Source organism: Yinghuangia sp. YIM S09857, from assembly GCF_051388915.1.
GTDB lineage: Bacteria > Actinomycetota > Actinomycetes > Streptomycetales > Streptomycetaceae > Yinghuangia.
This window is the reverse complement of record NZ_JBPKBH010000011.1, coordinates 1-56,570: the sequence shown is the minus strand read 5'-3', so window position 1 is coordinate 56,570 and position 56,570 is coordinate 1. Positions and strand designations below refer to the sequence as shown.

The 56,570-nt window shown below is 71.7% G+C and carries 49 protein-coding genes (1 of these 49 running past the window's edge); 22 read left to right on the top strand and 27 right to left on the bottom strand.

Annotated elements, in window-relative coordinates:
- Nucleotides 1-147 carry the 5' portion of a hypothetical protein gene (locus ACRX5S_RS23310; RefSeq protein ID WP_436774999.1) on the bottom strand. The gene continues 42 nt to the left of window position 1, outside the view, so the window shows 147 of its 189 coding nt (coding positions 1-147); the start codon lies at nt 145-147; the stop codon falls past the left edge of the window.
- 311 nt (nt 148-458) lie between these two features.
- Between ACRX5S_RS23310 and ACRX5S_RS23305 the strand changes: the two genes are divergently transcribed.
- Nucleotides 459-962 (top strand): DUF4265 domain-containing protein, encoded by a 504-nt coding sequence (locus ACRX5S_RS23305; RefSeq protein ID WP_436775194.1) that lies wholly within the window; start codon nt 459-461, stop codon nt 960-962.
- Between the two features lie 199 nt (nt 963-1,161).
- Here the strand turns inward: ACRX5S_RS23305 and ACRX5S_RS23300 are convergent, their stop codons facing one another.
- Nucleotides 1,162-2,436, bottom strand: coding sequence for a DUF3533 domain-containing protein (locus ACRX5S_RS23300; RefSeq protein WP_436774998.1), 1,275 nt, complete (start codon nt 2,434-2,436; stop codon nt 1,162-1,164).
- A gap of 414 nt (nt 2,437-2,850) precedes the next feature.
- Here ACRX5S_RS23300 and lon point away from each other — a divergent pair, with 414 nt between their 5' ends.
- Nucleotides 2,851-5,256 carry an endopeptidase La gene (lon, locus tag ACRX5S_RS23295; RefSeq protein ID WP_436774997.1) on the top strand — a complete coding sequence of 802 codons (2,406 nt, stop codon included), beginning with the start codon at nt 2,851-2,853 and terminating at the stop codon, nt 5,254-5,256.
- A gap of 287 nt (nt 5,257-5,543) precedes the next feature.
- Here lon and ACRX5S_RS23290 read toward each other — a convergent pair whose 3' ends face one another.
- Nucleotides 5,544-6,443, bottom strand: coding sequence for an ADP-ribosylglycohydrolase family protein (locus ACRX5S_RS23290; RefSeq protein ID WP_436774996.1), 900 nt, complete (start codon nt 6,441-6,443; stop codon nt 5,544-5,546).
- Between the two features lie 564 nt (nt 6,444-7,007).
- Here ACRX5S_RS23290 and ACRX5S_RS23285 point away from each other — a divergent pair.
- From ACRX5S_RS23285 to ACRX5S_RS23260, 6 genes are all read left to right on the top strand, one after another.
- Entirely contained in the window at nt 7,008-9,278 is a 2,271-nt protein-coding gene (locus ACRX5S_RS23285; protein ID WP_436774995.1) for a putative bifunctional diguanylate cyclase/phosphodiesterase, read from the top strand.
- Nucleotides 9,279-9,975: 697 nt separating this feature from the next.
- Nucleotides 9,976-11,580, top strand: a complete 1,605-nt coding sequence (locus ACRX5S_RS23280) for an ABC transporter substrate-binding protein (protein WP_436774994.1) — start codon at nt 9,976-9,978, stop codon at nt 11,578-11,580.
- A gap of 112 nt (nt 11,581-11,692) precedes the next feature.
- Nucleotides 11,693-12,724: an ABC transporter permease gene (locus ACRX5S_RS23275; RefSeq protein WP_436774993.1), complete on the top strand. Its 1,032-nt coding sequence runs from the start codon at nt 11,693-11,695 to the stop codon at nt 12,722-12,724.
- On the top strand, nt 12,724-13,839 hold the full coding sequence (locus tag ACRX5S_RS23270) for an ABC transporter permease (protein WP_436774992.1): 1,116 nt from the start codon (nt 12,724-12,726) through the stop codon (nt 13,837-13,839). The genes ACRX5S_RS23275 and ACRX5S_RS23270 overlap by 1 nt, the downstream gene beginning before the upstream one ends.
- Entirely contained in the window at nt 13,836-14,927 is a 1,092-nt protein-coding gene (locus ACRX5S_RS23265) for an ABC transporter ATP-binding protein (protein ID WP_436774991.1), read from the top strand. The genes ACRX5S_RS23270 and ACRX5S_RS23265 overlap by 4 nt, the downstream gene beginning before the upstream one ends.
- The gene (locus ACRX5S_RS23260; RefSeq protein ID WP_436774990.1) at nt 14,911-16,287 is read left to right on the top strand and encodes an ABC transporter ATP-binding protein; all 1,377 of its coding nucleotides are present in this window, start codon (nt 14,911-14,913) and stop codon (nt 16,285-16,287) included. Before ACRX5S_RS23265 ends, ACRX5S_RS23260 begins: the two co-directional genes overlap by 17 nt.
- Before the next feature lie 81 nt (nt 16,288-16,368).
- Here ACRX5S_RS23260 and ACRX5S_RS23255 read toward each other — a convergent pair whose 3' ends face one another.
- Nucleotides 16,369-16,788: an ester cyclase gene (locus tag ACRX5S_RS23255; RefSeq protein WP_436774989.1), complete on the bottom strand. Its 420-nt coding sequence runs from the start codon at nt 16,786-16,788 to the stop codon at nt 16,369-16,371.
- 164 nt (nt 16,789-16,952) lie between these two features.
- Nucleotides 16,953-18,224, bottom strand: a complete 1,272-nt coding sequence (locus tag ACRX5S_RS23250) for an MFS transporter (RefSeq protein ID WP_436774988.1) — start codon at nt 18,222-18,224, stop codon at nt 16,953-16,955.
- Nucleotides 18,225-18,687: 463 nt separating this feature from the next.
- Between ACRX5S_RS23250 and ACRX5S_RS23245 the strand changes: the two genes are divergently transcribed.
- From ACRX5S_RS23245 to ACRX5S_RS23235, 3 genes are all read left to right on the top strand, one after another.
- A complete protein-coding gene (locus tag ACRX5S_RS23245) occupies nt 18,688-19,014 on the top strand; it encodes a hypothetical protein (RefSeq protein ID WP_436774987.1) in 327 nt (108 codons plus the stop codon).
- A gap of 173 nt (nt 19,015-19,187) precedes the next feature.
- A complete protein-coding gene (locus tag ACRX5S_RS23240) occupies nt 19,188-20,444 on the top strand; it encodes a DUF6745 domain-containing protein (protein ID WP_436774986.1) in 1,257 nt (418 codons plus the stop codon).
- A gap of 101 nt (nt 20,445-20,545) precedes the next feature.
- Nucleotides 20,546-21,286 carry a hypothetical protein gene (locus tag ACRX5S_RS23235; protein WP_436774985.1) on the top strand — a complete coding sequence of 247 codons (741 nt, stop codon included), beginning with the start codon at nt 20,546-20,548 and terminating at the stop codon, nt 21,284-21,286.
- Here the strand turns inward: ACRX5S_RS23235 and ACRX5S_RS23230 are convergent.
- The 8 genes from ACRX5S_RS23230 to ACRX5S_RS23195 all read right to left on the bottom strand — a co-directional run bounded on the left by ACRX5S_RS23230 (nt 21,226) and on the right by ACRX5S_RS23195 (nt 29,588).
- Nucleotides 21,226-22,140 (bottom strand): STM4011 family radical SAM protein, encoded by a 915-nt coding sequence (locus tag ACRX5S_RS23230; RefSeq protein WP_436775193.1) that lies wholly within the window; start codon nt 22,138-22,140, stop codon nt 21,226-21,228. The two genes, ACRX5S_RS23235 and ACRX5S_RS23230, sit on opposite strands and share 61 nt — an antisense overlap.
- A gap of 155 nt (nt 22,141-22,295) precedes the next feature.
- On the bottom strand, nt 22,296-23,717 hold the full coding sequence (locus tag ACRX5S_RS23225) for an STM4012 family radical SAM protein (RefSeq protein WP_436774984.1): 1,422 nt from the start codon (nt 23,715-23,717) through the stop codon (nt 22,296-22,298).
- A 134-nt stretch (nt 23,718-23,851) separates the two neighbouring features.
- Nucleotides 23,852-24,991: a hypothetical protein gene (locus ACRX5S_RS23220; protein ID WP_436774983.1), complete on the bottom strand. Its 1,140-nt coding sequence runs from the start codon at nt 24,989-24,991 to the stop codon at nt 23,852-23,854.
- Nucleotides 24,988-25,503, bottom strand: coding sequence for a SigE family RNA polymerase sigma factor (locus ACRX5S_RS23215; RefSeq protein WP_436774982.1), 516 nt, complete (start codon nt 25,501-25,503; stop codon nt 24,988-24,990). Before ACRX5S_RS23215 ends, ACRX5S_RS23220 begins: the two co-directional genes overlap by 4 nt.
- A 216-nt stretch (nt 25,504-25,719) precedes the next feature.
- Nucleotides 25,720-26,841: a hypothetical protein gene (locus tag ACRX5S_RS23210; RefSeq protein ID WP_436774981.1), complete on the bottom strand. Its 1,122-nt coding sequence runs from the start codon at nt 26,839-26,841 to the stop codon at nt 25,720-25,722.
- Nucleotides 26,838-27,353, bottom strand: coding sequence for a SigE family RNA polymerase sigma factor (locus tag ACRX5S_RS23205; RefSeq protein ID WP_436774980.1), 516 nt, complete (start codon nt 27,351-27,353; stop codon nt 26,838-26,840). The genes ACRX5S_RS23210 and ACRX5S_RS23205 overlap by 4 nt, the downstream gene beginning before the upstream one ends.
- A 124-nt stretch (nt 27,354-27,477) precedes the next feature.
- Nucleotides 27,478-28,287, bottom strand: a complete 810-nt coding sequence (locus ACRX5S_RS23200; protein WP_436775192.1) for an STM4013/SEN3800 family hydrolase — start codon at nt 28,285-28,287, stop codon at nt 27,478-27,480.
- Nucleotides 28,288-28,424: 137 nt separating this feature from the next.
- Nucleotides 28,425-29,588: an STM4014 family protein gene (locus tag ACRX5S_RS23195; protein WP_436774979.1), complete on the bottom strand. Its 1,164-nt coding sequence runs from the start codon at nt 29,586-29,588 to the stop codon at nt 28,425-28,427.
- A 385-nt stretch (nt 29,589-29,973) separates the two neighbouring features.
- Here ACRX5S_RS23195 and ACRX5S_RS23190 point away from each other — a divergent pair, with 385 nt between their 5' ends.
- On the top strand, nt 29,974-30,828 hold the full coding sequence (locus tag ACRX5S_RS23190) for an SAM-dependent methyltransferase (RefSeq protein WP_436774978.1): 855 nt from the start codon (nt 29,974-29,976) through the stop codon (nt 30,826-30,828).
- Between the two features lie 89 nt (nt 30,829-30,917).
- Here the strand turns inward: ACRX5S_RS23190 and ACRX5S_RS23185 are convergent, their stop codons facing one another.
- Nucleotides 30,918-31,946 carry an STM4015 family protein gene (locus ACRX5S_RS23185; protein WP_436774977.1) on the bottom strand — a complete coding sequence of 343 codons (1,029 nt, stop codon included), beginning with the start codon at nt 31,944-31,946 and terminating at the stop codon, nt 30,918-30,920.
- A 55-nt stretch (nt 31,947-32,001) separates the two neighbouring features.
- Nucleotides 32,002-32,982 carry an STM4015 family protein gene (locus tag ACRX5S_RS23180; RefSeq protein WP_436774976.1) on the bottom strand — a complete coding sequence of 327 codons (981 nt, stop codon included), beginning with the start codon at nt 32,980-32,982 and terminating at the stop codon, nt 32,002-32,004.
- 683 nt (nt 32,983-33,665) lie between these two features.
- On the opposite strand from ACRX5S_RS23180, the gene ACRX5S_RS23175 reads away from it, so the two are divergent.
- The 6 genes from ACRX5S_RS23175 (at nt 33,666) to ACRX5S_RS23150 (ending at nt 40,485) form a co-directional block, all read left to right on the top strand.
- Nucleotides 33,666-34,493 (top strand): NUDIX hydrolase, encoded by an 828-nt coding sequence (locus ACRX5S_RS23175; RefSeq protein WP_436774975.1) that lies wholly within the window; start codon nt 33,666-33,668, stop codon nt 34,491-34,493.
- Entirely contained in the window at nt 34,490-35,638 is a 1,149-nt protein-coding gene (locus ACRX5S_RS23170; RefSeq protein ID WP_436774974.1) for a molecular chaperone DnaJ, read from the top strand. Before ACRX5S_RS23175 ends, ACRX5S_RS23170 begins: the two co-directional genes overlap by 4 nt.
- A gap of 150 nt (nt 35,639-35,788) precedes the next feature.
- Entirely contained in the window at nt 35,789-36,787 is a 999-nt protein-coding gene (locus tag ACRX5S_RS23165; RefSeq protein WP_436774973.1) for a hypothetical protein, read from the top strand.
- 62 nt (nt 36,788-36,849) lie between these two features.
- Nucleotides 36,850-38,286, top strand: coding sequence for an adenylosuccinate synthetase (locus ACRX5S_RS23160; protein ID WP_436774972.1), 1,437 nt, complete (start codon nt 36,850-36,852; stop codon nt 38,284-38,286).
- A 399-nt stretch (nt 38,287-38,685) separates the two neighbouring features.
- Nucleotides 38,686-39,465 (top strand): electron transfer flavoprotein subunit beta/FixA family protein, encoded by a 780-nt coding sequence (locus ACRX5S_RS23155; RefSeq protein WP_436774971.1) that lies wholly within the window; start codon nt 38,686-38,688, stop codon nt 39,463-39,465.
- A 60-nt stretch (nt 39,466-39,525) separates the two neighbouring features.
- On the top strand, nt 39,526-40,485 hold the full coding sequence (locus ACRX5S_RS23150) for an electron transfer flavoprotein subunit alpha/FixB family protein (protein ID WP_436774970.1): 960 nt from the start codon (nt 39,526-39,528) through the stop codon (nt 40,483-40,485).
- A gap of 368 nt (nt 40,486-40,853) precedes the next feature.
- Here the strand turns inward: ACRX5S_RS23150 and ACRX5S_RS23145 are convergent, their stop codons facing one another.
- From ACRX5S_RS23145 to ACRX5S_RS23135, 3 genes are all read right to left on the bottom strand, one after another.
- Entirely contained in the window at nt 40,854-41,531 is a 678-nt protein-coding gene (locus ACRX5S_RS23145) for a helix-turn-helix domain-containing protein (protein ID WP_436774969.1), read from the bottom strand.
- 45 nt (nt 41,532-41,576) lie between these two features.
- Nucleotides 41,577-41,957: a type II toxin-antitoxin system RelE/ParE family toxin gene (locus ACRX5S_RS23140; protein ID WP_436774968.1), complete on the bottom strand. Its 381-nt coding sequence runs from the start codon at nt 41,955-41,957 to the stop codon at nt 41,577-41,579.
- Nucleotides 41,958-42,040: 83 nt separating this feature from the next.
- On the bottom strand, nt 42,041-42,397 hold the full coding sequence (locus ACRX5S_RS23135) for a hypothetical protein (protein ID WP_436774967.1): 357 nt from the start codon (nt 42,395-42,397) through the stop codon (nt 42,041-42,043).
- Nucleotides 42,398-42,669: 272 nt separating this feature from the next.
- Between ACRX5S_RS23135 and ACRX5S_RS23130 the strand changes: the two genes are divergently transcribed.
- The gene (locus tag ACRX5S_RS23130) at nt 42,670-43,467 is read left to right on the top strand and encodes a VOC family protein (protein WP_436774966.1); all 798 of its coding nucleotides are present in this window, start codon (nt 42,670-42,672) and stop codon (nt 43,465-43,467) included.
- Between the two features lie 36 nt (nt 43,468-43,503).
- Here the strand turns inward: ACRX5S_RS23130 and ACRX5S_RS23125 are convergent, their stop codons facing one another.
- Nucleotides 43,504-44,127 (bottom strand): gamma carbonic anhydrase family protein, encoded by a 624-nt coding sequence (locus ACRX5S_RS23125; protein ID WP_436774965.1) that lies wholly within the window; start codon nt 44,125-44,127, stop codon nt 43,504-43,506.
- A 120-nt stretch (nt 44,128-44,247) separates the two neighbouring features.
- Nucleotides 44,248-44,661 (bottom strand): MarR family winged helix-turn-helix transcriptional regulator, encoded by a 414-nt coding sequence (locus ACRX5S_RS23120; protein WP_436775191.1) that lies wholly within the window; start codon nt 44,659-44,661, stop codon nt 44,248-44,250.
- Nucleotides 44,662-44,857: 196 nt separating this feature from the next.
- Here ACRX5S_RS23120 and ACRX5S_RS23115 point away from each other — a divergent pair, with 196 nt between their 5' ends.
- Nucleotides 44,858-46,081, top strand: coding sequence for a nitroreductase/quinone reductase family protein (locus tag ACRX5S_RS23115; RefSeq protein ID WP_436774964.1), 1,224 nt, complete (start codon nt 44,858-44,860; stop codon nt 46,079-46,081).
- A 64-nt stretch (nt 46,082-46,145) separates the two neighbouring features.
- Here ACRX5S_RS23115 and ACRX5S_RS23110 read toward each other — a convergent pair whose 3' ends face one another.
- The 3 genes from ACRX5S_RS23110 to ACRX5S_RS23100 all read right to left on the bottom strand — a co-directional run bounded on the left by ACRX5S_RS23110 (nt 46,146) and on the right by ACRX5S_RS23100 (nt 49,649).
- Nucleotides 46,146-47,267, bottom strand: a complete 1,122-nt coding sequence (locus tag ACRX5S_RS23110) for an enoyl-CoA hydratase/isomerase family protein (protein ID WP_436774963.1) — start codon at nt 47,265-47,267, stop codon at nt 46,146-46,148.
- Between the two features lie 414 nt (nt 47,268-47,681).
- Nucleotides 47,682-48,596, bottom strand: coding sequence for an SDR family oxidoreductase (locus ACRX5S_RS23105; protein ID WP_436774962.1), 915 nt, complete (start codon nt 48,594-48,596; stop codon nt 47,682-47,684).
- Between the two features lie 120 nt (nt 48,597-48,716).
- Complete coding sequence (locus ACRX5S_RS23100) at nt 48,717-49,649, bottom strand: LysR family transcriptional regulator (RefSeq protein ID WP_436774961.1); 933 nt, start codon at nt 49,647-49,649, stop codon at nt 48,717-48,719.
- A gap of 73 nt (nt 49,650-49,722) precedes the next feature.
- Between ACRX5S_RS23100 and ACRX5S_RS23095 the strand changes: the two genes are divergently transcribed.
- Entirely contained in the window at nt 49,723-50,802 is a 1,080-nt protein-coding gene (locus ACRX5S_RS23095; RefSeq protein WP_436774960.1) for an EamA family transporter, read from the top strand.
- Here ACRX5S_RS23095 and ACRX5S_RS23090 read toward each other — a convergent pair.
- Entirely contained in the window at nt 50,792-52,006 is a 1,215-nt protein-coding gene (locus ACRX5S_RS23090; RefSeq protein ID WP_436774959.1) for an amidohydrolase family protein, read from the bottom strand. The two genes, ACRX5S_RS23095 and ACRX5S_RS23090, sit on opposite strands and share 11 nt — an antisense overlap.
- A 137-nt stretch (nt 52,007-52,143) precedes the next feature.
- Between ACRX5S_RS23090 and ACRX5S_RS23085 the strand changes: the two genes are divergently transcribed.
- Nucleotides 52,144-53,049, top strand: a complete 906-nt coding sequence (locus ACRX5S_RS23085; protein ID WP_436774958.1) for a LysR family transcriptional regulator — start codon at nt 52,144-52,146, stop codon at nt 53,047-53,049.
- Between the two features lie 10 nt (nt 53,050-53,059).
- Here the strand turns inward: ACRX5S_RS23085 and ACRX5S_RS23080 are convergent, their stop codons facing one another.
- The 3 genes from ACRX5S_RS23080 to ACRX5S_RS23070 all read right to left on the bottom strand — a co-directional run bounded on the left by ACRX5S_RS23080 (nt 53,060) and on the right by ACRX5S_RS23070 (nt 56,162).
- Complete coding sequence (locus ACRX5S_RS23080; RefSeq protein WP_436774957.1) at nt 53,060-54,268, bottom strand: low temperature requirement protein A; 1,209 nt, start codon at nt 54,266-54,268, stop codon at nt 53,060-53,062.
- A gap of 141 nt (nt 54,269-54,409) precedes the next feature.
- Nucleotides 54,410-54,748, bottom strand: coding sequence for a P-II family nitrogen regulator (locus ACRX5S_RS23075; protein ID WP_358357935.1), 339 nt, complete (start codon nt 54,746-54,748; stop codon nt 54,410-54,412).
- A gap of 70 nt (nt 54,749-54,818) precedes the next feature.
- Nucleotides 54,819-56,162, bottom strand: a complete 1,344-nt coding sequence (locus ACRX5S_RS23070; RefSeq protein WP_436774956.1) for an ammonium transporter — start codon at nt 56,160-56,162, stop codon at nt 54,819-54,821.
- Between the last annotated feature and the right edge of the window lie 408 nt (nt 56,163-56,570).

Here is a 56,570-nt window from a genome sequence, read left to right as displayed (position 1 = left end):
GGCGAGGAAGTCGTCGATCAATCGGAAGAGGCCGGCAACGACCTGAGCCTCCTGGTCGGCGTTGAACTTGTCGACGTTCCTCGGTGTGTCCGGGGCGACGAGCATCGGGACGTGTGCGACCCAGCCGAGGCTACCGGTCTCACCCACACGTTCTTTGAGCCACCGCTCCCATTCACCGAACCACGAGCCGCCACGGCGCCTGGCGCACTGGTCCTAGCCGGACAGGAATGCGATGGCCGAGCGATACCGCACCTCGGGCATGAACATCCCAGGCAGCCTGCCGACGGTGGCGAAGTACTCGCGTTCGCTCTTCGTCGTCCAGTCGTTCATGCCCGATCTCCCCGTCTGCGGGCGCCCGGTGCGGGGGCGCGGGAGGCTGATCATCGCCGATTTGCCTGCCGTGGGGGGCCAGGGCCCCGGATCACTCGGAACGAGGGGAATGGTTGATCATGGCGGCCATGGACAGAGAGTCGTCGGGTGGGTCCGATGCGTCGGAGGACCGTCTGATCAAGGTGTGGTTCCGGTTTGTGCCGCGGGAGGGCTGGCTGCCGTATGACCGGGAAGGGCTATGGGCCGTCCAGGTCGGTGACGACACCGCGCGCATCGAGAACGTGCCGTTCCTCCAGAACGGCGTTGCTCAGGGCGACGTGGTGCGGTTCGTGGGGGATGACGAAGGACTTCACTGGGCCGTAGGCCAGGTCGAGGCGTCCGGCGGGTGCACCATTCGCGTCCTGCCGGTGCCGAGCGGGCCGCTCGGACCCAGCGCGAAGGCTGTGCACGAGAGGCTCGCGCCGTTCGGTCTGGGCGGAGAAGCGTTCAGCGACGACTTCCCCCTGGTCGCCTTCGACGTGCGGGCGGACGCGGACATGAGCGGCATCAAGGCGCTGCTCGTCCAGGGGGAGGCGGATGGATGGTGGCACTACGAAGAAGGCTGCATCAACGACGCCTGGCGGAATGCCTAGCCGTCCGCTTGGCCGCGCCACATGATGGCAACCACGGCCGGATCGACGTCGGGCGACCGCGGACCGCGTTGGTGCGGTTGCCGCTGATCCGGGCCGCGGACGGCCGGATCGTCCCGTCCACATCCCCGCGGGCGCGGGACCGGCGGACACGCCCCGGTGGCGCGCGGCGGGTGCCCGGCCCCCGGGCGCTCACCGCGGGTCACGAGCGGTGGCCGGGTTCGAAGCGCATGCCCCGGCGGTCGTAGTAGTGGGTCATCCCGAAGCCGAAGACGAGCGCCACCACGACGCCCACCAGCAGCATCAGCCAGCCGCGGACCAGCCCGGTGCCGGCCTGCGCGTCGAAGTACAGGATCGACCGGACAGCGTCGACCATCTGCCGCATCGGCTCGAACACCCCGAGGAAGCGGTAGAAGTCGGGTGAGGCGCTCAGCGGCACCGTCGCGCCCGAAGCAGGCAGGTCGAAGGCGATGAACACGAACATCGCGATCAGTTGCCCGACGTTGCCGAACGCGGCGATGATCGCCAGGACGCCGAGGCCGACCGTGGCGACGGCACAGTACGCGTACAACCACAGCTGCCAGCTGTGCGGGGCGTCCATGCCGAGGATGGGGACCGCCGCAAGCATCACCAGGCTGGCCGAGATCACCGAGATGCCCGCCGTCATACCGGACTTCGCCAGCAGGACCTGCGTGCGGCTGATCCGCAGGGTTGGTTCGCGCAGGTGGAACGGACCGATCTCGGCGTCCGCGAAGCCCATCGAGACGTCCAGTCCCGCGTGCACGATGTTGGCGGTCATGAAGCCCGCCAACAGCAGCAGCAGGGTGAAGTAGAAGGCACCGAGGCCGTCGCCGGTGCGGTCCCCGATCGGGTGACCCACGCTGGTGCTCACCGCGACCGGGTCGGCCAGGAACACCTTGGCGGTCCCGGTGGCGGTGGCCTCCAACTGCCTGCCGATCGCCAGTGAGGCCCGGTGCGCCGCAGTCTGGTTGATCTGGCTGGCGATGCCGGAGCCGAGGCTGCCCATGCCCGGGTTCGTCAGCACCTGGATCTCGGGCCGGGCGGGGGCATCGGCGGTGGTCAGGGCCGCCACCGCGCGCGAGAAGTCCTCCGGCACCACCAGCGCCCCGTACACCTTGCCGGAGGACAACAGGCGCTGGGCCTCCTGCCGGCTGACCCGCCGCCAGTCGATCTCGCCGGCCGGACTGGCGGCCACCACCTGCTCGGCCACCTCCGCGCCGAGCGTGCGGGACCCGCCGGGCAGCGGCGGCCCGACATCCGAGTCGACCAAGGCGATCGGCATGCCGTCGAGGTGCTTCTGCGGCTCCAGGATGTTGCCCATGTAGAGCAGCGACAGGCCCAGCGCGACCAGTGCGCTGAGCACAACCGGGGTGACCCAGTTCTTCCAACGGCCCAGCACCCGGCCGGCGTCGGCCGACCGGTCGGGCGTATCGGCCGGTGTCCCGGTCTTCGCCATGACGCTCCACACGTGCGTGTCCCACGGCCGGCGGCCCGTCGTCGGGAGCCGGACAACGCCCTGATTAGGCGTGAAAGTGATATTAGGTAACAAAACCGCCCATGTGCGGTGTAGACACCCCGGCGTCAACTGCGGCGGGTTCCCACAGTCGGGCAGCGATCGCTCGGTTCGCGTCGGTCCCTGATCACGAGCGGGTCCTCACAATGCGGGATCGAACAACGCACCGCGGACCAGGGGGCTATGGGAGGCCGGGCGCACAGCGCACGTCGCCGGTGCGGCCTTGAGCGCGGCACGACGGGCTCGGTTGTTCGCTGTGGGCGATCAGGGGTGGGGGTGGGAATGAAAGGGGGCCGTTCAATCTTGAGTCAGGTCAGCGCAACGTACTGAACGGAACCGACTCCCAGGGGAGCCACCATGAGCGACACGACCTCCGGCATCCTGACCCTTCCGGTGCTGCCCCTCGACGACATCGTGGTGCTGCCGGGCATGGCGGTGCCGCTGGAGCTGGACGACACGGAGACGCGTGCCGCGGTGGATGCCGCGCGGGCGCTGCCGGGGATACGGGCGGGCAAGGGCAAGGCGCGGGTGCTGCTCGTGCCGCGCGACGACGGGCACTACCCGGCGATCGGCACGCTGGGAGTGGTCGAGCAGATCGGACGCCTGCCGAGCGGCGAGTCGGCGGTCGTGGTCCGCGGCACCGCGCGCGTGCGGATCGGGACCGGTACGACCGGGCCCGGTGCCGCGCTGTGGGTCGAGGCGACCGTCGTCGAGGAGGGCCCGGCGGACGAGCGCGCCGAAGAGCTCGCGCGCGAGTACCGCGCGCTCGTCACCACGATCCTCGGCAAGCGCGGCGCCTGGCAGGTTGTCGACTTCGTGCAGCAGATCGAGGACCCGAGCGAGCTGTCGGACAACGCCGGCTACGCGCCGTACCTGTCCCAGTCGCAGAAGATCGAGCTGTTGCAGACGACGGATCTGACCGAGCGCCTGGAGAAGGTCGTCGGCTGGACCCGCGACCACCTCGCCGAGCTGGACGTCGCGGAGACCATCCGCAAGGACGTCCAGGAAGGCATGGAGAAGACCCAGCGCGAGTTCCTGCTCAAGCAGCAGCTCGCCGCGATCCGCAAGGAGCTGGGCGAGCTCAACGGCACCCCCGGCAGCGAGGAGGAGGACTACCGGGCACGCGTCGAGGCCGCCGATCTCCCGGAGAAGGTCCTCCAGGCCGCGCTGAAGGAGGTCGACAAGCTGGAGCACGCCTCCGACGCGTCGCCGGAGAGCGGCTGGATCCGGACCTGGCTCGACACGGTCCTGGAGATCCCGTGGAACGAGCGGACCGAGGACGCGTACGACATCTCCGGCGCCCGCGACGTGCTGGACGCCGACCACGCCGGCCTCGACGACGTCAAGGAGCGCATCGTCGAGTACCTGGCCGTGCGCAAGCGCCGCGAGGAGCGCGGGCTGGGTGTCGTCGGCGGACGCCGCAGCGGCGCGGTGCTGGCGCTGGTCGGCCCGCCCGGGGTCGGCAAGACGTCGCTCGGCGAGTCCGTCGCCCGCGCGATGGGGCGCAGCTTCGTGCGCGTCGCACTCGGCGGCGTCCGCGACGAGGCGGAGATCCGCGGCCACCGGCGCACGTACGTCGGTGCGCTGCCCGGCCGCATCGTCCGCGCGATCAAGGAGGCCGGGAGCATGAACCCGGTCGTGCTGCTGGACGAGATCGACAAGGTGGGCTCGGACTACCGCGGCGACCCGACGGCGGCCCTGCTGGAGGTGCTGGACCCGGCGCAGAACCACACGTTCCGCGACCACTACCTCGAAGTCGAACTGGACCTGTCGGACGTGGTGTTCCTGGCCACCGCCAACGTGCTGGAGGCCATCCCGGAGCCGCTGCTCGACCGCATGGAGCTGGTCCGTCTGGACGGCTACACGGAGGACGAGAAGGTCACGATCGCCCGCGACCACCTGATCCCGCGCCAGCTCGACAAGGCCGGGCTGGACGCGTCCGAGGTGGCGTTCACCGAGGACGCGCTGCGGCTGCTGGCCGGCGAGTACACCCGCGAGGCGGGCGTGCGCACGCTCGAACGGGCCATCGCCCGCGTGCTGCGCAAGATCGCCGCGAAGCAGGCGCTCGACGCCGGTACCGCGCTCCCGGTCGAGGTCGGCCCCGCCGACCTGGTCGACTTCATCGGACGGCCCCGGCACACGCCCGAGGCTTCGCTGGCGAAGGAGGAGCAGCGTACGGCGGTTCCCGGGGTCGCAACCGGGCTCGCGGTGACGGGTGCGGGCGGTGACGTGCTCTACATCGAGGCGTCGCTGGCCGATCCGGAGACCGGGGCGTCCGGCGTCACGCTCACCGGGCAACTGGGCGACGTGATGAAGGAGTCGGCGCAGATCGCCCTGTCGTACCTGCGGGCGCGCGGGGTCGAGCTGGAGCTGCCCGTCGGCGACCTGAAGGACCGGGGCGTGCACATCCACGTGCCGGCCGGGGCGGTGCCGAAGGACGGCCCGAGTGCGGGCGTCACGATGACGACGGCGCTCGTGTCGCTCCTGACGGGGCGTCCGGTGCGGTCGGACGTCGCGATGACCGGCGAGGTGTCGTTGACCGGACGCGTGCTGCCCATCGGCGGCGTCAAGCAGAAGGCGCTCGCGGCGCACCGGGCCGGGATCACCACGATCCTGGTGCCCAAGCGCAACGAGCCCGACCTGGACGACATCCCCGAGGCGGTGCGCGAGCAGTTGACCATCCACGCGGTGTCAGACGTGCGCGAGGTGCTGGACCTGGCCTTGGAGCCGGCCGAGACGCGTCAGCGGGTCGCCGCGGCGTAGCCCGCGGGTGCGCCCGCCGCGCGGGCCTCCCTGAGCAGGCAAAGCGCGGCGGGCGGCAGGCAGGGCCCGAGCGACAGGCGGACCCGACACGCGAATCATCGCGTGTCGGGTCCGCCTGTTTGCTTCGCCTGTCAGTCCCGCCTGTCCCGGGTATCGGTCCCGCGCGTCGGTCCCGCCTGTCCCGCACGTCGGTCCCGCGTGTCGGTCCTGCGCGTCGGATCCGTGTGCGGGATCCGCATGTTGGCCCCGCGTGTCAGTCCGCGCGTCGAGCCTGTGTTCGCAACTGCCTAGCCGCGCAACCCCCATCGTTCGGCCAGACGGGTGTCAAGAGCTTCGAGGTACGTGCGCCCGTACGCGCCGTCCTCCAGCGTCCGCACCAGCACGTCCGGCAAATCCTGCGTGTACTCCGCGGACACCGACGCCGCGGCCAGGGCGATCGTCGCCACCGTGTCGACGTCCCCCGTATACGCCACGCACGCCTTCAGCAGCCCGCTCATCGTGGTGTGCGCGGCCAGCGCCGTGACCGCCGCCCGCGCGCTGTGCATGCCGGGGGAGCGCACCTTGCCGCGCCACGCCTCGGCCCACCGGCCGTACCCCTCCGGCTCCGGCACATTGTCCGCGAGCCAGCGCGGCAGGCGGGCCACCGGGCCGAGGCCGTGGCGGCAGTAGTGCACCGCGTACGCCGCCCCCAGCGCCGCCGCGACGCCGCCCGGCGAGTCGTGCGTGATCTTCGCCTGGAGCGCGGTCAGGCGTGCGACCTCGTCCAGCGACGGCAGCAGCCCGACGACCCCCGCGCGCATCGCCGCGCCGCTCTTGTCGCTGCCGGGCCGCAGAGTGTCGAGCAACTCCCGGCCACTCCATACGTGATCGAGCACCGACCGGAACCCGGAGGCGTACCCCGCGCGCTCGTCGCGGTGGTACGCACGGACGAACCGCTCCGCCAAGTCCTCGCGCGTGGGCTCCCCGTCGAGGAGCCATTCGGCCACGGCGACGCTCATTTGCGCGTCGTCGGTGTACATACCCGGGCGTATGTCGGTGTGTGTCGGATGCCGCGCGTACGCCGCAAGAGTGTTCCCCCGGCGGACGAACTCCGGTGGCGCGTACTCGAACCCCGCGCCGTACGCGTCCCCGATCGCCAGTTCGAGCAACAAGGCCCCAACCCCCAAATCCGTGTGGTCGACGGCCATCTGGTGTCCCTCGCAGGAGTGATGCTCCTCGCGCCGGGGCGGAGTGCGAGACGTTTCGCGGTCCCGGCGGATACCGTCGACGGTGATCACACGTCACTCATCGCGTGTGGGTCAACCGGATTAGCGGATCAGCGGGTGGCAAGTCCATGATCATCGCATCCGGCGGTGCGGGGTTCGCGGCGCCGACGGATCGACCGTTCGACCGAAAGGCGGGGGAATCGTGGAGCGACCTTCATGGGCGCCTGAGGAAGACGATCGGACCGAGCACCGCCATAGGGACGCCTCCATGCACCTGCGCGACCACGCCCGCACCGACCCCCGCACCGACCTCCGCAGTCACGCTCACGCACAGACCCACGTTGCCGCCCGTGCGGAGGCTGTCGTACGGGTGGTTCAGGTGGGTGCCCGCATTTACGCACACGCACAGACCCACGTCGCCGCACGCTCGCACGCCCGCACCCGGATCCGGATCCGCACCCACACCGGCACGCACAACTGCGCGCACACCCGCGCCCACACCCCGCCCCCGTGTCCGCCGCCGGAATCGGAAGCGGGGACACGTACATGAGTTCGCGCGCCGACGACGCCCCGCCCGGCGCGGCCGGTGTGGCGGCGGGGCTCGGCACCTCCGGCACCGTCCGCGACCAGGCCCCCGTCCGGCCGGACGCTCCGGACGAGTTCGCCCGTGAGTGGGCCAAGACCGTCGAGGCGATCGGGTGCGTCCCGCTGCCCGCCGACGCGATGTACGGCCGACTGCGCGAACTGACCGCGCGACTCGCCGAAGCCCTCGACACCGACCCCTTCCACCCCACCGAGGCACGCGCGGTCGGCGAGGAACTGGTCGCCGCGCACTTCATCGGCGCCGGGCTGCTGGAACGCACGTTCGCCCTCGTCGGCCACTGGTGGCCGCGGCTGCGCGAGCGCGCCTTCGCCGAGCGCCGCGACCCCGACGACTACCTGCTGCGCATCATCCAACTGCAAGGCGCCCTCGCCGCCGGGTACGCCGAGGCGCTGCGCGCCCGCACCCTCGCCGAGCAGCAGGCCGTGCACTCCGCCGTGCTCGACGCGCGCGAACTGACCGAGCAGGCCCTGCACAGCAGCGAGGCCCGTTTCCGCGCGGTGTTCGAGCAGTCCGGCCTCGGCATCGCCATCGGCGGCATCGACGGCGTGGTCCTGGACGTCAACCCGGCGCTCGCGCGGATGTTCGGCGCGGCCCGGGCCGACCTGGCCGGCCACCCGATGCGGGCCTTCATGTTCGCGGACGACCCGCCGCACGTCCGGCAGTGGTACGACGAGCTGGTGCGCGGCGAACGCGAGCACTTCTCCACGGAGAAGCAGTACCTGCGCGCCGACGGCGAGCCGCTGTGGACCCACCTGACCGTGTCGCTCGTGCGCGACGCCGCCGGGTCGCCGCAGTACCAGGTGGCGATGATGCACGACGTCACCGACCGGCACCGCCTCTACACCCGGCTGCGCCACCAGGCCCAGCACGACCCGCTGACCGGGATGCCGAACCGCGCGCTGTTCTTCGAGCGGCTGGAGGCGCTGTTCGCCGGGCCGGGCGCCGCCGACCGCGTCGGGCTGTGCTACCTGGACCTGGACGGGTTCAAGGTGGTCAACGACAGCCTCGGCCACGACGTCGGCGACCAGTTGCTGATCGCCGTGGCGCGGCGGCTGGACGCGTACGTCTCCCGGGCCGGGCACCTGATGGCCCGCATGGGCGGCGACGAGTTCGTGGTGCTCGTCGAGCACTCGGCGGGCACCGGGCAGGTGGTCGCGCTGGCCGAGGGCATTCTCGCCGCGCTGCGCGAGCCGTTCCGCATCCGCGGCCACGACCTGACCGTCAGCGCGTCGATCGGCATCGTCGAGCGGCCCGTCGCGGGCACCGGGCCGGCCGACACGATGCGCGCCGCGGACATCACGCTGTACTGGGCGAAGTCCGAGGGCCGGGGCCGCTGGACGGTGTTCGACACCGAGCGCAACGACCGCGAGGTGGCCCGCTACACGCTGTCCGCGGAGATGCCCGCGGCCTTGCAGCACGGCGAGTTCGACGTCGACTACCAGCCGCTCGTGTCGCTGTCCGACGGCTCGGTGCTCGGGGTCGAGGCGCTGGTGCGTTGGCGGCACCCGCGGCAGGGGCTGATCGGCCCGGACCGCTTCATCGGGCTGGCCGAGGAGACCGGCCTGATCGTCCCGTTGGGGATGTACGTCCTGGAGCGCGCCTGCCGGGAGGCCCGCCGCTGGCGCGACCTCGGGACGGGTGGCGGCCGCGTCGGCGGTGTCGCCCTCGGCGGCGAACTGCCGGGACCGGCCCCGTTCATCAGCGTGAACCTGGCCGAACGCCAGTGCCACGAGCCGGGGTTGGTCCGCCAGGTCGAGCGTGTCCTCACCGAGACCGGACTGGAGCCGCAGCGCCTCCAGTTCGAGCTGACCGAGTCGCAGATCATGGCGACCGACGGCGGCCCGCTGGAGCGGCTCCGCGAACTGGCGGCGATGGGCGTGCGCATCGCCATCGACGACTTCGGTACGGGGTACTCCAACCTCGCGTATCTGCGCCGCCTGCCGGTGTGCGAGCTGAAGATCGCCGGTTCGTTCGTCGAGGGCCTGCGGACGCCCGGAGACGCCGACCCCGTCGACGCGCGCATCGTGGCGTCCCTGGTCGAGCTCGCCCACGCGCTCGGCCTGACCGTGACCGCCGAAGGCATCGAAACCGCCGCCCAGGCCGAGCGGTTGCGGGCCATCGGCTGCGACGCGGGCCAGGGCTGGTACTTCTCCCGTCCGGGGCCGCCGGATCGCATCGCCAGCCTGCTGGACGGCGTCCCCCGCGTGGGCTGACCCGCACGCGGGGGTATCCGTCCCGGCGACCGCAAGGACCAGCCTGCGAACGGTGGTTCGCGCCGCAACGGGCAGGGCGACGTGGCGCCCGCGCGCCCGGACACGCGTTAGCCGCCCGGCCCCCGCCGTCCGGCCCCCGCCGTCCGGCCCCCGCGCCCTGACGCCCGGTCCCCGCCGCCCGGTTGCCGCCTGACCTCCGCGCCCTGCGGCCCGGTTGCCGCCCGGTCCCGCGCTGCCGTTCCGCACGTCCGGCCGCCGCGACCGTGCCGCCTCGACACCCCAACGGTTCGGTCGCATCGCGTCCGATCAAGATCCGTTCAACGGAGTTTGATGTTCGGTGGGCGGGAATACAAGCCCTCCGAGGCGATGAAATCCGGCCGTCTTTAAGGGAGTTGATAGCAGCATATGCACCCTTTTGCTGCGATCCACCGTGGCTGACTTTGCCGATTCGGGAGAAAACTTCAGCGCCATGTCGACACCAGACAAAGACCTGCGTTTCCATGGTCAACTTCCGATATGCCCTGCTGGCGCAGCGGTTGATGCGTCGGGTCTACGCGAGAAGCAGTCAACCGTGTCCTTCCCGTGACCTTTATGAGACCAACCGTCGTCCTCTTTCCTGAGGCGTGGACCACTATGGTTCCGGCCCAGGCAGCGCCGGATGTCCAGCATGCGGCGCCTGGGCAGAGGGACTTCATCCATGGCACGTACGAAGCGGGTAATAGCCGCGGTCGCGGTCGGCGTCATAGCGGCGAGCTCTCTCGCGGCTTGCGGTGAGAAGAAGAAGGACAACAGCCAGCCGGGCGGTCCGAGCGGCGGATCCCCCAACGCCGGCGCGACCGTGATCCTCGGCACCACCGACGGCAAGATAACCTCGCTCGACCCGGCGGGTGCGTACGACCTGCCCTCCTGGACCGTCTACTGGAACACCTTCCAGACGCTGCTGAGCCTGCCCGCGGGCAGCACCACGCCCACACCGGACGCCGCGCAGAAGTGCGAGTGGACGAACTCGAAGGTCTACACCTGCACGCTCAAGGACGGGCAGACGTTCTCCAACGGCACCCCGCTCACCTCCGAGGACGTCAAGTTCTCCTTCGACCGCATGATGAAGATCGCGGACCCGGAAGGCCCTTCGAGCCTCCTGGAGTCGCTGGAGAAGACCGAGGCCCCCGACCCGAAGACGGTCGTCTTCACGCTCAAGACCGAGGACGCGACCCTCCCGCACAAACTCACCTCCGGCGTCGGCATGATCGTGCCGTCCGACGAGAAGTACCCTGCGGACAAGCTCCGCGAGGACAACGTGCTGGTCGGCTCCGGGCCGTACAAGCTCGACAGCTTCAAGCCCGACGAGGAGGCCGCGTTCTCGGTCAACACCTCGTACAAGGGCGACGCGAAGCCCGCGAACAGCAAGTTCGTGATGCGCTTCTACGCCGAGGCGTCGACGCTGAAGCAGGCCGTCCAGAAGGGCGACGTGGACGTCGCCTTCCGCAACCTGACCCCGACCGACGTCGCCGACCTGCGCGGCAAGGCCTCCGGCGGCGGCTACCAGGTCATCGACGGCGAGGGCACCGAGCTGCGCTACATGACGTTCAACGTCACCACCGCGCCCGCCGACCAGAAGGCCGTACGGCAGGCCATCGCCCAGGTCGTCGACCGCGAGGCGATCGCCAAGAACGTCTACAACGACACCGTCACGCCGACCTACTCGATGATCCCGAACGGCGTGCAGGCGCACACGGACGCGTTCAAGGACAAGTACGGCGCCCCCGACAAGGCCAAGGCCAAGGCGTTCCTCGACGCCGCGGGGATCACCCAGCCCGTGAACATCACGTTGTGGTACACCCCGACGCGCTACGGCGCCGTCACCGCCGACGAATACGTCGAGATCAAGCGGCAGTTGGAGGCCAGTGGGCTGTTCAAGGTGGACCTCCAGTCCACCGAGTGGCAGCAGTACCAGACCGACTACAAGGCGGGGAAGTTCGCCGCCTTCGGCCTCGGCTGGTTCCCGGACTTCCCGGACCCGGACAACTACACCGCGCCGTTCCTCTACAAGGGCGGCTACTTCAAGAACAACTACGACAACCCCGCGGTGAACGAGCTGATCACCAAGTCCCAGGGGCAGACCGACCGCAAAGCCGCCGAGCCGACGTTCGCCGACATCCAGAAGGCGACCGCCGAGGACGTCCCGGTGCTGCCGATGTGGCAGGGCAAGCAGATCGCGGCCGCCCGCAACGGCGTGACCGGCGTCAAGGAGACGCTCGACCCGTCGTACATCCTGCGGTTCTGGATGATCGGCAAGCAGTAGCAGGCAGCGCTGTAGCTCCGCACGAGGGGGCGTCGGCCGGACGGAACTCCCGTTTCCGGGAGACCCGTTCGTACGATGCCCCCGCGTCGCGCCCACGAGGGAAGTCCGACACATGAGTCAGAAATCCGGGTCGCTCGGCCGGTACATAGCGATGCGCGTGCTGCTCGCCATCCCGATGATCTTCGTTCTGCTGACACTCGTCTTCGTGATGCTGAGGGTGGCCCCCGGCGACCCCATCAGCGCGTCCGCGGGCGGTGCCAAGCTCTCCGACGAGAAGATCGCGGAACTGCGGCACGCCGCGGGCTACGACAAGCCGCTCATCGAGCAGTACGGCACCTACCTCGCCGACGTCGTCCGACTCGACTTCGGCAAGTCCATCTCGACGAACCAGGACGTCGGCGACGTCATCCTGGACAAGGGCGGCGCCACCGTCACGCTCGCCACCGGCGCGCTGGTGTTCGCGCTGCTGCTCGGCATCCCCGTCGGACTCCTCGCGGGCCGCTTCCGGGACAGCGGATTCGACGTGTTCGCAAGGCTGTTCGGCATCATCACGTACGCCGCACCGGTGTTCGTCGTCGGGCTCCTCGCCCAGCAGCTGTTCGCCACCAAGTTGGGTTGGCTGCCGCTCGACGGCCAGACCGACCCGCTCATCGCGAACGACATCCCCGCCACGACCCACATCCTCATCCTCGACGCGATCTGGGTGAACGACTGGGAAGTGGTCTTCAACGTCCTGTGGCACCTGATCCTGCCGGCCTGCACCCTGGGCCTGCTGATCGTCGGCGTGTTCATCCGCATGGTCCGCATCAACCTGATCCAGACGCTGCGCGGCGACTACGTCGAGGCGGCCCGGGCCCGCGGCATCCGGGAGCGCGACGTCGTCACCAAGCACGGCTTCCGCAACGCGCTGGTGCCGGTCATCACCGTCATCGGTCTGCAAGTCGCGCTGCTGCTGGGCGGATCGGTGCTCACCGAGAAGACCTTCAACTGGCCCGGACTCGGCAAGCAGCTCATCGAGTTCCTCAACAGCCGCGACTACGTCGCGGTGCAGGGCATCGTCACCTTCATCGCCCTCGTGGTCGTGGTGATCAGCATGCTCATCGACATCATCAACGCGCTGATCGACCCGAGGGTGCGGTACTGATGGCCAATCTCCCCACCGAACTCGTCGCGCCCCCGGCCGAGGCGGTCGAACCGCCCAGGCGGTCCGCCCACGGCCTGCGCCGGGTCCTCGCGCCGATCCGCGAGGCGCACGGCCTCGCCCGGTTCATGCTGTGGTCCGGGCTCGTCATCACCGGTCTTTTCGTGGTGATCGCGGTCTTCGCGCCGTGGATCGCGCCGTACGGCCACGACAGCTACGAATCCGGCGGCGAACGCTTCCCGAAGCAGGAATCGCCAAGCGGGGACCACCCGTTCGGCACCACCGTGCAGAACTTCGACGTGCTCTCGCGCGTCGTCTGGGGCGCGCGTACGGCCCTCGAAGTCATGGTGTACGCCGTGGCGTTCTCGCTCTTCGTCGGCGTCCTGCTGGGCCTGCTCTCCGGCTACTTCGGCGGCTGGCTCGACCGCGTGCTGGTGCTGGTCATGGACACGCTCTTCGCGTTCCCGTACCTGCTGCTGGCGATCGTGGCCGCGTTCATGTTCTCGGACGTCCCCGGCGGCGGCATCGTCACGGCGGCGCTGGCCATCACGGTGGTCTACATACCGCAGTATTTCCGGGTCGTGCGCGCGTCGACGTTGTCCGCCCGCGAGGCGACGTACGTCGAGGCCGCCCGCGCGATGGGCGCCAAGCCGCGCACGATCATCGGCAAGTACGTGTTCTCCAACGTGATCCAGTCCGTCCCGGTCATCACGACGCTGAACGCCGCCGACGCGATCGCCACGCTCGCGGGGCTGGGCTTCCTCGGCTTCGGCATCCAGCCGACCGAGGCCGCGGAGTGGGGGTACGACCTCCAGCGCGCGATCCCGGACCTCGGCGCGGACATGTGGTGGACCGCCACATTCCCGGGTATCGCAATCGTGTTGGCCATCCTCGGCTTCACGCTGGTCGGCGAGGGCCTGAACGACGTCATGAACCCGTCTATGCGCAAACGGCGGATCCGCCCGGTCGTGATCCCCCCGATCACCCGGCCGCGCAAGGAAGTTGTACTGGAGACGGAGGCCGAAGTCTCCGAAGCAACCGAGGAATCCGCCGACGAGGAAGTACCGGAAGCGGCCGAGGCCGACGAAGCAGCCGAGACGGAGGAGGAGACCAAGTGACCTCCGCGGACACCGAAAAGGGTGCGTCCCTGGACACCGCGCCCCCGACCGCTCCGGCCGGAGGCGCCGCCGCCCCCGTGCTGTCCGCGCGCGACCTGCGTGTCTGGTACGGCAGCGAGCGCGGTCCGGTCACCGCCGTCGACGGCGTCTCGTTCGACGTACGCCCGGGCGAAACCCTGGGCCTGGTCGGCGAGTCCGGCTGCGGCAAGTCGACGCTCGGACGCGGCGTCCTCGGCTTGCTGCCGCCCGGCACCGCGGTCGACGGCGAGGTGCGGTTCGGCGGCCGCAACCTGGTCGGCATGCCGCCCCGCGAACTCCAGCGCCTGCGCGGACCCGAACTCGGGCTGATCTTCCAGGAGCCGATGACCCGGCTCAACCCGCTCATGCGCGTCTCCGAGCACTTCGAGGAGGCGCTGCGCACCCACAACCGGGAGCTCACCAAGGCCCAGGTGCGGGCCAGGGCACTGGAGTCGCTGCGCGGCATGGGCATCCCCGCGAGCCGGTACGAGTCGTACCCGCACGAGTTCTCCGGCGGCATGCGGCAGCGCATCATGATCGCGCTCGCGCTGGTCCTGCGCCCCGCCTTCGTGGTGGCCGACGAACCGACCACGGCCCTCGACGTCCTGGTCGAGGCGCAGATCATCCAGATCCTCGCCGACCTGCGCCGCAACTTCGACACCGCGCTCGTCCTCATCACCCACAACCTCGGCATCGTCGCCGAGGCGTGCGACCGGGTCGCGGTGATGTACGCCGGGCACATCGTCGAACAGGGCGACGCCCGCGAGGTGTTCGCCAACCCGCAGCACCCGTACACGCAGGAGCTCCTGCGTTCGACGATCTCGCTCGGCACCACCGGGCTGCACTTCATCCCCGGTTCGCCTCCGGACCTCGCCAACCCGCCTGCGGGCTGCCGGTTCCACCCGCGTTGTCCGAAGGCGATGCGGGTGTGCGCCGAGGACCCGCCGCCGGAGGTCACGCTGCCGTCCGGCAGCCGCACCATCTGCTGGCTTCCGGTGCCCGACATGACCACCGCGGAGCGACGCCGTCCGCTTGAGGCCGAGGAGATCAGCCTTGCCGACGAAGCCTGACATGCGAAAGACGGCCGCCCCCGCCGACGCCTCCGGTGGGACGCAGGCCGAGGTCCCGGCGGAAACCGCGTCCGGCCCCGGGGCCTCCGGCGCGGCCGAGAGTCTGGTCGAAGTCACCGGCCTGAAGGTGCACTTCCCCCTGCGCGGCGGCCTGTTCCAGCGCGGCACGGCGGCCGTCAAGGCGGTCGACGGCGTCTCGTTCAGCCTCCGCAAGGGTGAAGTCCTGGGCCTGGTGGGGGAGTCCGGATCGGGCAAGACGACGCTGGGACGCACCCTGCTCGGCCTCAACCGCGCCACTGCCGGTGTGATCCAGTACCGCGGACACGACATCGCGACCCTGCGGGAGTCCCAACTCCGGCCGTTGCGCCGCCGGTTGCAGATGATCTTCCAGGATCCGCACGCGTCGCTCAACCCGACGATGGACATCGCCACCGCGGTCGGGCACCCGCTCCTCGTGCACAAAATCGTCACCGACCGGGACGAGCGGCGCCGCAAGGTCGCCGAGACGCTGGAGCGCGTGGGGCTGAGCCCGGCCGAGCTGTTCATGGACAAGTACCCGTCCGACCTCTCCGGCGGCCAGAAGCAGCGCGCGGTCATGGCGCGGGCCATCATCGCCGGGCCCGAACTCCTCGTCGCCGACGAGCCGATCTCCATGCTCGACATGAGCGTGCGGGCCAAGATCCTGCAACTGTTCCTCGACCTCAGGAACGACCTGGACCTGACGTACGTCTACGTGACGCACGACCTGGCCAGCGCCAAGTTCTTCTGCGACCGCATCGCGATCATGTATCTGGGGCGCATCGTCGAGATCGGCACGACGGCGGAGATCTTCGCGAACCCGAGGCACCCGTACACGAAGGCACTCCTGGGTGCGATACCCGACCCGGAGAAGGCCAAGGTGCCGCGGAACCTGCCGCGCGGCGAGGTGCCGGACGCGGTGCTCCCGCCGCAGGGGTGCGCGTTCCACCCGCGATGCCCGGTGGCGGTGGCGTCCTGCGGCTGGGAGGTACGCGACCTGGGGGCGTTGCTGGAGCGGCACTGGCTGGCCGCGGGCGAGGACGCCCGGGTGGCGGAGTCGGCGATGTTCGGCCGCCCGGAGGAACTGACCGTGGCCGGGCCGCGCCAGATCCTGCTGACTCCGGCCAAGCACACGACGGCCCCGGCACTCGTGGACCTGCTCAAGCGGGTGCGGGAGAAGACGTCCGACGACCCGTTCTGGCGCGGTGTGACGGCGTGCGAGGTGCGGGGCGGGCGGGCGTACGTCGCTTTCGCGGAGGGCAAGGACCCGCAATTGCGCGTGGTCTCGGCGACCGAGAAGACGGAGGCTCCGGTGTCGGTGGCTTGTCACCTGGTGGAGTAGCGGCGGTAGGCGGGGCGCTGTCGGTCGGGCGCGTTGCCCGGGGACCGTCGGCGGGTCGGTTGCGGGCGCGCGGCCGGGGCGTCAGCCGCTGGGCGTGCCGAGGGCGCCAAGGCGGGTCATGAGGCCGAGGCTGTCGGAGACGACCCAGTATTCGGCGAAGCGTCCGTCCTCGGCGCGCAGCATGTCGACGCCGTGGAAAGCCACCTCGGTCCCGGCCGGCGCCTGCGCGTCGGGGATGCCGCCCTGGTAGGTGCCGTGGAACGTCCAGCGGGCGGCGAGCAGGTCGCCGTCCACGACCGGGCCGACGTCGAGTGTGTTCTCGATGCCGGTGAAGAGGGCGTGCGACTGGCGCACCTGGTCGGCCAGTTCCCCGGGACCGTGGAAGTCGTGGGTGGGCCAGTGCCCGACCACGTCCGGGGTGAAGATCCGTTCGACGACGTCGAAGTCCCCGGCCCAGACGTCGAAGAGCCACCGGCGGTAGAGCGCCTTGAGATCGGTCATGGCCACGCGGCTACCCGAATCGCGGCGGATCACGCCGGAGGCCGCGGCCGCCGTCCGGGTGAGGCTGGACGGCGGGCACGGCCTCCTGGGGTGTCCGGCCGGACGGGTGGACCGGACGGCGGACATGGCCTCCTGGGGTGGTCGTCCGGCCGGACGGGCGGGTGTCAGGCGGCCTTGGAGAGGGTCGACCTGTCCGTGAGCCGCGCCTGTGTCGCGGGTGCGGTTGTGGTTGCCGTCGGCCGTGCGTCGCTTGCCGGCCACAGCAGGACGGCACCGAGCGCACCCGTCGCGGCGAGGGCCGCGAGGACGGACCAGGTGGCGGTGAATCCGGCGTTCGTCCCCAGCCATCCCGCGATCGGGTAGGTGATCAGCCAGGCCAGGTGCGAGAGCGAGAACTGCGCGGCGAACGCGGCCGGAACGGCGTCGGGGGCGACGGAGGCGCGCAGCACGTTCCCGGTGGGCGTGACGACCAGGGCCATGCCGACGCCGATGACGGCCCAGACGACGGCGGTTGCCGCCCATGTGGTCAGGCCGGTCGCGGCGAGGGCCACCGCGGCGGCGGTTCCACCGAGCAGGACGCCTGCCCCGGTCATCATGACCGTGCGGGCGGCCACCCGGTCCAGGACGCGCGGCAGCACGAGGGCGGCGAGGAGCGTCCCGCTGCCGGACGTCGCGAGCATCCAGGCCACTCCGGACTGCGAGCCGCCGAGCCCGTCCCGCACGTAGTTGACGGTGTTGACGACGACGATCGACCCGGCCGCGGCGAGCACGAGGTTCAGCGCCATGACGCCGCGCAGCCGGGGAGTCGCGAGGAAGGTCCGTATTCCGGAGGCGGCCCGGTCCCAGGCCCGCGTCTGCGCGCTGGGGCGGGCGTTCGGGATCCGCGTGGACAGCACGAGCAGCGCCGAGACGAGGAACCCGGCCGAGGTGCCGAGGAAGAGCCGGCTGTAGCTGATGAACGCCAGGGCCAGCGCCGCCAGGACCGGGCTGAGCAGGCTCTCCATGGTGTAGGCGACCTGGGACGCCGACAACGCGCGGGTGTAGTCGGACTTGTCGGTGACGATGTCGGGGATCACGGCCTGGAAGGTCGGCGTGAACGCCGCGGACGCGGCCTGGAGCACGCCGATCAGCACGTAGATGTGCCAGACCTCGGTGATCAGCGGCAGGGCCAGCACCACCGCGCCGCGGACCACGTCCAGGAGGACCAGGAAGGTGCGTCGGGGGAGCCGGTCGGCGTAGGCGGCGGCGAGCGGGGCGATGACCACATACATGACCATCTTGATGGTGAGGGCGGTGGCGAGGACCATCCCGGCGCGGGGGCCGGCCAGGTCGTACGCGAGGAGGCCGAGGGCCACGGTGGTGAGTCCGGTGCCGAACAGGGCGATGACCTGGGCGCCGAACAGGCGGCGGTAGTCGCGGATCGCGAACAGGCTCATGGCGGGGGTTCCTTCCGTATCCGTGCGGGCGCGGCGGGGCGCGGCCCCGGGGTTGCGGCTGCGCCGCGCGCAGGGGGGAGCAGAGGGGGGACGGGACGTCTTCACGCATGGGCGCAGTCCTCCGGTGCGGGGCCGGTCCTGACGTGCCTGTGGACGTCGGCGGCGGGTGCGGGTCCCGGGTGGGTCAGGCGGGGCATGACGCTCCTTCGGCTTCTGCGGCGGGTACGGGCGGTGCGGCTCGCACCGCTCGGCTCCTGTTGCCGCTGTGTGGTTCGTCTCGCGACGTTGTCCCTGTTCGGACAGCACAGACGTTAACATACCCCCTGGGGGTATACGAGAGTGCGCGCGAAATTGCGTGCTCTCGGACTGCGGGGAGGGGCGGAAATCCGTGTCGGTGCGGCCGCGTAGCGTTTGTCCCATCGGGGTGGAGTGCCCCGACCGAGGCGACTGTGTAGGGGGCTTCATGTACCGCCAGGGCGACATCCTGCTGCTTCCCGTCGACGAGCGGGCGGTCCCGACCGGGGTGACCGCGCTGCCCGCCAAGCCGAGGGACGGGCGCGGGCGCCTGGTGCTGGCGCTCGGCGAGGTGACCGGCCACGCGCACGCCGTCGTCGGCGCGGGCACCCTGTTCCTCGACCCCGAGCCCACCGTGATCGGCCACCTGAAGCTGGACGCGCCGACCCGGCTGGTCCACGAGGAGCACGCCGCAATTCCGCTGCCCAAGGGCTGGTACCGGGTCGTCCGGCAGCGCGAGTATGTTCCGGGCGCGGTCCGCATCGTCGCCGACTAGGCCGAGTCCTTCGGATCTTGGTGCCGCTCACGTGTTCTGGTGCCGTGCATCGCAAGGAGCGGGCCGACAAGATCCGGAGGAAGGGCGCCAGTCGGCGGACACGCGGCAAGTGCCCGCGGACGGGGCCGTGTTCGCGGTCCGACGATCACCACGGATACCAGGAGAGCAGCATCGTGACCAGCCCCGCGACGACCCACGGCACTTCCGCGGCCCCGCAGCGCCAGGCCCTGCCCGAGCTCACCCTCGCGCACCGCGCCGCGCTCGCCGAGGCCGCCGACGAGTGGGCCGCGGTCGCGGCGGCGACCGGTGCGGCCGACCGGGCCGTCGCGGAGGCCGGCATCCGGGAGGCGTACCGCGCCGCGGGGTTGGCCGAGCCGTCGAAGATCCTCTGGTACGACTCCCCGCTCGCCGCCGCCGTCGCGGCCACCGTCGTCGCCGGTGCCTTCAAGCCGCAGGAACTGGCCGCCGCGGGGCTGCGCGTGCGTGCCCCGGCCGGTTCGCGCGCCGGGCGGTGCGTACGCGACAAGCTTCGCGCGGCGGCCTGGGAGCGGGCGCGTACCGACGCCGCTTCGCTGCTGGGCCAGACGGCGTGGGCGCAGGCCTGGCACGAGGTCTCCGAGCGACTGTGGGCACCGACCACCGGCCTCGCGGCCCGGGTGCGCACCGGTGTCGAGGAGGCGGTCGAGGCCGCCGTGACCGGCACGCGCACCCCGGGCGCGCGCGGGACCGCGGGCACCGTTGCCGGCCGTCCCGTCGCCGCCGAGGCCCGCGCCGCGACCCTCGACGCCCTGGGCGGCCAGCACGACGCCGCCTGGCTCGCGGCCTTCGACGGCCTGCGCCGCTGCTTCCCGGCACTCGACGACTCGCCCTCCGCGCCGGTGTTGGACGCCTTCGGCCGCATCGCCCGCTCCGCGGGGTGGTGGTGGCCGTACGAGAACTTCGTGCTCGCCGCCGAACGCCCGACCGCGCTGCACCGCGACGAGAACGCCCGCCTGCACAGCGGCGACGGCCCTGCCCTCGCCTTCCCCGACGGCTTCGCACTGCACGCGTGGCGCGGCATGCCCATCCCCGCCGATTTCGTCAGCGGCCTCGGCCCCCAGGGCAGCGGCCTGGACGCCACCCGCATCCGCCGCGAGGACAACGCCGAACTGCGCCGCGTGATGCTGGAGATCTACGGCTACGACCGCTACCTCGCCGAGGTGGGCGCCCGTCCCCTGCACCGCGACGCGACCGGCGTCCTGTGGCGCATCGAACTCCCCAACGACGAGCCCGTGGTCATGGTCGAGGTCCTCAACTCCACCCCCGAACCCGACGGCACCACCCGGACCTACTGGCTCCGCGTCCCCCCGACCACCCGCACCGCCCGAGAAGGTGTCGCCTGGACCTTCGGCCTCACCGCCTCCGAATACCACCCCGCCCGCGAGACCTGACCGCATCCTCTGCGGCGGAGGAACGGCGGAACCGCGGTGGCCCGCTTGTCCGTCCGAGTCGTGGGGGAGGGCGGCCTGTCCCTTTGCGAGGAGGCCTTGCGGTGTCCAAGTTCATGACGTTCCTGGCGGTGTGCACGGCGGTTGTGGGGACCGTGCTGTACTTCACGACCGATCTGGCGTTGTCAGAGTTGCTGGCGTTCGGCGCCGGAGCGCTGTTCTTGTTGTGGCAGGTTGTGCTGCTGACCGTGCCGTGGGGGCTGTACTTCCAGGCGAAGGCGGTCATCCGGGAGATCCATCTAGCTCGCGAGCAGGGCACCGAGGTGTCGGACGCGCGGGAGGAGGAGGCGGCTCGGATCGCCGGGCGCCTCAAGTGGGCTGCCATCGGTGCGCACGTGCTGTCGGCCGGGGTCGTCGCGGTGATCACGTACGTCTCGGGCGAGGACATCGGATACTACTTCTCCGGGTTCTACCTGCTGAGCACCGGATTCCGGCCCGCGCAGGCGTACTTCGCGCATCTGCGGCAGCGGCTGTCGGGGATGATGAACGAAGTCCGGTACCCGCACGAGAACGTGGTCGAGCTGCGGGCGCGCGTGACGACCGCCGAAGCCCAGGTGGAGGCGTTGCAGCGGCGCGTCGAGGAACTGGCCGAGGCGGACGAGGCGATGCGTGAGCTGATGGCCGCGAACGAGGCGGCCGGGCGCGCCCGTGACGAGAAGCTGGACCGCCAACTCGACGCCATCGGGCGCCGGTTCGAGGACACGGTGAACCGCCTGACGGACAATCAGGAGGTTATTGCGGGGATCAAGGCGTTCCTGCGCTTGTTGCGTACCGAGCAGGCCTGAGTCGCGTGCTGGGGCGGGGATGGGTTCGGGCGGGCGGGGACGCGTTCCAGGATGCCGTCGGCGAAGACGTCGTACAGCGGTAGCGACGGCATGTGCACGTAGCCGATGTGGCAGTCGCACTCCCGTTTGGGACAGGGGCGGGGGCGGAGTGCCTCGCGGAACGTGCCGTCGTAGAGGTTGCCGAGCACTTCGGGGACGAAGTGGCAGCGGCGTACGGTCCCGTCGCCGTCGACGCTGACCACGGACTCGCCGGTGCGGCAGGGCAGCCCTCGGGACGGGTGCGGGTGGCGGCTGTAGCCGAAATGGGGGTCGACGGCGGTCCACTCGGCGGCTTCGGCGTCGGTGTAGGTGCGGCCCTCGGCGGCGTTGACCCAGAGGTACGTGTCGGGCGGCAGATCGTCGCGCAACTGCCGTGCGGAGTCGAGGTGTTCGGGCTGGCCTACGATGCCGACGCTGAATCGGACGCCGCGGGCGCGGAGTTCGCGGCAGCGGGCCAGGAAGCGGACGTAAGGCACCTGGTCCGGGTGGTACGTCGCCCACAGTGCGAGGCGCGTGAGGTCGGCGGCGTCCGTCCAGCGGGGGTGGGCGCTCAGGTTGGTCTGGATCGCGACGCGGTCGACGTGGGGCAGGTGGCTCAGGCGGACGAGGGCGCGCCGGTACCAGGTGCGGACGAGGCCTTCGCCCCACGGCGTGAAGAGAACTGACAGGCGCTCAGGTGCGTCGGCGGCCCAGGCGGTGAAGCGTTCGAGTGCCGCCCGGTCGGCGCGCAGTTGCTGCGGGGTGTCGCGGCGTTTGGCGAACGGGCAGTAGCCGCAGTCGTAGTCGCAGGAGGCGAGGGGGCCGCGGTAGAGGATGGTGAGGGAGCGCGGGGACGGTACGCCCCCGTTCGCGGGAGCTGGCGTTGCGGCGGGCCGGGAAACTGGTTGGGAAACGGGTTGGGAAACGGGTTGGGAATTGCGCCGGGAAACGGGTTGGGACAAGAGCGTGGGGAAGGGCAGCGCGACGGGGTTCACCGTGCGCGGTGCCCGTCCATGAGGGCCGCAGTGCGAGGGGAGAAGAGGCGCGGGCCGATCGCATCCGACCAGGCCAGGCCCTCCGCGGTCAGGCGGATGCGGTCGGAGGTCTCGGTGAGGAGTCCCGCGTCGGCGAGCCAGGCCAGTTCGTCGGCGAAATCGGCGGCGGGGTCGCTGCCGAAGCGTGCGCGGTAGTCGGCGGCGTCCAGGCCCTCTGCTTGGAGGAGCGAGGTCAGGAGGTGGCGGCGCCGCTGCTCCGCCGGATCGAGGCGGTAGCCGAAGTACGCGCGGGAGAAGGCGTCCTGATCGAGCGTCACGTACTCGTCGATGATGCCGCGCACCTCGCTGACGCCCACCGCGTAATCGAAGGAGTAGTGCAGGTCGGCGGTGTACGACCGTGCCCCGCAGCCCAGGCCGACCATGCCGTCGCGCTGGCAGCAGTAGCCGGTGTCGACGCCGATATCGGCGTCGGGGGCGGTGCCCGAGTCCGTGCCGGTTTCGTGCGGTGCGTCCGGGCGGCGGCGGAACATGCGCATCGAGACCTGCTCGTACCCGGCAGCCAGCAGGCGGTCGCGCCCGCTGCGGTACAGCGCCAGGCGGTCGGCGTCCCAGTCCGCCGGGCTGACGGCGCGTCGGCCGAGGCCGGTGAGCGGGCGCACGTACAGCGGGTACAGGTACATCTCCTCAGGGCGCCAGGCGAGGGCGGCGTCGATGGACGCGGCCCAACTCGCCTGCGTCTGGCCGTCGATGCCGTAGATCAGGTCGATGTTGAGGCCGGGGACGGCCGCGTCCCGGATCGCCGCGAGCGCGGTTTCCACCTCGGCGCGGCGTTGCGGGCGTCCCGCCGCACGCGCCTCCGTGTCGTCGAACGACTGCACGCCGATGCTGACGCGGGTCGTGCCGTGCGCGGCCAGGACGGCGAGGCGGTCGGGCGTCGCGGTGGCGGGCGACGTCTCGACGGACAGCGGGATCGCCGCGAGATCGGCCCCCATGAGGTCCGTGGCGATAGTGAACAGCCGTTCCAGTTCCGCGGGTTCGAGGTACGTGGGCGTCCCGCCGCCGATCGCCCCGACGGCGAACCGGGCGCCGGGAAGAGCCTCGCGTACGGCCCGCGCCTGCCGCTCCAGCGCGTCGAGGTAGCGCGCCACCAACTCCTGCGGCGCGCCGGTCCGCGTGAAGAGGTTGCAGAACCCGCACCGCATCTCGCAGAAGGGGATGTGCAGGTAGAGGAACAGCGCGGAGAGGTCCTGTCCGTGCCACACGTCGCGCAGCGCGGGCCTGGGGGAGAGCGGCCGGTACGCGGTCTTGTGCGGGTACGAGTACACGTACCCGGCGTACGGCGACCCCAGCCCGGCAGGCCCCTCCGAAGACGGCACGCTCAGGGGATCGGTGGTGCTGGGCGACCCCAGGGGCGGCATGGACGGGACCTCCGGCGGCGAAGGGTGGCAGCGAGGGCGACACGTGCGGACGCGGACGGCCCGACCCTACGCGGAGGGCCCGACAGCCCCCGCGCGGGGTCGGGCCTCTGCCCGTCCCCTGCCTGCCCGTGTCCTCAGCGCTGCAACGGCGCCCAGGTGGCCGGGTTCGTGCAGTCCCGGAAATCGATGGACGCGATGAACGCCTCGACGGCCGCCCGGGGGATCTGCGCCTTGTCCTTCACCCAGATGTTCCCCACGCACGTGTCGGTGGCGATCAGCGTGCCGGACTGGTTCGGCCCGAACGACACCACGGACTTCGCCGGATCCTCCTGGTACCAGATGTTCGCCTCGCCGACGCGCACGGGCGGGACGTCCGTCGGCACCGCATGGTTCATCTCCGGGCGCGGCTGCATGATCAGGGTGAACCCCTCGACACCGGCGGCGTCCTCGGCCAGGATCACGTGCTCGTTGGTCCGGTGCGAAGGAGTCCCTCCGCTCACGAACGTGAGCGCGGTCGTGCTGCCGAGACGGGCGATCTCCAGGCGCACCCCTCCCGGCACGTCGGAGAACGCCACCGGCGCGGTCGCCGGACGCGGCGCGACCCGCACCGCCTGCACCAGACGCATGGCCTGGTCGCGGTAGCCCTGGTCGAACTGCGTCAGAACCAGCCCGTACCCGGACGGGTCCTGCCACGCCACCCGCGTGTCGTACTGCGTGCTGAGCCCGTCCCCGGCGGGGTCGTCCGGCTTGTCCTCGATGTCGCCCTCGGGAATCGCGGGGACCTTGAACGGGAACCGGTCGACGTAGTACCCCGGCTGTCCCTGCACGGTCACCGGCTCGCCGACCGCATACGGCGCGAAGTCGAAGGTCCCCGGCGCGAACACCGAGATGAACGCCGAGCCATACGAGGGGTCGACGGCCTCCGGCCGGACGTTGAGCTGCTGCGTCGTGCCGATGAACCCCTCGCCGAGCACCACGAATCCGTGCCCCGGTTCCACCGTGGCGGCGAGCACGACCGGACTCGGCGCGGGTGGCGCGGTCGGGGCGGCCGGCAGGTGCCGGGTCGGCTTGCCGCCGTCGTCCACGACCAGCGGTACGGCCACCGCCGCGGCGACGACCGCCACCGCCACGGCCGCCGCCTGGAACGCGTTCCGCTTCCGGCGCGCCGGGGCCGCGGCCACGACCGAGGGCACCATGCCGAGCATTTCGGGGGAGTTCTCGGCGGCCTCCGCGGCGAGCATCCGGCGGAGATCGTCGGTGTCGTACGTGTTCACGAGCCGCCTCCGCTCTGTGCCGCCAGTTTCGGCCTCGGTGCCATCTCGACCCGGAGCGCGGCCAACGCCCGGGCGGCGTACGCGCGTACGGTCGACTCCCGACAGCCGAGGATCTCCGCTATCTGCGCGTCGGACAGGTCCTCGTAGTAGCGCAGCACGACGACCGCCCGCTGGCGCCGCGGCAGGGTCCCGAGCCGCTGCATCATCGCGGCGCGTTCCGCGTATTCACCCTCCGGCGACGCGGTTTTCGCCCCGAGCTCCGCGATCCCGTCGTACGGGACGGCCACCGTCGCCACGACCTTGCGGCGGCGCAGCGACAGGAACTCGTTGGTGAGCATGGCCCGCAGGTACGCGTCGGGGTGCTCCGCCCGCGACACCCTCCGCCACTTGACCAGCGACCGGATGAGCACTTCCTGCGTCAGATCCCGGGCGAGCTCGCGGTCCCCACACAGCATGTACGCGTAGCGCAGCAACGCCGGAGTGCGCACCGCCGCGAACTCCTCGAACTCCATGCCGCCGTCCCCCCTCTGACCGGACACTGCACGGTGCCTCGTAGAAGGGGATGCGCCGAGCGTGCCGATTTGCTGCGCCGGCGCGCAGATTCCTTCGAAATCGGAATCGGGAGCCCGGAACCCCGAACCCCGAACCCGGAGCCCAGCGCCGGGAACCCGGGAACCCGGAGCCGGGAACCCGGATCTCACGCCCTGCCGCGCGAGACCCCCGTCGGCTCAGCGTTGCAGAGCCGACCAACTGGCGGGGTCGGTGCAATCCCCGAAATCGATGCCGGCGACGAAGGCCTCGATGGCGGCCTTGGAGATCTCCTGCGTGTTCTTCACCCGGATGCTGCCCACGCACTTGTCCGTGGCCATCAGCATGCCGGACTGGTTCGGCCCGAACGAAACGATCGACTTCTCCGGGTCCTCGGTGTACCACGTGTCGGCTTCACCGAGCCGGACCGGCGCGACGTCTTGCGGGATCGCGTGCTCCAAACCGGCACGCGGCTGCATGATCATAACGAAGCCCGTTGCGGCGTCGTTCTCGACGCTCAGGATGTCGGCGCCCGGGCCCATGACGGGAGCCTCCCCGGTGACGTACGTGAGTGCCACGAGACCTCCTTGGCTTCGGGACGCCTCCACGCGCGCCTGAGCGGGCGGGTCGGGAATGGCCATGGGGACGCGCGCTTCCCGCGGCGCGTCCAGGCGTACGGCTTCGGCGCCCCGCAGCATCCCCTCACGAGTCGCCGGTGAAAGGCCCCGGTAGACCAACCACCGGCCGTCGGGGCTCTGCCAGGCGAGTCTCGACTCGACCGTCGTCTCGGGGCCGGCGGGAGTGCCTTGCGGGGCCAATCGTCCGTCCGTATGGAACGACCCGGTGACAAGGCGTCCGGGCAGACCGTTCACCGTCACCGGCTCGCCACTCTTGTACGGCTCGGGATCGAACGTGCCCGGCGCGTACACCATCACCAGGCCGCCCAGATCCGTGAGATCGTTTCCGCGAATCTCCATCAACTGGGTCGTACCGACGAACCCGTCCTCAAGGAGTCCGTAGCGCGTCCCCGGGGCCAGCGCGGCGGGCAGCATCACCGGGCCCGCGGGCGTCGACGGTTGCGCCGTGGGGGTCGGGGCGGACGGCTCGTTCCGGGTGGGCGTGCCCCCTCCGCCCAGGACCAGCGGGACGGTGACCGCCGCGGCGATCACCGCCATGGCCGCCCCTGCGGCCTGAAGGTTCCTGCGCTTGCGCCGCACCGGCGCCGCGGCCATGACCGAGGCCAGCAAGCCCAGCTCCGTCGGTGCGTCCTCCGCCCGTTCGGCCAGCGTCTGCCGCAGGTGGTCGAGGTCTTGCCTGGTCATCGGCCTTCTCCGTCTCCGGTTGCGAGCAGGGTTGTCCTGGTCATGTCGATCCGGAGCGTGGCCAGCGCCCGGGTCGCGTACGCGCGGACGGTCGAGGCACCGCAGCCCAGGACGTCCGCTATCTCGGCATCGGAGAGGTCCTCGTAGTAGCGCAGTACCAGCACTGCGCGTTGGCGGCGGGGGAGTGTGCCGAGGCGCTGCCACAGATCCCCGCGCTCCGCGAACCCGTTGTCGGGCGACACGGCCGGCGCCGCCGGGCCGTCGAGCGCGTCGTGCGTGAGGGCCACCGTGGCGACCGCCTTCCGGCGGCGCAACGACAGGAACTCGTTGGTGAGCATGGTGCGCACGTAGGCGTCCGGGCGGTCGAGGCGCTCGATCCGGCGCCACTTGACCAGCGCCCGGATCAGCACCTCCTGCGTCATGTCGCGTGCGAGTTCCCGGTCGCCGCACAGCATGAAGGCGTACCGCAGCAGCGACGGCATGCGGGCGGTGGCGAAGTCCTCGAAGCGCATCCGAGCCTCTCTTGTTGTCGGCTCTGGGGAGCCTGCACAACTTGAAACGCGGTCGGACGGCGATGTGCTGTGCGTGGGAGGAGAAGAATCCGGCGGGGGCAGAGGGGTAGGCGGCGGTGCGGCCTCACCACTCGCCGGGGTTGAGGGTGAAATGAGCGTACGGCACCGTCCAGACCACCTCGTGGCCCAGGCGGTGGCCGGTGTAACCGCCTTCGCCGTAGGCGGTGCCGTGGTCGGAGGTGACGATGGTGAAGCACGGGCGGCGGCTGCTCATCGCGCGGAAGAGGCGGCCGATGTGGCGGTCGACGTATTCGAGGGCGGCGGAGTGGGTGGCGCGGGTGTCGCCGTCGGCGGCGGTGGCGCCGGGGGTGTGGAACCAGTTGGGCTGGTGCAACGCGGCGACGTTGACCAGCAGGAACAGGCGCTGGTCGGTGTCCAGCGCGCCGACCACCCGCTCGGCGCGGGCGACTTGGGCCTCGAAGGAGATCGGGGACGTGACGCCCAGCTCCGGGTCCCAGTGGCTCTCCGCGAACATGCCCGGCAGCACCGAGCCGAGGGCGCCCTGCTTGTTGAAGAACCCGACGCCTCCGATGCACGCCGTGTGGTAGCCGGCGCGGGCGAGGCCCGCGGGCAGGTCGGACTCCTCGAAGACCCACGTGTTCGGCGCGGTCGACTCGCTGCCGCCGAAGCGGGCCGCGAACAGCCGCGGGTGCGGGCCCGGGCCGAGGGGCGTGGGGAGGAACCCGGCGAGGAAGGCGGTGTGCGCGGCGTACGTGAAGCTGCCGGGGGTGTGCCGGGCCTCCCAGCGGCCGTCGGGGAGCACGCGTGCGAGGTTCGGCAGGCGTCCGGCGGCGGCGAGTTCGGCGGCGACGTCGTACCGGAGGGTGTCGAGCGTGACCATGAGCAGGTCGTGGTGGCCGACGACCTCGTTCATGTCGGGGTCCGCGGCGGAACCGGGCCGCGCCGCGGGGCCGACGGGCGCAGGTCGGGGCGGCGAGCCGGGGCCGGGGGCCGGGCCGGAGCCGGGGCCTTCCGCGTCGTCGTTGCCGTGGTTCGGCGGGAAGGGGGTCGTCATGTCGGGCACGGAAGTCGGTCCTCGTCTGGTGCAGCCTGTCCCGCCGGACGTTGCGGTCCGCGCGGGCGCCATCCATCCACCAGGGCGTGGACCTGTTCCCCCCACGTGTCCCGTCCCCGGTGCAGCACGCCCGGCAGCAGGTCTCCGAACGCGTTGACCTCGCCGACGGCGTGGCGGCGCCGGTCGACCGCGAAGAGGAGATCGACGCCGACGTGCAGCGTACGGGGAAAACACCCGGCCGCGCGGACACACGTCGTCATTGCCTCCTGCCAGGCGCTTTCCCCGACGGCCGCGCGCACCGCCGCGAGGTCGGCGCGCGCGTTCCCGAGGTGGAGGTTGGTCATCGGGGTACGGCTGCCGCGCGCCACGACGTGGGTCGCCCGCCCCGCCACGACCAGCACCCGCAGGTCCACCGCCAGGCCGTCGAGGGTGAGCTTCGGCAGCCACGCCTCCACGTGCACGCCGTCCGCGCACAGGGTGTCGATCAGGTCCGCGACCTCGTCCTCGCCGCGGTACTTGCGGACCCGCAGCGAGTTGTACAGCTCGACGCCCGAGGCGCCGCGCACGAGTTCGGCGGACGTCGTGGCCTGCACCCGTCCGCTCGCCGCCGTCTCCAGCGCGACGACGCCGGATGCCGACGAACCGTGCGGCGGCTTCACGAAGACGCGGGGGCGGCGGGCGGCGCGCATCAGGCCGCGGAGTTCGGCGTACGAGCGCACCGGCACGCCGCGCCCCTCCGGGCCGAGGCCAGGTGGTACGGGGACGCCCGCGTCGCGGAGCACCGCGTGGGCGCGGGCCTTGTCGAACATGACGGCGACGTCACCGGGGTCGTTGGCGAGCCACGCGCCGGGGGAGGCGGCGACGGCGGCGTGCACCCGGTCCAACGCGCCCAGGAAGGCCGCGTGCCGTGTTGCGCCGCCCTCGACCCGCTGCGGGTCGGCGGGTCCGCCGAGGAGGGCGTGCACGGCAGGATCCTCGCCGGGCGAGTCGAGGCGCACCGGCCCCGCGGGGAAGGCGAGTTCGGCGCCGCGCAGGACGTCCGCCCAGGCGACGAGGTGCGGCCGCGGCAACCCGGCGGCGGCCGCGGCGGCCTCGAAACCGGCGACGCGCCGGTGCCCGGGGTTGCCCACGACGGTGACCGTCCCGTTCAATCGCTCCACCCCCCGCGCCTGTCCGCTCCGCCTCGGCGACTCCCGGCAGCCCTCTCCGGTGCGCCCGTCGCGGACCATCCTGCTGCACGGCACCGACGTCCGGTCCACGCCCCGGTGAACAGCGGCGGCGTCCCTCGCGCTCCACGTCTTCGTCCTCGCGTTTTCCGTACCGTCGGCAGCTCCGCGGTCCGCCTCGGCCTCCCTACTCACTGCGGGCAACTGGCCTGCCGTGCCCGCGTTCTGACGCACCGCCAGCGACCGAACACGGCGCGACACCAACGCGACGGGTGCCGCGGCCGGCCGACTCTTCAGTAGCATGACCTGCGAGTTGTCCACCGCAACGCGCGTGCGTGGCGTCGGTCCGAGTGCGCGGCTTTTGAAACGGGGGTAGACCGTGGCAAGTTCCGCATTCGACCGCACTCCTGAGCAGAACGCGCTCATCGAGGGCTGGACTCCGCCCGGCGTCGACGTCTCCCGGGCCCACTCGGCCCGGATGTACGACTTCTATCTGGGTGGCAAGACCAACTTCCCGCCCGACCGCGCGGCCGCCGAGCAGGCGCTTGCCGCGTTCCCGTACGTGCGGGTCACCGCGCAGGAGAACCGCGCGTTCCTGCTGCGGCTGGTGCGCCACCTCGCGGGCCTGGGGATCACGCAGTTCCTCGACATAGGCACCGGCATTCCGATCGAGGGCCGCAACACGCACGACGCGGCGCAGGCGGTCGCCCCCGAGTCGCGCGTCGTGTACGTCGACAACGACCCGATCGTGCTCGCCCACGCGCGGGCGCTGCTGTCCGGCAGTCCGACCGGTGCCACCGCCTACATCGACGCGGACGGGCGCGATCCCGAGTCGATTCTCGGCCACCCCACGTTCGCCTCGACGCTCGACCTGGACCGGCCGGTCGCGGTGTTGATGATGGCCGTCCTGCACTTCGTGCCGGACGAGGACAAGCCCGCCGAGATCCTGAGGCGGCTGACCGACCGCCTGCCGTCCGGGAGTTACCTCGGCCTGTCGCACGCGACCCCCGACTACGACCCGGTGGGCTGGGCGGCGATCGAGGAGGCGTACCACAAGTCCGGGATCGCCGGTCAGACGCGGTCGCGGGCCGCGTTCACCGCCCTCGTGCCGGACGGCTGGGAGATCACGGAACCGGGCGTCGTGGACGTGTCGGACTGGAAGCCCGACCCGGGCGCGGCCCCGCAGGACCCGGTGCAGGTGTCCTGCTACGGGCTGCTCGCACACAAGGCCTGACCGAACATCCGTGCCGGCGCGGCCGCATGGCTGTCGCGGGGCCTCGCCGGCACGGGTCGTTCAGGGGTCGTCCGTGGCCTCGTCCCAGCTCACTCCGACACTTCGATGTACCGCCCGTCGCCCCAGTTCCGCGGGTCGCCGGTGGGCGAGACATTGGACGTGACACCGGCCGCGCGCAGGGCGGCGCGGAGCCGTTCCGTCATCGCGTCGCTGACGAAGTGGTGACGGATCCTCAGCTCCCGGAGGTGGCCCAGCGGTTGGCCGGTCAGCAGGGCCTCCGCGCCGCGGTCGCCGAGCATCCCCATCGACAGGTCGAGCGATTCGAGGCGGGCGGTCACCGGTGCGCCCGCCAGGGCTTCGGCGATCTCGTCCTGGAACTCGCTGTTCATCAGCCCGAGATGGCGAAGTGCCGGTACGCGCGCCCCCGTCAGCAGGTCGGCGAGGTCGTCCACGCTCGCGTCGCCCCCGTATTCGGCGGCCCCGAGCCATAGTTCGAGCTCTTCGAGGGCGGGCAGGTCGCTGAGCCCGACCGCCCGTACGATGCGCGCCGCGAGACCGCCGCTCTCGATTCGCAGGCGGCGCAGGTGCTCGTGCCGCATCGGCGTGAACGCGGGGGACTCCGCCGGGGCGTTCTCGACGCCGCGGACGCCCAGTTCGGTCATCAGCGGGTACGCCTCCAGCAGCGGCGTGACCGGGCCGAGGGTCATCCACGAGATCTCGGACTCCTCCTGCACGACGTCGCCGACGAACAGGTGGCGCAGCGCGGGGAACCGGTGCGCGTCGCGGGCCAGGCGGCCCACGAGGGGGTTCTCTTCGGACATGTCCTCGTCCCACGCGCCGACGATCAGCGCGGTGACCTTCGAGGTGTCGACGGTGTCGAGGAAGTACTCGTAGATCTCGGTGAGTTCGGGGTCGTCGTCCCACACGCGGCTGCGCAGGCGCCAGGCGACCGCATCGGGTGCGTACTCGCCGGGGGAGATGCCGTACGGCGGAGTCGTCCGCCGGTACCGCTCCGGCGGCTGCGTCCCGGGGACCGCGCTGGACTCGGACGAGGAGGAGTGGCGCAGGTCGGCGACCGGGAGGCCGCCGAAGTGTTCGAGGTAGTTGTGGATGCCCATGCGTGGTGTTCCTGCCGATCGATCAGCCGTGGGGGTGAGGCGGTCCGGGCGTCCGCTACTCGGCGACCTCCGTGTACCGCCATTCCTGGCCGTCGCCCCACTCCTCGGCCTCCTCGGGGTCGTCGAGGTTGAGGGCGACCCCCTGGAGCGCGTCGCGCAGGCGGCGCTGCATCGCCTCGCCGATGAAGTGGTGCCGCAGGTTGAGGCGCGCGAGGTGGGTGAGCGGCTGGCCGGTCAGCAGGGCCTCGGCGCCCTCGTCGCCGAGCGTGCCCATGGACAGGTCGAGGGCGGTCAGCCGGGAGACGATGGGCGCGGAGCCGATGGCCGCGGCGATCTCGTCCTGGATCTCGCTGTTCATCAGGCCGAGTTCGGTGAGCGCCGGGAGGCCGTCGCCGCGCAGGATGCCGGCCAGGTCGGCGACGGTCGTGTCGCCGCCGTAGTTCTCCACACCGAGCCACAGTTCGAGGCTTTGCAGGGCCGGGAAAGCGCCCGCGCCGAGCGCCCGGGGGATCCCGCCCGGCAGGCCGCCGGACTGGAATTCGAGCGTGCGCAGGGCAGGGTGGCCGACCGGGTCGAGGACGAGCCCGTCGCCGCCCTTGACGACCAGGGTCCGCAACGTCGGGAATGTGGTCAGGAGCGGGGTGATGTCGCTCTGCTGGATCCAGGAGATCTCGTTCTCCTCGGACGAGATGTCGCCGAGGTGGAGGTGGCGCAGCTTCGGGAGGCGGTCGGCGTGCTCGCACAGCAGGCGGATCGCGTTGGCGGAGCTCTCCCCGTACTCGCCCCAGGTGCCGATGACTATGGCGGAGACGTCCTCGGTCCGGACGGTCTCCACGAAGCGCGCGAAGTGCGCGTCGTAGCTCTCGCTCGGCTGGTAGCCCGGTACGCGCAGCGCCCATGCGGCGTCGGCGGCGGCCGGCGGCGGCGCTTGCGGCCGGCGGGCCCGGGCGTTGTCGGCGCGTGTTGCCTTCGGGTGCGAGACCTCGGGGAGGTGGGCGACGGGCAACCCGGCGAAGTGCGACTCGTACCAGGCCATGGGTGGGGCGACTCCTTCGGGAACGGGCGGACCGCGGCCCCGAACCGCCGGCGCAGCCACCCGGCCCGGAACGCGTGCGGGTCCTGCCTACCAGACCGCCCCGACGCCCCGGCACCGGGGCGACGCCCGAATCGGCGCGGACGAACCGGCGGACAGCACCCCGGTCGTTCGCCGCACTGTTCGCTGGCCCGTGCCCCGGCCGGCGTCGGCGTCCACGCTGTCGCGACCGCGCCACCCGACCGGCGGCCACCGGGCCACTCGGCCACCCCGCCACCCTGCCGTGCGGCCACTCGGCTACCGGGCCACTCGGCCACCGGGCCGCACGGCCACCCGGCCACCCGACCAACCCGGCCACCCGGCCACCGGGCCCGCGTGGTCACCTGGCCGCCCACCGCCTCTTCACCGCCGCCCAGCCACCAACTGCCCCTCCACCGCCACCCAGCCGTCCAACCACCTGCCGCCCCGCTGCGCCGCGCCCCCCACCGAGCACGCCCGACCGGCCTCGCGGCATGCCCGACCGGCCGTCGTCCCCGACTCCCGGCCGCCTCCGTCCGAGGGGGCGCACAGCCGAGCGCTCCCGGGTGAGGGAAAACCCTGTCGCAGTTGTCCGTTCCGCCGTGTAGGTTCTTCTCGACACCAGAAATTCTCAGTTAGAGAACAACTGAACGGGCGGGAAACGGGACATGACGACGGTCGGACAGCCGGACAGCGACAGCGAGCGCGCATGGCTGGCCGCGTACGACCCGAGGGCGTTCGCGCCGATCGCCGTGACGGTCGACGTCGTGGCCCTGACCATCCGTCAGCGGGCCGACGGCGGTGGCAAGGCGCTGCACGTGCTCACCATCCGGCGCGGCGCCATGCCGTTCGCCGGGTGCCGGGCGCTGCCGGGCGGATTCGTCCGGGCCGCCGAGGACGAGGACCTCGACGCGGCCGCGGTACGCGAACTCGCCGAGGAGACCGGCCTCGCCGCGCACGGGGGTGGGACGGGCGGGCCGCTCGGCGCCCTGCCCCGCCTGCACCTGGAGCAGTTGGGCACGTACGGGGCGCCGCGGCGCGATCCGCGCATGCGCGTCGTGTCCGTGGCCTACCTGGCCTTCGCCCCCGACCTGCCGGACGCGACCGCGGGCGGTGACGCCGCCGCGGCGGCCTGGCTGCCGGTCGACACGCTCGATCCGGCCGAACTGGCCTTCGACCACGCCCGCATCCTGGCCGACGGCCTTGAGCGCGCCCGGGCGAAGCTCGAATACACCTCGCTCGCCACGGCGTTCGCCGGACCCGAGTTCACGATCACCGAACTGCGCGAGGTGTACGAGGCGGTGTGGGGAGAACCCCTGCACGCCGGCAACTTCCACCGCAAGGTGCTGTCCGTTCCCGGACTCGTCGAGGACACGGACACCACCACCGCCCGCGGCGGCGCCCGCGGCGGCCGACGCGCCCGGCTCTACCGAGCCGGCGGCGCGCGTCTGCTGCACCCGGCGCTGCTGCGTCCGTCACGGGAGGAAAACCAGTGACAGGCACGCCCGGCACCACAACTCCCGCGATCCCCACGACCCTTGAGGAGGCTCTCGACCTGGTCGGCGGGGCGGACGCCCCCGAGGACCTGTTCGGGCCGTACGACGGCACCCCGGAGGCGTGCCTGCGCTCGGGAGGGCGCATGTACCGCGCGCTGGCCCGGCTGCTGCACCCCGACACGGTGCCCGAGGGCCGGAAGGCCGCCGCCCAGGCGGTGTTCACCCGGCTCTCCGAGCTGTGGCTGCGCTACCAGCAGACCATCACCGGGGTGACGGGCCGTCAGGTGGTGATCACCACGAGGAAGCGCGCGTACTCCGTGGGCGGCGAGCGCGCCCGGGGCGACATCGCCGCGCTCTACAAGGTGACGTACGCCGACGCCGACGGGGCCGAGGTCCGGGCGCTGCTGAAGATGCCGCGCGCGGTCTCGGACAACGACCTGATGGAGCGTGAGGCGACCGCGCTGGCCCGCATCGCGCGCGAGGGCGACCGCAAATACGCCGCCTACGTACCGGAGTTGATCGAGGCGTTTCGGCACCGCGACGCGGCGTCGGGAAGCGAGCGGCGTGCCAACGTGATCGAGCGGGTGCGCGGGTTCGTGTCGCTCACCGAGGTGCGCGAGGCGTACCCGGACGGCCTCGACGCGCGCGACGTGGCATGGATGTGGCGGCGGCTCCTGGTCGCGCTCGGCTACGCACACCGCGCCGGGGTCGTGCACGGCGCGGTGCTGCCCGACCACGTCCTGATCCACCCCCAGAAGCACGGACTCGTGCTGGTCGACTGGTGCTACGCGACGCTTCTGGAGCGCGGTCCCGACGACCGCTACGGCGCCGCGACCGAGCACGTGCCCGCGATGCTCGACCGCCACGCGGAGATGTATCCGCCCGAGGTGCCCGGCAAGCAGCCGCCGGACCAGTCGACGGACATCTACATGGCGACGCACTGCATGACGTTCCTCCTCAACGCGGAGGCACCCAAGCCGCTGCTGCGCTTCGCTCGGGGCTGCACGCTCCCGGCGGCGGCGCGGCGGCCGCACGACGCCTGGCAGTTGCTGAGCGAACTCGACGAGCTGCTGGGCCGGTTGTACGGCCCGCGCCGGTTCCGGCCGTTCGCGATGCCGGGACGCCGCGGCGGCAAGAGCACCTGACGCCGCGCCGGTTGCGTTTCGCGCGACCGCCCGCCCCGGGGCGGATCCGCGTGCCGCAGGCCCGTTGTTCCGCGTCTGTCACCCGCGCGCCTCCCCGCGTGCGGGCCCGAAAACTCGTGATCTCACCACCCATTCCCCCGGAGGGACACCATGGGAAGCGGAAGCTGGTCCACCAACGTCTACGACGCGGCCCAGAGTTACAACGCCAGTGCCGGGCGCAGCGCGTTCGACTACAGCGACCGCGCGCACCGCAGCGTGCCGCGCTCGGAGTGGAAGGCGCACGACGACCTGAACCCGTACGGCGTCGGCGTGCGCGAGAGCCGGGACAGCGACGAGCACCCCACCTCGCTCGCCATCTCCGTGCTCTTCGACGTCACCGGCTCCATGCGGTCGGTCCCCGTCACCCTCCAGACCAAGCTGCCCGAGCTCTTCGGCCTGCTGCTGCGCAAGGGGTACGTCGACCACCCGCAGATCCTGTTCGGCGCCATCGGCGACGCGACCTGCGACCGAGTGCCTTTGCAGGTGGGGCAGTTCGAGTCGGACAACCGGATGGACGACCAGCTCGGCAACATCCTGCTGGAAGGCGGCGGTGGCGGCCAGAAGACCGAATCGTACGAGCTGGCCATGTACTTCCTGGCCCGGCACACCGAAATGGACTGCCTCGACAAGCGGGGCAAGAAGGGCTACCTGTTCATCATCGGCGACGAGATGCCGTACCGGCGCGTCAAGCGCCGCGAGGTCGAGGCCGTCATCGGCGACAAGCTGCGCGAGGACATCTCCGTCGAGGCGATGGTGGCCGAATTGCAGCGCAAGTTCGAGGTCTACTACATCCTGCCGCAGGGTTCGTCGTATGTCGGCGACACCGAAGTCCTGGGGACCTGGCGGGACTTGCTGCGGCAGAACGTCATCGAACTGGACGACCTCGACGCCGTCTGCGAGACCATCGCGCTGACCATCGGTCTCGCCGAGGACGCCATCGACCTCGACGAGGGCCTCGGCCACCTGAAGGACGTCGGGGCGGACGACGGCCAGGTCGGCTCGGTGTCCCGCGCGCTGGCCTCGTACGCCGAAGGCCGCGGCGGCGCCCTCGCGGTCACCAACACCCTCCCCGGTCTGGACGACGGGGCCGAGGGGACCACGCGGCTGTAAGGCGCGGTGGGCAACACAGTTCGTCCGTCCCCCGTTCACCCGTACCGAGTTGGAAGGCCCGCATGACGCCCACGCCGACGACCGGGGGGAGTTCGTCCGCGGGGGCACACGCTGCCCCGGAGCCGTCGGGGCTCCGGGGCAGCGGCCCGGGCGCGCCGCGGGGTGCGGAATCCGGCCATGTCATCGTCGTCGACCTCGGCTTCGGGGACGCCGGCAAGGGCACCGTCGTCGACCACCTCTGCGCGCGTGCGCACACGACCCGCAACCCCGTCCGGGCCGTCGTCCGGTTCAACGGCGGGGCGCAGGCGGCGCACAACGTGGTGACCGACGACGGGCGGCACCACACCTTCGCCCAGTTCGGCTCCGGCTCCTTCACGCCCGGTGTGGAGACCTTCCTCTCCCGGTTCATGCTCCTCGACCCCCTCGCGCTGGCCGCCGAGGCCGACCACCTCGCGGCGGTCGGCGTACCGCGGCCGCTCGAACGGCTGACGGTCGACCGCGAGGCCCTGCTCATCACGCCCTTCCACGCCGCCGCCAACCGCGCCCGCGAGACAGCCCGGGGCGCGGCCCGGCACGGCTCCTGCGGCATGGGGGTCGGGGAGACCGCCGCGTTCGCGCTCGCGCACCCGGAACTCGCCCCGCGCGCGGGCGACACACGCGATCCGGGACGCCTGCGCCGCCGCCTCACCGCCGTGCGCGACGCCCTGGCGGCGGACCTCGGAGCGATGTGGCCGGCCACAGACATTCCGTCGGTGGACGACTGCCTGACGGCGTTCCTCGCCTTCGGAAGGGCGGTCCGGCTCGTGGACCGCCCCCACCTCGCCGGGTTGCTGCGCGCCGGGCCGGTGGTGTTCGAGGGCGCCCAGGGGGTGCTGCTCGACGAGTGGCACGGGTTCCACCCCTATACGACGTGGTCCACGACGACGTTCGCCAACGCCGAGGAACTGATCGCCGAGGCGACAGGGGATCGGGCCCGGTCGGCGACGCGGCTGGGGGTCGTCCGCGCGTACACGCCCCGCCACGGCCCCGGTCCGCTCGTCACCGAGGACGCCGCGCTCACCGCCGCCCTCCCCGACCTGCACAACGGCACCGGCAGGTGGCAGGGCGCCTTCCGCGTCGGGCACTTCGACGCGGTCGCGCACCGGTACGCCGCCGAGGTCTGCGGCGGGGTCGACGCGGTGGCGCTGACACACGCCGACGCGGCCGCGCGGGTGCCGCTCGGGATCTGCCGGGCGTACCGCATCGACGGCCGGCGGGTGGCCGCGCTGCCGGTGGGCCGAACGCGTGACCTCGACCGCCAGGCGGCCCTCACCGCCCGCCTGATGCGCGCCGTCCCCGACATCCCCGAGGGGATGGGTCCGACATTTCCGACCATGCCCCCCGACGCGTGGCCGGCGGCCGTCGAAGGTGTTCTCGGCGCCCCGGTGACGTTGCTCTCCTCGGGCCCGAGGACCGGTGACAAGGCCGAAGCAACGGTGTTACTGTCCAGTAACAAGTAAGTCGGCGAATCGTCGGGTGCTCGTCAGGGTGCCGGGAGGAATCCGTACCAACCGCCCAAGAGCCGGGGCGGTGGTCAGGTTCCCTTCCGGGGGCGCGTACTCTCGACTAGAAGTTGACGGACCGTCACATGATGACCGTGCCGGATCGTTTCACGCGCCCGCGCGCGTGAAAGGCTCAGGGGACGGACATCGCATGGATCGAAGGGGCCGGAGCCGTCATGCCTCGCGAGGAGGGCGTACATGCGCACACCTGCGGTGATGCAATGATGCCGGAGTGATCGAACACCCCGGCGGCAAGCATCGCGAGCAGTCGCGGGTGGGGCCATAGCGGCGTCTTCGGACGGGCATGACACCCTCGGACCGGCACCTGGGTGACCGGACGACCACAGGAGAACTGTTGTGAAAATCGTTGTCTGCGTGAAGTACGTGCCCGACGCCACCGCGGACCGCGGGTTCAACGAGGACGGCACCACCGACCGCGAGTCGGTCGACTCCCTCCTCTCCGAACTCGACGAGTATGCGGTCGAACAGGCCCTCCAGATCGTCGAGTCGGGCGTCGAGGCGGAGATCACCTACCTCACGGTCGGACCGGACGACGCGAAGGAAGCCCTCCGCAAGGCCCTCGCGATGGGCGGCGACAAGGCGATCCACGTCAACGACGACGACATCCAGGGCACCGACGCGCTGGGCACCTCGCTGATCCTCGCGAAGGCGATCGAGGAGGCCGGCTACGACCTGGTGCTGTGCGGCATGGCGTCCACCGACGCGACCATGGGCGTCGTCCCGGCCATGCTGGCCGAGCGCCTGGGCGTCCCGCAGGTCACCTTCCTGGACGAGGTCAAGGTCGAGGGCGGCGTGGTCAAGGGCCGCCGCGAGGGCGACGCCGCGACCGAGCAGGTCGAGGCGAGCCTGCCGGCCGTCATCTCGGTGACCGACCGCACCGGCGAGGCCCGCTTCCCGTCCTTCAAGGGCATCATGGCGGCCAAGAAGAAGCCGCTGGACGAGAAGGACCTCGACGACCTGGGCATCGACTCCGACGCCGTGGGCCTGTCCGCCGCGTGGTCGACCGTCGACGCCGCCACCGCGCGCCCGCCGCGCAGCAAGGGCGAGGTCGTCACGGACGAGGGTGAGGGCGGCGTGCAGCTGGCCGCGTTCCTCGCCGCGAAGAAGTTCATCTGAGTCGGGCAGCACCGGACCTATTTCTGATCATCCGGGCTACACCGGACAAGGAGAGATTCAGTGGGTGAGATCCTCGTTCTCGTCGACCACGTCGACGGAGCCGTACGCAAGCCGACCCTGGAGCTGCTGACCCTGGCCCGCCGCATCGGCGAGCCCTCGGCCGTCTTCCTGGGCAAGGGCGCCGACGCCGCGACCGAGACCCTGGGCCGCTTCGGCGCCCAGAAGGTGTACGTCGTGGACGCCGCCGAGGTCGACGACTACCTCGTCGTCCCGAAGGCCGACGCCCTCGCGCAGATCGCGCGGACCGTGAGCCCGGACGCCATCCTCGTGCCGTCGTCCAACGACGGCCGCGAGATCGGCGCACGCGTCGCGGTGCGCCTGGAGTCCGGCATCATCACCGACGCGGTCGACGTCGTCGCGGGCGAGAACGGCCCGGAGACCGAGCAGTCGGTCTTCGCCGCGACCTACCAGGTCCGCGCGCACGTCACCAAGGGCACGCCGGTCATCACCGTCAAGCCGAACGCCGCCACGCCGGAGGAGTCCCCGGCCACCCCGGCCGTCGAGTCGGTGACGGTGGAGTTCTCCCGCGCCGCGACCGGCACCAAGATCGTCTCGCGCTCGCCGCGCGAGAAGTCGGACCGCCCCGAGCTGACCGAGGCCGACATCGTCGTCTCCGGCGGCCGCGGCGTGAACGGCGCCGAGAACTTCGTCGTCGTCGAGCGCGTCGCGGACGCCCTCGGCGCCGCGGTGGGCGCGTCCCGCGCCGCGGTCGACGCCGGCTGGTACCCGCACAGCCACCAGGTCGGCCAGACCGGCACCCAGGTCTCCCCGCAGCTCTACATCGCGGCCGGCATCTCCGGCGCGATCCAGCACCGCGCGGGCATGCAGACCTCGAAGACCATCGTCGCGATCAACAAGGACGAGGACGCCCCGATCTTCGACCTCGTCGACTACGGCGTCGTCGGCGACCTCTTCAAGGTCCTCCCGCAGCTCGAAGAGGAAATCAACAAGCGCAAGTAACACGACGCGCACACCCGTCCCGGCCTCCGGCCTCCCTACGCGGGAGCCCGGAGGCCGGACGCGTTCCACCGCCGCATCTCCCTCCGGAGAACCGGAGGCCGCCGCACGTCCGGCCGCACCCGACCGCCTCGAAAACCGAGGCGCTGAACACGTCGTCAGGTCCCCGCACCAGGGTCCCGCAGGCCACCCGACTCCCGCTCCGGAGGCGACGATCCCGACGTACGCGCTGATCAATTGGGACGAGGGCGAGTCCTCACCACCTGCACCGACTTCGAAGGCCTTTCACCGCCCCCGCCCCCACCCCGGTCGACACGCGCCATCCTGCTCGGCTGCACGCGCGCCGACGGGACGAACGCGCGTCGCGGGTACTACTCCCCGCGTGCCGGATCCCTGCCGAACGTCCTCAGGCAGACGCGTTGTTCGACGCGGCGGCGGACTTTGCGCCCGGTGCCGCACAGGACGTGGCGGCGCCGAACCCGAACGCCGCTTGCGGGGGTGGAGGCGTCCCACGAGGGCCCTTCGTGGCGCAGCTGTGCCCAGTCGCCGGACAACGCTGCCGGGACGCGTACGCCGGTCGCCGGGAGGTGCAGCAGCACGCGGGTCTGCTCCGGGGACAACCCGGCGTCCAGCAGCGCTCGGGCGGCGGCCAGTTGCACCGCGCGATGCGCGGCGTCCGATGCCGCGGGCTCGAAGGCCACCACAGGATTGTCGCCGCGCAGCTCGATGTGGAAGTGGCCGCCCAGCGCGTGCCCGAGCTTGAGTAGAGTCGGCGCGGTGACCGGCCGGCCCCCGTCCTCCAGGCGCCGCACGACCCGTTCGTTCATCCCGGCGCGCCGTGCGAGCTCCGCCTTCGACCATGCGAGCTGAACGCGCCGGTCGTACACGGCCTGGGCCATCGCGTCGCCGAGCGCGGCCTCCGCGTACGCCTGGTCGAACTCCGCGACATCCCCCGCCGTCATTGCCGCGGCATGGCTCGTGTCGGGCGCCGCCTCCGCCTCCGCCTGCGCCTTCGCGCTCCTGCGCCGCATCGCCTCACGGGCGTCCATCGGTGCTCTCCCTCGTCCGTCAGTGTCGGCCCGTCACTCCGGTGCCTAAGGGCCGCCCAACTCAAGCGGGTACCCACCGAAGATCGTCTCCACCGGGTGGGAGCCGTCGTGGTCGTTCCGGCAGGTCCTCATCGCCTGTCGTGCCTGGAGCACGTGTGTGTGCTCGTTCTGGCGCTGCTTGTGGAACACCGTCAGGAGCACCGCGGTCGAGTCAGCGCGTATCCAGTAGCTGATGCGCACCGACTTGTCGGCTATGTCGAAGCGCAGCTCGAACAAACCGTCCTGGAGAGACCGCGAACGGGGCATTCCCATGGCCCGGCCTTCGTTGGCCAGGCGCTGTACGAACTTCTTGGCAATGGCCAGGTCGCGGTACGGCAGACGCTCCAGCCAGGTCCGGACCTCGGGCTCCATCTCGATTGCGAGCACAGGCAAAGGCTAGCGGACAATATTGTCCGCCCTGGGGCGTTGCGGCGCCAGGGCGAATCGGTGTGAATTTTCGCCGTCAGGCGTTATGCGGGGGTGTACCGCTTGATCAGGGCGAAGGGGAGGCGGCCTAGGGCTGTGAGGAGGGTGCCGTAGGTGGCGAGGACGGCCAGGGAGGTGGCGGTGAGGTGTTGGCCTTCTGTGCCGTCGGTGAGCATGCCGATGAGGGGGAAGAGGGGGGCGACGCTGAGGAGGGCGGTGCCGGTGCACCAGAAGGCGACGCTCTGGTTGGCGCGGTGGGCCAGGTGCGGGGTGCGGGCCACGTGGTCGGGGACCGGGTAGCCGCGCTCGCTGTCGCAGACCAGGCCGCGATAGCCGGTGGCCGCGGCGATGAGGGTGAGGATCGCGAGCGCGGCGAAGCAGATCGTGGCGGGGAGGATCAAGGCGCTGCCCTTCCGGCTCGCGGGCGGAGGTCCGACGCCCGGCGGCGGGCGGGACTCGCGCGGTGCTCGGACGGTGTCCGTGCAGCCTAGGCCACCGGTATTGGGGATTTAAACATCCTTTGCGACAGATGTAACCGGTCTCACGTCGGGGGTGGGTGGGCCGCGGGTTTGGCCGGATAGTGCGGATTCGCTGGCGATCACGGATCACGCAGTCGAATAATTGTTCGAGTATCGTCGATTGGATCGTGACGCCGTCACTTTGGAGGACTCTCGTGCTCACCACGCAATACACCCCCGGCTCGCCGATCTGGGTGGACCTGGCGACCCCCGACCTGGACGCCTCCGCGGCCTTCTACTCCGAGGTCCTGGGGTGGGAGTTCGAGTCGCAGGCGGAGGCGGCCGGAAACTACGGGGTGTTCCGGCTGGACGGGCGGATCGCCGCGGCCGCGGGGCCGTGCCGGGAGGACGGCGGCGCGGCGGCCTGGACGCTGTACTTCCACACGGCGGACGCCGACGCGCTGGCGAAGGCGGTCGAACGCGCCGGCGGAGCCGTGCGGTATCCGCCCTCGGACGTGTTCGGGGCCGGCCGCACGGCACACTTCGCCGACCGGGCCGGGGCGCGCTTCGCCGCCTGGCAGCCGGGCGACGTCAAGGGCCTGGAGGTCGTCGACGATGCCGGTTCGCTCGCCTGGACCGAGCTTCTGACCGCGGACACGGTCGGCGCCACGGAGTTCTACGGGGCGGTGTTCGCCTGGCAGTTCGGCCTGGCGCCGGTGCCCGGCATCGACTACACGGTGATCACGCCCGCCGCGCAGGAGGGCGGCGGCAGGGAGACCGGCGGCATCGTCGCGCTGCCGCCGGGCGTGCCGGGGAGTGACGCCGCGCCGCAGTGGTACCCGTACTTCGAGGTCGGCGACTGCGACACCGCGGTCGAACGCGCGGTCGGCAACGGCGCGTCCGTCATCGTGGCCGCCGACGACCTGCCGGGCGTGGGACGCATGACCATGCTCGCCGACTCCTTCGGCGCGCGCTTCAACGTCATCAAGAGCGCGGTGGTGGAAGGCGCGTGACGCACCGTCAGGCTGCGGTGGCGTGCTGACGCCGCGTCACTTGTCGGTGTGCTTCTCGCGGTACGTGTGCAGCGGGACGGCGACCGAGGGGTCCGTGCTGACCCTGCGCCGGTCCGGCTCCGGCTCGGTGAGCGGGGTCGCCGGGCGGAGGCTCTCGAGGGAGCGGGCGGCCAGGTCCTGGTACACGCGCGTGCCGTTGGCCTTCCAGGCCAGCTCGGTGTCGCTGAGTTCGCGGGTCACGACGCCGGGGGATCCGGCGATGAGGTGCTTCTCCGGGACGACGGTCCCGGCCTTGACGAAGGCGTTGGCGGCGACGAACGCGTAGTCGCCCAGGCGTACTCCGTCCATCACGACCGCGTTCATCCCGACGAGGACGCCGCGGCCCACGTGGCAGCCGTGCAGGATCGCGCCGTGGCCGACGTGCCCGTCCTCCTCGATGGTGGTGTCGGTGCCGGGGAAGCAGTGCACGACGCAGCCGTCCTGGACGTTCGCGCCGGGGCCGACGGTGATGCGGCCGAAGTCGCCGCGCAGGCTGGCGAGCGGGCCGACGTACGCGCGCGGGCCGATGATGACGTCCCCGACGAGGACGGCGTCCGGGTGGACGAAGGCGGTCGGGTCGATGACGGGCACCACGGAGTCGATCTCGTACACGCGGGCCATGGCGGCCTCCGTTCCGTACGCGGGGTCGGGCCCGTCCAGTTTTACTGATGGGTCGTCAGGTCTGCTGCGCGGGGTGGATTTTGCGTGGGCGGTGGGGTGCGGGCGGCTTCCGGCGGACCGTCAGGGCGTCGCGTCGCCGGGGTCGGACAGCGCCTGCTCGTAGGCGGCGAGGGTGTTCGTGAACAGTGCCCGCTCGGTGTCGCTCAGGGGTGCGAGGACGGTCCGCCACGCCGCCGCGCTCCGGCCGAGCCAGGATTCGATGGCCGGACGGCGGGCCTCGGCGATGCTCACGATCGTGCGGCGGCGGTCGGCCGGGTCGGGCGTGCGTTCGAGGATCCCCTTCTTGTCGAGGTCGCCGACCATGAGGCTGACCGTCGCGGGAGCCACCTCCAGCCGCCCGGCCAGCTCGTTCACCGCCATCGGGCCGTCGAAGAGCAGGTACGCGAGCAGCGACAGGTGCCGCGGCGCGAGCGCGGAGGACCGCAGCTCCTCGGGGACGCCCAGGCGCTTCGCGCGGCCGACCATCCGCGGCATGAGCAGCAGAAGCGTGCGGATCGCGTCGTCGACGCCGAGGTGCTCCGGCGCGGCGCGCCCGGCGGCACCGTCCGATCGCGCGGCCGTGCGGTCGCTTGACACCGGCAGCCCTCCAAAATAGCTTTGCTGTCAAAGATGCTTTGCTTGCAAAGCAAAGTCTAGTTCCGTCGTGCCGACGATACCGGGAGGGCACCCCATGACCGGACCGCATATGACCGGGCCGCACACGGAACCGGGCGCCGACGGCGGCCGCGCGGTGGACGGGGCTCATGAGGACCGGCACGGGGACGAAGGCTCCCTGCGCGGCAGCGGCGCTACGGGCGAGGGCGCTCCGAGCGACCGCGCCCTGGGCGAGAACACCCCGGGCGGGAGTGGTCCGGGCGAGAGCACCCCGGGCGGGAGTGGTCCGGGCGAGAGCACCCCGGGCGAGATCGGTCCGGGCGAGGGCGGCCCGGGCGACGGCGCCCCGGGCGAGAGCACCGTGGGCGAGAGCACCCCGGGCGGGAGTGGTCCGGGCGACGGTGCCCCGGGCGACCCGGCCCTGGCCGGAAACGCCGCAGTCATCGCCGAGTTCCGGGCCAACGCGGGCCGCGTCGGGGGGTTCTTGCAGGACGCCGACCTCCTCCTGCTCACCACCCGCGGCCGCCGCACCGGACGCCCGCACACCGCACCGCTCGGCTACCTGCGCGACGGCCACCGCCTCCTCGTCTTCGGCTCCAACGCCGGGCAGGACACGCACCCCGCCTGGTTCCACAACGTCGGGGCGTCGCCGCGCGTGGCGGTCGAGGTGCCGTACGAGGACGGCTCCGGCATCGAGGAGTTCACCGGGACCGCGATACCTCTGGAAGGAGAGGAGCGGGACCGGCTCTACGCGTTGCAGGCGGCGTGCGTGCCGGCGTACGCCGACTACCAGGCCGCCACGCAGCGTGTGATTCCCGTTCTGGCGCTGCTCCGCCTCGACTTCGCCGGCGACCCCGAGCGCGCCCGTGCGGCCGGACGCCAACTCCTCGCCGCGCACGCCGACTTGCGCGCCGAGATCGCGAGGCTGCGAGGCGACGCCGTGCCGGGTGACGGCGTACCGTCGCGTTCCCTGGCCGGGCACTGCCTCGCCTTCTGCTCGGCTCTCGGCACGCACCACGACAGCGAGGGGACGGCGTTCACCGCGATCGAGGCGGCGTACCCCGAACTCAAGCCGACGCTGGACCAGTTGCGCGACGAGCACCGGGCGGTCGTCGATGCCCTCCGCACCATCCGCTCCCTGGCGGAACGCATTGCGCTCGGCGACGGAGTCCCCACCCTCCGCGCCGAACTCGGCACCCTCGCCGACGACCTCGAACGCCACTTCGCGTTCGAGGAAGCCGAACTCCTCCCGGCCCTGGGCCTCGACGCGACCGGCCAGGCCACTGCCGCCCGAGGATGAGAGCACGGACCTTCGGTCGCACGGGAGTTCGCGCCGCTCGGCGTCACGAACCACCGCGCCGGCATCATCCGGACGGCTCCACCCGGTCGACCAACCCCCAGGCAAGGGCGTGTTGCGCGCTGAGGCGGGCACCGGTCAGGGTCATCCAGGCGGTACGCCAGCGTCCGATCCGCGCGGTGACGCTCGCCGTTCCGCCCGCGCCCGGGATGAGGCCGAGCGACAGTTCCGGCAACTGGCACCATGCATCCGGCGCGGCGACGACGGTTGCCGCAAAGGCCGGGACCTCGATGCCCGCACCTACGCACGCGCCGTGCAGGTAGGGCGTGACGCGGTCGCGGTCGCGGTGCACGCGCAGACCGGCGCTCCGGGCCAGCCGCACAACGTGCGCGGTCGCCGGGTCGGCCGCCGTGCCGAACTCGTCCAGGTCGCCGCCGCTGCTGAACGACGGTCCCGCGCCGCGGAGTTCCGCACGCAGCGTGGGGTCGGCGGCCAGCACGTCCAGGCCGTCGATGAGGGCGTCCCGCAGCCCGTGGCCCAGCGCGTTGCGGCGGTCGGGGCGGTTGAGCGTGATGCGCAGGACGTCGCCCTCGCGCTCCAGCAACACGGCGTCGGACGGTACGGGCGGCTCGCGCCGCGGCGGATGCGCCGCACGCCATGCGGCGAACTCCGGGCCCGCGAGCAGTGCCGAGTACGCCAGCGACTCGGTCGCGACGGCGTCCGCGAGCCCGAGCGGCCCACCGGGGCTCCCGGCGGTGCGGATCAGCCCCGCGTTGATGCGCAGGACGTTCCCGAGGGCGAGGGCCGCACGCGGGGTGCGGTGCACGGCGGCGGCGATCTCGGCGGCAGCCGCGGCCGGATCGGGGACCGGGACGTGCGCGCGGCCCGGCGCGGCGACCGTGGGGAGGCAGAGTGTGAGGGTGAGGGCGTTGACGACGGGTTGCAGGGCCTCGTCCCACGGCCCGCGGGCGATGCCGAGGGTGAGCCGGGTCGAGTCGCCCAGGATCCTGGCGACGGCCCCGGGGTCGTGCGCCCCCTCGTCGAGGTCGACGATCGTGAGCACGTCGTCGCCGCGTGGGGGATCGGTCGGCGAGACGGCCGGCTGGAGGAGGTCGGACGAGGCGAGCAGGGCTGCTGGCGGGACGGGCACGATCGACAGCCGGTTCGACACCAGAGGTTCCGAAACCACAGGCTCCGACGGCAGCGGGTTCGGTGGCGGCGTGGGCGTGGGTGCGGGCATCTGGGGGATCCGCCACTCCTGTGACTTGTTGCCGGGCGTACACGTTGCCATCGTCACCCGCTCACCGCCCCCGTTGCGGCCGGAGTTCGCACGTCGACGACGCGTAGTCTGCCAGAGCCGACCGGCCGGGGCGGGGTTGCGCCGGGGGTGCGGTCGACCCCTGGTCAGGCCCGAAGGGGGCGCCCTGCCCGCGTCCGCGTCCGACCGTCTCCGAGTCTGTCCGTTTCCGAGTCCGCCTCCGAAGCCGTCCGCCTCCGAATCCGCCTTCGCATCCGGCTGGAAACCGACCCTCGCGAAAGAGACGGGCCCCCGCGGCGCATCGCGCCTCGGGGGCCGGCCACTCGTCCTGCCTCTGGGCCTGGGTCAGTCCTGGACCGGACGCGTCCCGTCCATGCCCGCGTTCGGTGCGGCCTTGGCGACCAGGTCAGGGATGACGTCCGACAGCTCCGACGGCGTCCAGCGGCCGCCCTTGTCGACCGTCGGCCCGTTCGCCCAGCCCTCGGCGACGCTGATGGTGCCGCCCGCCACCGAGAAGACGCGGCCGGTGACGCCCGCCGCGGCCGCCGAGCCGAGCCAGACCACCAGCGGCGAGATGTTCTCCGGGGCCAGCTTCTCCGCGGTCTCCGGGCTGTCGCCCACCACGTTCGCCAGGTCCTCGGTCATGCGGGTGAGGGCGGTGGGCGCGATGGCGTTCACGGTGACGCCGTACCGGCCCAGCTCCTGCGACGCGATGACCGTGAAGGCGGCGATGCCGGCCTTGGCCGCGCCGTAGTTCGTCTGGCCGATGTTGCCGAAGATGCCGGACGGCGACGACGTGTTGATGATGCGCGCGTCCACCGCCTCGCCCGCCTTGGCCAGATTGCGCCAGTGCGCCGCCGCGTGGTGCGCCGGGCCGAAGGTGCCCTTGAGGTGCACCTTGATGACCGCGTCCCACTCGGCCTCGGTCATGTTGGTGAGCATGCGGTCGCGCAGGATGCCCGCGTTGTTGACCAGCACGTCGATCCGGCCGAACGTGTCGATCGCCAGCTTGATGAGGGACTCCGCGCCCTCCCACGTCGAGATGTCCTCGGCGTGCGCCACCGCCTCGCCGCCCACCGCCACGATCTCGTCGACGACCGCCTGGGCCGGGCCCGCCGACGCGCCCGTGCCGTCGCGCGATCCGCCCAGGTCGTTCACGACGACCTTGGCTCCCTCGGCGGCGAACGCCAGCGCGTGTGAGCGGCCGATGCCGTTGCCCGCGCCCGTGATCACCACAACGCGCCCGTCGCAGATGCCCATGAAGTCCTCCCGGCACAAGGGGTACGCCTCGGTCCTCCGAGGCGCCCTCAACTGACCTGACGTACTTAGCTGACGCTCAATCAATAGCCGCCACGATAACGGGGCACACCGCGCGATGGTCTAGAAGGCCGCCTCGTGTGGGGTGCCACAGTGATCGGAACCGGACAAATCCCGGCCCACTTCGCGCAGCGCGTGGAGGAGCGGCGTCGTGCCGCTGCCCCGGCGCACCGCCGCGAAAAGGTGCCTGCGCGGGGCCGGGTCGCGCAGCGGCCGCAGCACCACGCCCGGGGGCGCCGAGGCCACCGACATCTGCGGCATCATCGCGACACCGAGCCCGGCCGCGACCACCGCGTACACGGCACCGAAGTCGGTGACGTAGTGCCCGACGCGCGGCTGGAAGCCCGCCTGGCCGCACGCCTGCACCGCCAGCGCGTGGCAGGCGGTGCCCTCGGCGGTGAGCACCCACTCCTCGTCGACGAGGTGTTCGGCGATGTCCACCACATCCGCCCCGGCCAGCGGATGACCGGCCGGGACGGCCATGTGCACCGGCTCGCTCAGCAGCGGGTGGAGGAGGACCGTCGGGTGGTCGGCGGTCGGGACCTGCGGCGAGTTCATGACCACGGCGAGGTCCAGTTCGCCGGAGATGACCCTCGGGATCGAGTCCTCGGTCTCGTGCTCGGTGATCGCGAAGCGCCAGCCCGGGTGCGTCGTACGGACCCGCGCGACCGCCGGGGCGAGCAGATAGGCGAGGGCCGTGGGGAACGCCGCGACCTGAGCCTGCCCGACCCCGCCGTGCGCGTGCGCCGCGAGGTCCGCACGGGCGCGTTCGAGCTGGACGCCGATCGCGTCCGCGTGCGTCAGCAGCACCTGCGCCGCCCCCGTCAGGCGCACCCCGCGCCCGTTGCGTTCCAGCAGCGGTACGCCGGCCTCCTTGGCCAGCACCGCGAGCTGCTGCGACACCGCCGAGGGCGTCAGGTGCAGGCGTTCCGCGGCGGCGGCGACCGTGCCGTACCGCGCCAGCGTCTGGAGGATACGCAGCCGCTTCAGATCCATGTAGGAAAACTACCGAATCAGGTCCGGAAAAAGTAGCTGGTCCTGACGGGTGAAGCCGCCGAGACTGGCCGGCATGCAGCCCACGCATTCCGCGCAGCCCACACACCTCGTACTGCCCACCGAGTCCATGCAGCGGACCCACACTGTCCGGGCCACCTTCGTCGCCGTCATCTGGGGCCTCAACTTCGTGGCCATCGACTACGGCCTCGACGCGTTCCCGCCGCTGCTCTTCGCCGCGCTGCGCTTCACGCTCGTCGCCGTCCCCGCGGTGTTCTTCGTGCCCCGGCCGAAGGTCCCCGCACGCATCATCGTGGGCGTCGGAATGCTGGTGTGCGTCGGCCAGTTCGGGTTCCTGTTCACCGCGATGCAGATGGGCATGCCCGCCGGGCTGTCGTCGATCGTGTTGCAGTGCCAGGCGATGTTCACGGTGCTGTTCGCGATGGCCTTCCTGGGCGAACGCCCTGCCCGCGCCCGCCTCGTGGCCCTCGGGATCGCGGCGGCCGGACTCGCGGTCATCGCGGTCGGACGCGGCCAGAGCGCCGGGATCGGCTCGTTCCTGCTGCTGCTCGCGGCCGGTGCGTCGTGGGCGCTGGGCAACGTGGTCACCCGCAAGGCGGGCAGCCAGGCCGGGTTCGGCCTGGTGGTGTGGTCGGGCCTCGTCGCGCCGCTGCCGCTGTTCGCGCTGTCGCTCGGCTTCGAGGGCTGGGCCGCCGACCGCGACGCGGTCACCGGCATGGGGCTGTCCGGAGTGCTGGCGCTCGGCTACGTCGTGGTCGTCTCGACGTTCGTCGGGTACGGCGTGTGGAACAGCCTGCTCGGGCGCTTCCCGGCCACCTCGGTGGCGCCGTACAGCCTGCTCGTGCCGGTCGTGGGCATCGCGGCCGCCGCCGCGGTGCTGGGCGAGCGTCCGACCGGGTGGGACTGGGCCGGGGGCGCGCTGGTGATGGCCGGCATCGCGGGGGCGAGCGGCCTGGCCGGCGGGCGGCGCCGCGGGGACGACGGCCGCCGTGCCGCGGACGAAGGCCGGGGCCCCGGGCATGTGCCCAGGACCCCGGCCCCGTCGTCGACCGCAGCGTCGACCGCAAAGACGACCGCAGCGTCGACCGCAAAGACGACTACATCGGGTGCGACCGCACCGACGACTACTTCGTGATGCCGAACCGCTCCAGGCCGAACGCCTTGATGGCGTTGCCGCGGAAGAGCTTGTAGCACTCCTCCTGCGTCAGGCCCGCCTGCGTGGCGATGTCCAGCGCGACCTTGTGGGTGTGCGGGAAGGTCGAGTCCGCGTGCGGGTAGTCGACCTCGAAGCAGATCTGGTCGATGCCGATGATGTCGCGGTTCTTCAGACCGATCTCGTCGTCGAAGATGCAGCCGTAGATGCGGTCCTTGATGTACGACGACGGCTTGTTCTTCAGCGACGAGCCGAAGTCGTTGTCGTCGCGCTCGTGCCACAGCTTGTCGGCACGCTCCAGCACGTACGGCATCCAGCCGACCTGGCCCTCGGCGTACGCGATCTTCATCTTCGGGAAGCGGTCCAGCACACCCGAGAAGATGTAGTCGACCAGCGAGCCCATGGCGTTCTGGAAGGTCAGCGTCGAGGACACGATGAACGGCGCGTCCGGCGACGTCGACGGCATCTTGGACGACGAGCCGATGTGCATGCAGACGATCGTGTTCGTCTCCTCGCACGCCCGGAAGAACGGGTCCCAGAAGTGGTTCTTGTCGTGCACCGACGGCAGGCCCAGCGGCACCGGGTTCTCCGAGAACGCCACCGCGAACGAGCCCTTGGCCGCGCAGCGGCGCACCTCCTGCGCCGCCAGCTCCGGGTCCCACAGCGGGATGAGCGTCATCGGCAGGAGGATGCCCTTGCCCGCACCGGCACACCACTCGTCGATGATCCAGTCGTTGTACGCCTGGACGCAGAGCAGCGCGAGCTCCTTGTCCTGGCGCTCAAGGAACGCCTGGCCGCAGAAGCGCGGGAGGATGTTCGGGAAGCAGATGGACGCGTCCGTGTGGTTCGCGGCCATGTCCTTCAGGCGCTCGGACTGGATCCACGCGCCCGGGCGGATGTCGTCGAAGGTGACCGGCGTCACGTCGAGCGTGTCGAAGCCGACCGCCGCGGAGAGCTTGGGGAACGGGTAGACCAGGTCGTCGTACAGCCACCAGTCGCACCACTCGCCGTCCTCGACGCCCTTCTCGTAGGAGAAGACGCCGCCGACGAAGTTGAACTTCGCCTTCTCGCGCACCACCCGCGGGCCGCGGTCCTTGAACTTCGCCGGAAGCCGGTCCTGCCACAGGTTCGGGGGTTCGACGACGTGGTCGTCCACCGAGATGATGCGGGGAATTTCGAGCGTCATGGCTTCGGCTCCTGGTCCGTCCGGGTACTGCGGAATGTCGCGTTGCTCTTCGACGCTTCCAGGAAACCCGCTCGCCGCGGCGCGGCCAAGCCCCCAGTCCCGGCTAACGTTATTCCGCAGGGGCATATCCTCGGGGTATGGAAATGCGCGATCTGAGGAGCTTCATCGCCGTCGCCGAGGAGCGGCACTTCGGCCGGGCCGCCGCGCGCCTGTACCTGTCGCAGCCGATGGTGTCCAAGGCGGTACGCCGTCTTGAGCAGCAATTGGGGGCCAGGCTGGTGGACCGCAGCTCCCTCCCGGTGACCCTGACGCCGGTCGGCGAGGCCTTCCGCCGCCAGGTCGACGAGGCGCTGCGGCTGCTCGACGACGCGTGTGCGGACGTACGCCGCCGGGCCACGCGTGAAGCGGGCCAGGTGCGTGTGGGGTATACCTCCGGGCTCGGTCCGTCGCTGGTGTCCACGGCGATCTCGGCCCTCCACGTACGCCACCCGGAGCTGCGCGTGCAGTGGACCAGCGAGCCGACCGCGCGCCAGGTCGCGGACGTGCGCGAGGGCGTCCTGGACGCGGGCATCGGCTGGATGCCGGACCTCGGCACCGGCTTCGAGTCGGCCCGGGTCGGCACCTTCGCCTTCGTCGCGCTGCTGCCCGCCGACCACCCGATGGCCGGGGAGGAGTCCATCGACCTGACCGAACTGGTCGGCGACGAGCCCATCGTGGTGTGGCCGCGCGGCCCGCACCCGCGCCTGTACGCCCGCGTCACCGACGCGCTGCGGCGGGCCGGGGCGGCCGAGATCGTGGAGGCGTTCGGCAGCGTCGACGACGTGATCGCGCGCGTCGTCGACCGGCAGGGCATCGGCATCTCGCCGCGCAGTTGGGCCCGTCAGCGCCCGGTGCGCGGCGTCGTCCAGGTGCCGTTGACCGGCACGCCGGACGTTCCGGTAACAGCCTTCTGGCGCGCCGACAGCGAGCGCGAGGGCGTGCAGCTCCTGGTCCGCTGCCTCAAGGAGGTCGCCGAGGACAGCGACCTGGCCGAACAGCTCTGACCGCGCCCGGTCAGGCGGCCGCGCGGTACCGCCGGTGCGCGGCGACCGTCTCGACGGTCACCAGCAGGGCCGCGACCGCACCCGCCGCTGCGGTGGCGCCGGCCGGCGGCAGGAACACCCCCGCGACCACGATGGCCGCCGCGGCCACCGACCACTGGCGCAGGCGCTGCGGCCCGCAATTGTCCTTCGCACGCAGGGCGATTGCCGCGACCATGAGCAGGAACAGCGCGAGCGGGATCGCGACCGCGAGCGAGGCCGTACGCTCCGGGATCGGGTGGTCGCCGTGGTCCGCCACCGCGGCGGCGGCCGTCGCGAGCCCGCCCCCGACCGCGGCGAGCGCGCCGAAGACGACGTAGTGGCCGTACCCCCAGGTGAACGCGCGCACCTGATCCTCCGGGCCGTCCCCGCCGAGCGTGTCGAAGTAGAGCCACCAGCAGGAGAAGGCGATGATCAGCCCGCCCGCGGCCACCGTGATGATCGCCGCGCTGACCCCGCCGTCGGTCGCGTCCTTGACCGCGACCGTCGCCGCCAGGATCGACTCGCCGAGGATGATGAGCGCGAACAGTCCGTAGCGTTCGGCGATGTGCTCCGCGTGCCAGAGCACCCCGGCTCCCGCGCGCTCGGCCCAGATCGGCACCAGGACCTCGCACAGTATGAGCGGGACGAACGCGATCTGGAACGCGGTGATCGAGTCCGGGATCACCAGCGCCAGCCACGCCAATTGCACGAGGCCGATGCCCAGGGCGTACCGGTGGGCGCGCACCCTTATCGTCGGCTGGTGCCGCGCGACCCGCAGCCACTGGGCGATGAGCCCGACGCGCATCACCATGTAGCCCACGACGACGATGCGGTACGTCTCCTCGTCGAACGCCGCGTCGACCCCGGACGCCAGGATCAGCACGCCGGCCATCTGAAGCAGCGTCAGCAGCCGGTAGGGCACGTCGTCGCTGTCGTGCGCGGTGGCGAACCACGTGAAGTTCATCCACGCCCACCAGATGGCGAACATCACCATCAGGAAGCTGGGGATCGCGCTGCCGACGTGGTCGGCCGCGTACGCGTGCTCCAGACGCACCGTCAACTGGGCCACCGCGACCACGAAGCACAGGTCGAAGAACAGCTCCAGCGGAGTCGCCGCGCGGTGCGGCTCCCCCGGGTCGCGCAGCGCCGCGCCCCGACTCCACGGCCTCCCGGCCGTCACCACCAGGCGTTCTTCCGCCATGCCCCGCAGCCCCTTGCCGCTCGCCGCACCATGTTGACGAGAGACACCTTCCCGCATGCCGGGGTTTGCGTACGCCCACCCGACTACGCCACGCGCGAACTGGACAGCGGATCACCGCGGCGGACCAACCGCCGGTGCGGCTCAGAGGGCGTCCGGCCCCCGCTCACCCGTGCGCACCCGGATGATCGTGTCGACCGGAACGCTCCATACCTTGCCGTCGCCGATCTTCCCGGTGTGCGCGGCCTTCGTGATGATCTGCATGACGGGGGCCGCGTCGTCGTCCTCGACGACGACCTCCAGGCGGATCTTCGGCACCAGGTCGACGCGGTACTCGGCACCCCGGTAGACCTCGGTGTGCCCGCGCTGCCGTCCGAAGCCGCTGGCCTCGGTGACGGTCAGGCCGTGCACACCGAACGTCTGGAGTGCGGACTTCACGTCGTCGAGCCGGTGCGGCTTGATGACCGCGGTGATCAGTCGCATGGGGGTTCGCCAGTCCTGTCAGCCGTCGTCCGACGGCGCGCCGGTGGGTCCGGGTACGTCCTACGGTCCGTCATTCCTCGTCGGCCTCGACCCGAACCGGTGCGGGCGCTCCCGACCCCGGCTTCGACAGGTGCGACGCGGCGCCGACCGAACCGAGATCGTAGGCCGTCTCCGCGTGCACGGCCAGGTCCAGGCCCGCCTGTTCGTCGTCCGCCGAGGCGCGGAACCCGACGGTGCGGTCCACGACGGTGGCGATCGCGTACGTCGCCGCGAACGAGAACACCGCGGCCACCACGACCGCGACGATCTGCTTGCCCAGCAGTTCCAGACCGCCGCCGTGCAGCAGGCCGCGCGGTCCGCCGGTCACGCCGTCCCACGCGAACACGCCGATCAGGACCGTGCCGACCACCCCGCCCACGAAGTGCACGCCGACCACGTCGAGGGAGTCGTCGTACCCGAACTTGTGCTTCCAGCCCACCGCGTAGGAGCACAGCACACCCGCGGCGAGGCCGATCACCAGTGCGCCCGGCAGGTCCACGACGCCGCAGGACGGGGTGATCGCCACCAGGCCGGAGACCGCACCGGACGCCGCACCGAACGTCGTCGCGTGCCCGTCGCGCTTCTTCTCCACCAGCAGCCAGCCGAGCAGCGCCGTGCAGGCCGCGGCCTGCGTGTTGACCAGCGACTGCGCGGCGGTGCCGTTGGCGCCGAGCGCGGACCCCGCGTTGAAGCCGAACCAGCCGAACCACAGCAGGCCCGCGCCGAGCATCACCAGCGGCAGGTTGTGCGGACGCATCGGGTCGCGCCGGAAGCCCAGGCGCGGGCCGACGACCAGCGCCACCGCGAGACCGGCCGCGCCGGAGTTGATCTCCACGACCAGGCCGCCGGCGAAGTCGAGGGCGCCGAGCTGCTCGCGGATCCAGCCGTCCGGGCCCCACACCCAGTGCGCGAGCGGCACGTACACGAGCGCGACCCACGCGGCGCAGAAGACCAGCCAGCCGCGGAACTTCGCGCGGTCCGCGATCGCGCCGCTGATCAGCGCGACGGTGATGATCGCGAAGGTGAGCTGGAAGGCGGCGAACACCAGCGTGGGCACGGTGCCGGTGACCGAGTCCGGTTTGACGTCGTGCAGGAACACCTCTCCGGCGCCGCCCAGCAGGCCGCCGCCGAGGTCGTCGCCGAAGGCGAAGGAGAAGCCGAACGCGAACCACACGACTGTGACCACGGCGATGGCCGAGAAGCTCATCATGATCATGTTGAGCACGCTCTTCGCGCGCACCATGCCGCCGTAGAACAGCGCCAGCCCCGGCGTCATGAGCAGCACGAGCGCGGTGGCGAGCAGCAGGAAGGCCGTGTCCCCGGTATCGATCTCGGCGGGTCCGGCCAGGTGCGTCGGCAGTGCGGCGGCGTTCATCGGCCCCTCGTCTTCCGCTCGGCAGGCCCCGCCGACCGCGAGGCTCACGCCAGGGTGGAGACGCCCCGTTACCGCCCGCGCACACGCAAGTTACGCGCAGGTTACGCAACCTGATGCCGTGTTACTTCCACATTGCCGCGCCGTGTCGGACTCCTCACCACGTGCGATTTCCCTGACCGGGAAGAAACGTGGACGGCCCACCGCGACACATCCCCGAAACGTCGGGCGCGGGGGACCGTGCCGGCGCCGTGATTTCGGGCTCAAGGGGCATGTCGGCGCCGCATTTTCGATGCGGCGACGGTCGCTCCCTACGATGACCGCGTGACGAGCGATGTGGCGACCGACAACCCCACCCGCAAGCGCTCCTCGGAAGGGGGCGGCGGGGCCGCGCCCGCGCCTCCGGACGCG

Bases quoted from the DNA above. Each gene is read 5' to 3' on its own strand.
- ACRX5S_RS23145 (WP_436774969.1), bottom strand. From the start codon at position 41,531: ATGGACGCCCGTGAGGCGATGCGGCGCAGGAGCGCGAAGGCGCAGGCG.
- ACRX5S_RS23275 (WP_436774993.1), top strand. From the start codon at position 11,693: ATGAGTCAGAAATCCGGGTCGCTCGGCCGGTACATAGCGATGCGCGTG.
- ACRX5S_RS23200 (WP_436775192.1), bottom strand. From the start codon at position 28,287: ATGAACGAGGTCGTCGGCCACCACGACCTGCTCATGGTCACGCTCGAC.
- ACRX5S_RS23255 (WP_436774989.1), bottom strand. From the start codon at position 16,788: ATGACCGATCTCAAGGCGCTCTACCGCCGGTGGCTCTTCGACGTCTGG.
- ACRX5S_RS23245 (WP_436774987.1), top strand. From the start codon at position 18,688: ATGTACCGCCAGGGCGACATCCTGCTGCTTCCCGTCGACGAGCGGGCG.
- ACRX5S_RS23250 (WP_436774988.1), bottom strand. From the start codon at position 18,224: ATGAGCCTGTTCGCGATCCGCGACTACCGCCGCCTGTTCGGCGCCCAG.
- ACRX5S_RS23280 (WP_436774994.1), top strand. From the start codon at position 9,976: ATGGCACGTACGAAGCGGGTAATAGCCGCGGTCGCGGTCGGCGTCATA.
- ACRX5S_RS23225 (WP_436774984.1), bottom strand. From the start codon at position 23,717: ATGCCGCCCCTGGGGTCGCCCAGCACCACCGATCCCCTGAGCGTGCCG.
- ACRX5S_RS23070 (WP_436774956.1), bottom strand. From the start codon at position 56,162: ATGAACGCCGCCGCACTGCCGACGCACCTGGCCGGACCCGCCGAGATC.
- ACRX5S_RS23215 (WP_436774982.1), bottom strand. From the start codon at position 25,503: ATGGAGTTCGAGGAGTTCGCGGCGGTGCGCACTCCGGCGTTGCTGCGC.
- ACRX5S_RS23165 (WP_436774973.1), top strand. From the start codon at position 35,789: ATGGGAAGCGGAAGCTGGTCCACCAACGTCTACGACGCGGCCCAGAGT.
- ACRX5S_RS23175 (WP_436774975.1), top strand. From the start codon at position 33,666: ATGACGACGGTCGGACAGCCGGACAGCGACAGCGAGCGCGCATGGCTG.
- ACRX5S_RS23115 (WP_436774964.1), top strand. From the start codon at position 44,858: ATGACCGGACCGCATATGACCGGGCCGCACACGGAACCGGGCGCCGAC.
- ACRX5S_RS23270 (WP_436774992.1), top strand. From the start codon at position 12,724: ATGGCCAATCTCCCCACCGAACTCGTCGCGCCCCCGGCCGAGGCGGTC.
- ACRX5S_RS23160 (WP_436774972.1), top strand. From the start codon at position 36,850: ATGACGCCCACGCCGACGACCGGGGGGAGTTCGTCCGCGGGGGCACAC.
- lon (WP_436774997.1), top strand. From the start codon at position 2,851: ATGAGCGACACGACCTCCGGCATCCTGACCCTTCCGGTGCTGCCCCTC.
- ACRX5S_RS23305 (WP_436775194.1), top strand. From the start codon at position 459: ATGGACAGAGAGTCGTCGGGTGGGTCCGATGCGTCGGAGGACCGTCTG.
- ACRX5S_RS23290 (WP_436774996.1), bottom strand. From the start codon at position 6,443: ATGGCCGTCGACCACACGGATTTGGGGGTTGGGGCCTTGTTGCTCGAA.
- ACRX5S_RS23125 (WP_436774965.1), bottom strand. From the start codon at position 44,127: ATGGCCCGCGTGTACGAGATCGACTCCGTGGTGCCCGTCATCGACCCG.
- ACRX5S_RS23300 (WP_436774998.1), bottom strand. From the start codon at position 2,436: ATGGCGAAGACCGGGACACCGGCCGATACGCCCGACCGGTCGGCCGAC.
- ACRX5S_RS23095 (WP_436774960.1), top strand. From the start codon at position 49,723: ATGCAGCCCACGCATTCCGCGCAGCCCACACACCTCGTACTGCCCACC.
- ACRX5S_RS23100 (WP_436774961.1), bottom strand. From the start codon at position 49,649: ATGGATCTGAAGCGGCTGCGTATCCTCCAGACGCTGGCGCGGTACGGC.
- ACRX5S_RS23180 (WP_436774976.1), bottom strand. From the start codon at position 32,982: ATGGCCTGGTACGAGTCGCACTTCGCCGGGTTGCCCGTCGCCCACCTC.
- ACRX5S_RS23205 (WP_436774980.1), bottom strand. From the start codon at position 27,353: ATGCGCTTCGAGGACTTCGCCACCGCCCGCATGCCGTCGCTGCTGCGG.
- ACRX5S_RS23090 (WP_436774959.1), bottom strand. From the start codon at position 52,006: ATGACGCTCGAAATTCCCCGCATCATCTCGGTGGACGACCACGTCGTC.
- ACRX5S_RS23075 (WP_358357935.1), bottom strand. From the start codon at position 54,748: ATGCGACTGATCACCGCGGTCATCAAGCCGCACCGGCTCGACGACGTG.
- ACRX5S_RS23120 (WP_436775191.1), bottom strand. From the start codon at position 44,661: ATGCCGCGGATGGTCGGCCGCGCGAAGCGCCTGGGCGTCCCCGAGGAG.
- ACRX5S_RS23085 (WP_436774958.1), top strand. From the start codon at position 52,144: ATGGAAATGCGCGATCTGAGGAGCTTCATCGCCGTCGCCGAGGAGCGG.
- ACRX5S_RS23080 (WP_436774957.1), bottom strand. From the start codon at position 54,268: ATGGCGGAAGAACGCCTGGTGGTGACGGCCGGGAGGCCGTGGAGTCGG.
- ACRX5S_RS23285 (WP_436774995.1), top strand. From the start codon at position 7,008: ATGAGTTCGCGCGCCGACGACGCCCCGCCCGGCGCGGCCGGTGTGGCG.
- ACRX5S_RS23185 (WP_436774977.1), bottom strand. From the start codon at position 31,946: ATGGGCATCCACAACTACCTCGAACACTTCGGCGGCCTCCCGGTCGCC.
- ACRX5S_RS23105 (WP_436774962.1), bottom strand. From the start codon at position 48,596: ATGGGCATCTGCGACGGGCGCGTTGTGGTGATCACGGGCGCGGGCAAC.
- ACRX5S_RS23210 (WP_436774981.1), bottom strand. From the start codon at position 26,841: ATGACCAGGCAAGACCTCGACCACCTGCGGCAGACGCTGGCCGAACGG.